We start from the raw sequence: 57,671 nt of genomic DNA on the forward strand, positions 1-57,671 counted from the left end.
GGTGTCGAATGTAACGGCCAACGTAACGGGCAATAGCGGCACGGCGCGCGATATCGAGGTGAGCTTCACTGCGCCGTCCAATGATTATGGCGTGCTGGAATACCGCGTGATGGCCGTGAGGTCGGATCAGAGCTTTGGTTTGGCGGATGCCAACAATACGTCATATTACACGTATACGGCGAAGCAGAGCGGCACCATACGCCTGCCTTTGCCAGAAAACGCCCGTGATGTGAGAGGAGAGGCGATTACAAGCGGCAGCGCATATCGGTTCTATGTCCTCACCGTAGCCGATAGCCGGGTTAGCTCGGCCAATGCGCTCTCTGATCCATCCCGTGAGGTGGTCTTGTCGGCTCAATACGTATCTCCGGCGACGAACGTAGTGGCGGAGATGAATGGAAGCGACATGCGGGTCTACTTCAGCAAGCCGACGAATGAGAGAGGCGTTGCATACTATGCCGTGATGGCGGTGCCTTCCAACAGAGCAGGCAGCTTTACGCTGGAGCAGGCTAATTGGGCAGGAACAAATAGCTCTAAAGCCATATCTCCTTCGGAAGAAGGCATGGTTACGCTGAACTCCTACGATAAAGACGCTTATGGCAATCAACTTGTCAATGGGGACACATACACTATTTACGTCCTCACCGTTTCAGACGGCCGTGCGGTAAACGTGCTGTCCGCTCCATCCCAGGGCGTCGTGGCACAGTTCTAAGCGTCCCAGGGTGAGGCGCAAAACAATCCTGCTTCGAACGGAAGCAGGCAGCAAGGGCTCCGGCAATAGGCCGGGGCCCTTTTTACCTTTTAGCCGGGAAACCTGCCTAACGATAGAACATGGTCTTCGTCATTTATGTCTATATGTTCGTCGCCGGCACCTTCACCTTGGCCCATACCTTTCCCTATGTGCTCGGCATGAATATTAGAAGGCAGGATTATAAGCTAGGAACGATCGCGATGTCCGCGATCATCAGTGCAGTGACGTCCCTGCTGCTGGCCCTGCTGACGTTTATGGAAAAGCTGTCGGGGGGATGGGGCGTTCGGCTTTACTTCTTCCAATTGCCCTATTGGAGTGACGGGCCTGTCATTCAGCAGATAGGGTTGGCATTCCTGCTGCTGATGCATCTGTATTGCTTCGGCTTCGCGATTCTAGCGTGCACCGGCGGTACCGCGCCACAGGGATGTATGTGCTGCTCATCGTGTCCTTCGCTGTTCTGAGCCTCTTGTCCCTGGCTCTGTCCTATTATGAGGGCTGGAAGGGGGTATGGGAATTCTTCTTCCGTTATTCCGCTTGGGAGCTAGTCTTGATGACTGTGCCTCTTACCTTGATTTACGCCTTGATATCGTTCGTTCTTGTTCGAAGATCGACTATCTGACCTGCGATTCCCCGTTTCTCCGTGCTCACGAACTGAATGTCACTCTCTTTACCAGGTGTTTGATCGCCATGGCGGTCGGTTAAGAATACGGTAAGCCGTTGCTTCACTGGATAAGGAGAGAACATGAAGGAGGAATCGACATGAACAATCAGACGAAGGTGTACATTGTCAATACGGCAAGGGAGGCCGAAGCGAAGATTCAGGATCTGGCCAATCTGGGCTATAACCGAGACCATCTGTATGTGCTGGCGCATGACAAGAAGCGGACGGAGCATATCGCCGAACAAGCGGCTGCCTCTGAAATCGGCGTATCGGAAGAAGGCGTCTTCACCGCGATGGCCAATCTGTTCCGCTCACATGGCGACGAGCTGCGCGCCAAAATGACGTCTATGGGCGTCTCGATGCAGCATGCCGAGATGCTGGAACGAGAGCTGGACAAAGGCAAAATCGTCATTTTCGCCTGGAGCGGGACCCCTTATGACGGCGACCGCTACGATCCGGACATCATCTATTACCCGCCATTTCTATAAGATTCCAGCCGAAAAACATTGCCTTCAGCGGCAATGACGGGCTGAAATGCAAAAAGCCGACGCAGGTCGGCTTTTGCACTTGAAAGCAATGTCGTATTGAAGAGAGAGGGCGGGAGCCGGATTATTCCGCGTCCAGCAATTGAAGGGAGTAACGCTGGCCCAACTCCTGCCGCACTTCGATGCGCGCATGGAAAAATTCGCTTAAATGGGCGGAAGTCAGCTGATCGGCCGTATTGCCAGACGAGAATACGGTTCCTTGCTTAATGAGCAGGGCTTTGTTGAAGCAGGGCATAATCTCTTCGACATGATGCGTGACATAGATAAGAGTCGGGGCATCCGGCTCGCGCGCAATCGATTGAATCATATGGAGCAGCTGATCGCGGGCGAAGATATCGAGTCCCGTGCACGGCTCGTCCAGGATGAGAAGCTTCGGCGACGCCATCAGCGCCCGGCCGATGAGCACCCGCTGCCGCTCGCCCTGAGATAAGGTGTCGTAGGTCCGGTTGAGCAGCCGCTCGCAGCCGAGCAGCCGGATCAAGGACAGTGCCTTCTCTTCGTCAGCCTCCTCGATGTCATCGTACAAGCCTATCGAGGCGAATTTCCCGCTGAGCACGATCTTCTGCACCGTCTCGTGCCCGTAGAGCTTCTGCTGCAGGGAGGTGCTTACCCAGCCGATGTGCTTGCGCAGCTCGCGCAGGTCGAAGGTGCCGAACCGCTTGCCCAGGACAGAGACGCTTCCCGAGGTCGGCCAGATATAGCCGTTGATCATATTCAATAAGGTGGTTTTCCCCGAGCCATTCAGCCCGAGCAGACACCAATGCTCTCCCGGCTTAACCTCCCAGGATACTTGATCCAGAATCGTCTTGTTATCTCTCTTCCAGGTTACCTCTCGAACATCAATGACCATAACATCTCTCCTCTCCTCTGTGTTGGGAACAATTATTCGCTCCCGCGGCGGCCCTGCGGCTCCAGATTGGCTAGCGACAAGCGCACGGCGGTATCGGCGTCCCGGGCCGCAATCGCCTGGTAGAGCTGATTATGCAATTCCGACCGGTCCTCATAATGCTTCGTGCCGACGATGAGATGGCTTAGCTCGCCACGAAGCGCGTTGGAAAAGGCACGGTACAGATCGAGCAGCAGTGGATTTTGGCTTGCCTCTGCAATCGAACAGTGGAACTCCACATCATAATCCACATATGAGGCATAATTGCCAGCCTCCAACGCCTTTTTCCGTTCTTCAAGCAGCCGCTTCATCCGCCTTAGATCCTGGTCCGAGCGCCGTTCCGCGGCCAACCGGGCCGCTTGGGCATCCATCATGCTTCTGATTTCGTGAATGTGCTTCGTCTCGGCCCGGAGCAGCCGTTGTTCCAGCGAGCCCGCATCGGAGGGAAGCGAGCGGACATACGTCCCGTCCCCTTGCCGGACTTCCAGCACGCCGGCATGTACCAAGATTTTGACGGCTTCACGGACCGTCGAACGGCCTACGCCGAACATCTCCATCAGTTCCGGCTCGGTCGGCATCCGATCGCCAGGGCGATAATGGCTGACCAGCGCGTCATGGAGCTGCTCCAGCACCTGATCCACCAGCTTGCGGCGGGGGACGGCAGTGAACTTGGGCGTATTCAAATTCATCAGATCATCTCCTGTTATAGAGAAGTATATTCCTTTTTTTTGAAATGTCAAAACAAAAATGTGCCGGGCGGATAAGCCATAAGTCCCGATTCACAGGACCGGCAGCGCGGGGGATGAATGGTTCATAATGAGGAGGAGTCCCGGGAGTTCCTTCGGAATGGCAGTAAAAAATTAGGAAATTCCTCGCTGGGAATGAGGGGGGTGATTCGCTATAATCATATCAAATTCAAGATAAGGGAATGGATGCACGATGCGCATTACGATCAAACCGGAGCAAATCGATAATGTGGCAAATATGTTCCACTTGGCATACGGGTTGTCCAAAACGCAAATGGAAGGCCTTCAGCAGGCCATCAAGTCGCTGGAATCGCAGTGGATGGGCATGGAGAAGAACCGCTTCTACAGCGAGTTCCAGTCGTCTCAGCAGGTGTTCTCTTCCTTCTTGGCGAAGCTTCAGGAGATAGAGCTGGAATTGAAGGGTATCGCCCGCCGGTTCAGGGAAGGGGACGGCACTCCAACCGGGGGAATTCAGGCCCTCTTGAATGCGGCTGTCATGGCGGCCAGCGGAGCGGTGTTCGTAAGCAGTGTGCTGGGGGCCGGAGCCCAGCCTGGCGCCGATTCCGCCGGAGAGCAATTCAAGGACTGGGACGAGGACGACGTGGAGGAATACCGGAAGTATGAGGACATTCTGAAGCAGGCGGAGGAACTGAGCGATAAGAATCTGATGCAGGAAGCTCATGATAAGATGAATATTATCAACCTCAAATATGCGGATGAGGTGGAGAGAACCGATTACCTCGGGGGAGGAGAGACGACGAAGATGACACGCGATTCCGTCGTCGTGAATTACCCGCTGCAGGAGGGCAAGGACAAGACGGTGATCTCGGTGGACCGCAAGGGCAACGTCGTCAGCTATGAAAAGGACGAATCGAAATATACCTATTGGGAGCAAAAACATACAACGGGCGCATTCGAGAATTTTATGGGATCCGCGGCGAAAACGGCGACCAGCTATGGCGTCGGCCTCTTATTGACCCGGGGAAGCAAGCCATGGGTTCAGCATGCCTCGGGCGCAGGCGGGGCTTTCTTCCTGGACAAATACATTCCCCCGGTTCCTGATGTCGGAGAGACGCGGACGATGATCTACCGCACCAATATCGAGACGGGCAAAATCGAAAACATGGTCATCGTCACGAACGGTCAGAAGGATATTCAGTACCGGTATTGGAAGGAGTACAACTAGTGTGGATCAAATGGATGTTCTATACCGCGATCGCTGCCTTTGTCGGATTTTTTCTGCTGGCCACGCCGAAATATGATGCCGTTCGCTGGATGATTCTGGTCTTTTTTGCCGGATACTTTGCCATTAAAAAATGGTGCTCCGCCAAATACCAGGGGCCATCGATCCTCGTTCTGATGGCGGCGGTCATCATCATCACGGAAGTGCTGGTGGCGTATTCGGACGGAGCGCCGTAAATCATTTCATGGGCTGACAGGCTTCCATTCCGCCCCGATGAGAGGTTCTTCGTACATCTGTTGACCCTCGTAAATATAACCGTGAACTCGCTGCCGGTACTCTGTATTGTCTTCCGGCGCATCAGCGTTGAAGGTGAAGAAGGCCAATCCGCCTTCGTTCCATTCATCGCGAAGGTGCAGGAAGTTCTGTTGGCATTCCGAACGGGTAAAGAAATCTCCATAATCGGCGAAATTGCCGGTATTGACGCCTTCCGCCGTAGAGAACGCGGGAGAAGAGAAGGCGATCTGCCTGACCGTCTGCTCCTTCAAATACAGAATGATCTCATGCTCCGAGGATTGATAGTTCATCCGATTCTCTTCCTTGGCTGTAGGCTGGCCCAATTGCCGGATGACTTCATCCTGCGTCATCCCGAGCGAGATTTTACCGAGCGATTGTCCCGGCACGACAAGGTAATCGGTATTGGCCGGCTCCGGTTTCCAGCGCGCATAGGCGCCGTCAACGGTGACAAAAGCGCCGAAACCAATATACTTCTTATTGGTTGTTACGGTAAGATGATTATCTGTGAGAGACATGCGCAGTTCAAAGTCTTCATCTTCTACATCCGTAAAAACCGCCTCATTGCCAACCATCTCGGCCACGCCGTTCTCGATGTTGCCGTGAGACCCATCCATCGTCTTCATATTGGTCACATGAAAAGCCATTAAGGAAAAGACTATTTGTCGCTCATCGATGCTTTTAATATCGATGGTAGCGGAATTATATTTATCCGACTCCACCCATCTCCAAGTCCCGAGCCATGCCGAGGCATCCAACGGTGCTTCAGCCTTAGAGGCTGGCGGAGGCTCGGATGCGGCTGCCGCTGCCGCAGGCTCGGATGTTCCTCGAGCAGCGTCAGGCTCTGATGGCGTGCTCGGACTCGCTATCTCGGGCTCGGCCGTCTTGCCGCCGGGAGCGGAAGCCCCATCTTCTGTTGCGGGGACAGGCTGCTGTTGCTGGTCGCATGCCGCGAGGATGGTTATGGCCGCGAGTGCAGCTGCCATCCATGTCATCCACATCATCTTTTTCATTATGCTCATTCTCCTTCGCTTCTCGGGCGGGTTCTTCGCTCTTCGTTGTTCGCTCTAAGCTCTAAGCAGTCTTGCAGCCGCTTCGGTATACGGCTCGGCCCACTCGGAGAAGGACAGCTCCGGATCCCAGGTGACCTGCTTCATCGCTTGGGCGCATCCCCACCGCAGCAGCCGCTGATGCAGCATATGGACGCGGAACCGTTCCAGGAATCCTTCCTGCAGCGGAGCGCTGTCCCCAACATAGGCGGACAGGAAGCTGGCGGCTTGCTCTTCTTCTCCCCGTTCCAGACACAGCGCCGTCAACTTCGGCAAGTCTGCGACGGCATCCCCGAAATAGGACGTCGTAAAATCGATGACGCCGCTGACTTCCCAGCCTCGATCGGTTTGCTGCACGAGCACGTTTTCCGGCTTGAAGTCGCCCATGACGAAGGCGGGGGAGTCCAGTCTCTCCATCGTTGTCTGCGCGCTGTCCAATAGCTGTTCCACCCATGCCTTGTCCCGGTCCGTAATCACGGAGTACTTCGCGGCGTCGTCGAGCCAATCGTGAATCGTCCCGTACAGCCACGCCGTGTAGGAACCGGCGAACGGGCGAATATGGCTGCTATCCGGGTCGAATTCCCCGGGCTGCTCCACCTTCCAGCCGTGCATTGCGAGCAGGGTGCGCCCGAGTGCTGCTGCGATGCCGCATGCATCTTCATGATGAAGCACCCGCAGCAGCTCCGGATCGTGAATATGCCGTCCGGGCAGACAGGGCATCAGCGCATAGCTCCACCCGAAAATATCATCCGACTCATCAATCAGATAGGGATAAGGGACCTTGACTCCGGTATTCGCGTGCAAATGCCGGATAAAATACGCTTCCTCCCTCCACTGTCCGGGATAGAGGGGATTGCCCTTCAGTACGAACTCCCCGGCTGTAGACGTGACGAACAGCGTCTGCTTCATGACCCCGTGCTCCGTAGGCGCGGAGCGAAGCAATCGGCCCAGCCCGAACCGGTCCAGCATCCGCTGCAGTTGGCTGTCCGTCAGGGCGCCTAACGATTTCGATGCGAAAAAAACGGTTGTCGTCAACCGCTGCACCTCCGTTACGAATAGTATGAATGCTGATTCATTTTAACTGCATAATACACAAAAAGCGGCTTGCCTGCAGGCAGCCGCATTGTCGCAAATATCGACGCGATCCTCTACAATACGCGATCTCCAGAATTATCCTATCACGCCGATTCGGGGAAGTCAAAGCAATTATCCGCAAGGGCAAGCATGCGGACAGGCCGCATGAGCACTGTGCGGGACATGGACTTCGGGCCGCTAACCGGACCGCGCCCGGCGCAGCGAGAACGAAGCACAGCCGGCTCCGCAGAGCCGGCTGTACTGTGACGTATTTCAAAGCAGTCTTATCCTTCGAGGAGCAGCGTCTCCGGATCTTCCAGCATCTCCTTGACCTTAACCAGGAATCCGACCGCTTCCGCGCCATCGACGATGCGGTGATCGTAGGAGAGGGCGATGTACATCATCGGACGGTTCTCCGAGCGCTCTTCATCGATAGCGACCGGACGCAGTTGAATCTTGTGCATGCCGAGGATGCCGACCTGCGGCGCGTTCAAGATTGGCGTCGACAGCAGGGAACCGAAGACGCCGCCATTCGTAATCGTGAAGGAGCCGCCTTGCAGATCGGACAGCGCCAACGAGTTGGAGCGGGCCTTCGACGCCAGTTCGCCGATGGAGCGCTCGATCTCCGCGAAGCTGAGGCGATCCGCGTCGCGAACGACCGGTACGACGAGGCCTTCCTTCGCCGCAACGGCGATGCCGATATCGTAGAACTTCTTCACGAGAATATCTTGTCCGTCGATCTCGGCGTTCAGCAGCGGATAAGCCTTCAATGCGCCGACGACCGCCTTGGTGAAGAACGACATGAAGCCGAGACCCACATCATGCTTTTCCTTGAAGGCGTCTTTGCGCCGCTTGCGGATATCGAGAATCGCAGTCATGTCGACTTCGTTGAACGTCGTCAGCATGGCTGCCGTCTGCTGCGCCTCCACCAGGCGGGTCGCGATCGTCTGGCGGCGGCGGGACATACGCTGGCGCTCGATCGGCTTCACCGGATCGGCAGGCTCACCGGAAGCTGGTGCCGCAGGCTTCGCCGGCGCTGCCGGAGCCGCAACTGGCGCTGCAGCCGGGCGGGCCGCGTTCGCTTGCACATCATCATGCTGAATGCGGCCGATCGGGTCGCGCGCAGATACGCCGTTCAGGTCGATGCCCTTCTCTCTCGCCAGCTTGCGTGCGGCCGGAGAGGCGTGGTAGGCGCCGCTATCCGCGGCAGGCGCAGGCACTGGGGCCGACACTGCCGGAGCTGCAGCCGGAGCGCTCTCCTTCTCGGCGGCAGTCGCTTCCGCTGCCGGAGCCGCTTGAGCTGCCGGAGCTGGTGCTGGAGTGCTTGCTCCCGCCCCGGAGCCGATGACGGCGATGACTTCGCCGACAGCGACATTCTCGCCTTCCCCTCTCAGGATCGATTCAATGACTCCGCTCTCTTCGGCGCTGATTTCCAGATTGACTTTATCGGTTTCCAACTCGGCGAGCAGATCCCCTTGACCTACCGTGTCGCCTACTTTGACAAGCCATTTATGCAAGGTTCCTTCCGATATCGATTCTCCAAGATCAGGCACTTTGATTTCAGCCACGACCGTAACCTCCCAGGTTAATTAGTTTTTGTCGAGCGATGCAACGATTCCGTAATGATTTGCCGTTGTTCGAAGCTATGGACATCCGCATACCCGCTCGCCGGGCTGGAATGCTCCGGACGTCCGATATAGTGGACAGGCACCTTCTTCGGAGCCACTTCGCGAATCCGCGGCTCCATATACGTCCAGGCGCCCATATTTTTCGGTTCTTCCTGTACCCAGACGATCTCCTTCAGGGCCGGATAGCGTCCGATAATAGCCGCAATCTCTTCCTGCGGGAACGGATACAGCTGTTCGACGCGGATCATATGCAGCCAGGAGTGATCCCGATCCGACGTCTCCAGTTCAGTCTGCAGATCGATCGCCATCTTGCCGGTGGCCAGAATGAGGCGCTCCACCTTCTTCGGCTGCTCCCCTTCCATGGCTTCATCCCATACCGGATGGAAGTGCCCTTCGCTGAGCTCGCTGCCCGGGGATGCGCTCCGCGGGTTCCGCAGCAGGCTCTTCGGCGCCATGACGATGAGCGGACGCGCTTCATCGGTACCGCCGATCGCGGCCTGGCGGCGCAGCAGATGGAAGTATTGCGCCGCGCTGGTCAGATTGACAACCGTCCAGTTATGCTCTGCGGACGATTGCAGGAACCGCTCCAGGCGGGCGCTGGAATGCTCCGGACCTTGGCCTTCGAAGCCGTGCGGCAGCAGGACGACGAGATTGGACTTCTGGTTCCATTTCGCCCGGCCGGCAGCGATGAACTGGTCGAAAATGACTTGCGCCGCATTGGCGAAGTCGCCGTATTGCGCTTCCCAGATAACGAGCGTCTCTGGCGCGAATACGTTATAGCCGTATTCATATCCGAGTACAGACGCTTCGGACAACGGACTGTTATAGATACCGAAGGAGGCCTTCGCCTGCGGTATGCGGTGCAGCGGCGAGAACGTCTCGCCCGTCTTATAGTCATGCAGCACGAGATGGCGCTGTGAGAAGGTGCCCCGCTCGGAATCTTGCCCGGTGATGCGGATCGGCTGCCCTTCCGCCAGGATCGTCGCGAACGCCAGCGTCTCGGCGAGCGCCCAGTCGACCTTTTCGCCCTCATCGAGCGCGTTGGCCCGGCGCTGCAAAATACGCTGCAGCTTCGGATAGACCTGGAAGCCCTCCGGCACCTCCAGCAGCTCGCGGTTGATCTCCCGCAGCTGCTCGATCGGCACGGCGGTGCCGTTGCCGGACAAGCGGCTTGGCGGCTCGCCCGTGTTGTGGCGGTACGCCCGGTCGGTCGTCTCCTTCATCTTGTCATACGCCTGCTGCAGGACGGCTTCGGCATCCTTCTTCATCTGCTCGATCTGCGCGTCGTCCACTAAGCCTTCCTGCTTCAACCGCTCGCCATAGATGACATACGCGGTCGAATGCTGGTTCACCTTGCTGTACACGAACGGCGACGTTCCTTCCGGATCGTCCATCTCGTTGTGGCCGTGACGGCGGTAGCCGATCAGATCGATCAGGAAGTCCTTCTTGAACACGCTCCGGTATTCGACCGCCATGCGAACGGCCGCGATGCATGCATCCGGATCGTCCGCATTCACGTGCACGATCGGAATCTCGAACCCTTTGGCCAGGTCGCTCGCATAATGCGTGGAGCGGGAATCCTCGCTCTTCGTCGTGAACCCGATGCGGTTATTGACGATAATGTGCAGCGTGCCTCCGTTCTGGAAGCCGCGGAGCTTGTTGAAGTTCAGCGTCTCCGAGACGATGCCTTCCCCCGGGAAGGCGGCGTCGCCGTGCATGAGCACCGTCGCGGCCTTCCCGGTATCCTGGCGCGGATAGCCTGGCTGGCTGCGGTCATCCTGGGCGGCGCGGGAGAAGCCCTCCACGACCGGATTGACGTATTCCAGATGGCTCGGGTTGTTCGCGAGCGTAACCTTGGTCCGCACGGTATTGCCTTCGGTTACGGAGCGATCTGCGCCCAGATGGTATTTCACGTCGCCGGTCCAGCCGTAGTTGATGCCCATTGAGCCTTCCGACGGGAACAGATCCTTGTTCGGAGAGTGATGGAACTCCGAGAAAATCTTGCCGTACGGCTTCCCAAGCACGTGCGCGAGCACGTTTAACCGGCCTCGATGGGCCATGCCCATGAGGATATGCTGAGTGCCGTTGGCGGCGGAGGTGCGGACGAGTTCGTCTAGCATCGGCACGAGAACATCGGTGCCTTCGATCGAGAAGCGCTTCTGTCCGACGAAAGTGCGGTGCAGGAACGTCTCGAACTGTTCCACCTCGATCAGTCGTTTCAAGAGAGAGACGCGTTCGGCTGAAGTAAGCGGCTCCGGTGAATTGAGGCATTCCGTATGTCTGCGCAGCCACTTCAATTCTTCCTCGTCATGCACATGTCTGAATTCATACGCGATGGAGCGGGTGTACACCGCGCGCAGATGCTCGATCGCATCCCAGCAGGTACGGACGCCGGCAGGCGCCTCCTTCAGCACGATCGAGGCAGGCAGAGCTTCCAGATCCGCGCGAGTCAGGCCGTAGGCCTCCGGCTCGAAGCGGCGGGTATCCACGGGCGGATTGATGCCCAATGGATCGATATCGGCCGCCAGATGGCCGAAGGTGCGGATAATGCCGGCCAGCTTGACGGCGGAGACGACTTTATTTAATCCGTCTCCGTCCAGCGAGACCGGAGCAGCGGCTCCTTCTGCTTGGGAACCGATTGAAGCAGGCGGCGGCCCGAAGCGGGCGAACAGGTCCCGGTAATTCGCTTCGACGGATTCGGGATCGTTAACGTATTGCTCGTACTGTTCCTGGATGTACCCGAGATTGGGTCCATAGTAATCCTTCCATACCCTTTCCTTCTCAGTAACTTCTGCAGCCGACATGAATGCTAGACCTCCTTACGGATTATGCCAAATCTATGAGTATATCTATAATGACATACCCAATGTTTGCGTTTACACTTAGTGTACCACTTGTTCGCCAGAAATTAAAATAAAATGGACGTTTTTACGAGAAGAAAATGTGGAATTTATCATGGTAAATGTTCGGAACCTATTTTCTCAATCCATTCTCATAGAAACGATTGTTCATCATACATGATTATACAATTTCATGCAGAAAATAGAAACTTGGAAGAGAGATGCGATTCCCTCTCCCGATCTCTTCGACTATAATAGGGATATCGGTAACATCGCAACTAATTTCCAGATAGCCTGGCATGCGGCGGGAGTGGATTCCCGGCATCCGAAGCATCACCAAATCTATGAGGAGACAGGAGACGAAGAGGATGAGCAAGCTGAACGTGACGGACGGGCAATGGCTGCAGCGCCTGAAGGAGAAATTCCAGTACAAGCGGCAATTGGCATGCTATCGGGAAGAAGCGCTGTTCGGCATCTTCGACGGGCCGTTAACGGAAGAAGAGCGCTTTTGTCTGCAATTTCTATATGCCTACATGCCGCTGCATGATATGGCGGACTATGACGGGGACTACTTCCTGAAGCATGTCCGCCGGACGCTGGAGACACGCGATCTGGCGCCGTGGGGGGAGCGGATTCCGCAGGACGTCTTCCTGAACTTCGTGCTGCCTTACCGGGTGAACAACGAGAATATGGATGACAGCCGGCACGTCATTTTCGGGGAATTGTTCGATCGGGTTAAAAATAAATCGATGACAGAGGCGATCCTTGAGACGAATTATTGGTGCCATGAGAAAGCGACATACATCGGCACGGACATGCGGACGGTGTCGCCGCTGACCTTGATGCGCACCGCGCTCGGACGCTGCGGCGAGCAGTCGACCCTGGCCGTCGCCGCCCTGCGCAGCGTCGGCATACCCGCGCGCCAGTGCTATACGCCGCGCTGGGCGCATTGCGACTCGAACCATGCCTGGGTCGAGGCCTGGGCTGACGGCGAATGGCATTTCCTCGGCGCCTGCGAGCCGGAAGCCCGCCTGGACGAGGGCTGGTTCCGCGCGCCGTCGCGGCGGGCGATGCTCGTCAACACCCGCGTCGCCGCGGATTACATCGGGCCGGAGGAGACCTGCTCGGACCATCCGTGGTATACCGAGATCAATCTGCTCGGCAACTATGCGCCGCGGAAGACGATTACGGTTCGCGTCGTGACCGAGGCAGGGGAGCCGGCTCAGGCCGAGGTGCAGTTCCAGCTCTTCGCCGAGTTCAGCGCGATCGCCACCCTGCCCACCGATTCGCTGGGACGGGCATCCTTCACGACCGGCTATGGCGATCTGGTTATCCATGCGCGCGGGGAGCAGGGCTGGGGCTGCCGCAAGATCGCCGTCGGCGATACGGAGGAATGCGACATCGTCCTTCGGCGCGGCGCCCCCCAGGCCGGCACGCTGGAGTGGGATATGGCGCCGCCGCCGGAGCTGGCCGAGAGCGGCGGCGATGAGGCGGGCGAGGAGGAGCGCCGGATCCATGACCGGCGGATTCAGCATGGCACGGCGACCCGCGCCGCCTATGAAGCGACATTCTGGACGGCAGCACAGGCGGAGGAACTGGCCCGGGAGATCGGGCTGCCGGAGAAGCGGGTGAAGGATATCCTGCTTGCGGCGCGGGGAGGCAGCGCCGAGATGGCTGCCTTCCTGAAGGCGCAGACGCCCGTGCACGGCGAGTGGGCGCTTAAGCTGCTGGAGTCGATGCGGAGCAAGGATCTCCATGACACAATGCAGCCGACGCTCGTCGAGCATCTGGAAGGAGCGATGCCGTTCAAGGATCAGGCAGGAGATGACCGCCTGTTCGCGGACTATGTGCTGTGCCCGCGGGTTCACTTCGAGATGATTGCGCCGTACCGGGCCTTTTTCCGGCAGCAGTTCACGCCGGACGAGCAGGCGCAGTATCGGACCGAGCCGCAGGCGCTTGCCGATCGCCTCGGCCGGGAGATCGGCCTCGTCCATGGCATGGACCGCTACGCGGGGATGGCGACTCCGGCGGGCGCGTACCGGCTGAAGCGGACGGATCGCCTCAGCCGGGACATCTGCTTCGTCGCCGCCGCGCGCAGCCTGGGCATACCGGCACGGCTCGATCCGCTTCACGCCGACCCGGAATATTGGGCCGGCGGGCAATGGATCCGCGTCGAGTTCCCGGCGGAAGCGGGGCAGGCCGAGGCGGCCGCGGCGGAGGAAGCCATCGGCAAGGGCGGCATCCGCTTCGGCAGAGGCGAAGGCGGGCCGGAAGCTGCCTACTATCATAACTTCACGATCGCGCGGCTGGAGGACGGCTTGTACCGAACCTTGACGTTCCCGTTCGGGGAGAAGGAGATGTATGGCAAGACGATCGACGTCCCGGCCGGCGACTACCGGCTGACGACCGGCGTCCGCCTGACCGACGGCACGGTGCTGGCACGGTTGACGTTCTTCACCGTTCCGGCCGGCAGCGTCGTGCCGGTGACGATTGCCTTCCGGCAGGAACAGATCGAGGTTCCGGTGCTGAGCCGGCTTGCACCGGAGCAGCTGGGGGCGCTCGATATTCCTGCCGAAGGGGCCGTGTTGGCCTGGCTCGACCCGGAGCGGGAGCCGTCGAAGCATCTGGCCCGCGAACTGCGGCAATTGCAGGCGGAGCTCGACGCTTGGGGCGGCCGGATCGAGCTGCGGGTCGAGGAGCAGCGCAATCGCGGGCCATTCTCTCTGGAAGGAATGCCGCAGAGGACCCGCTATGCCGTCGATGAAGCGGGGGCGGACCTGCAGGCGATTCAGCCGTCCCTTCCCGGCTGGAACGGCAATGAATTCCCGCTCGTGTTCGTCATTGACCGGGAGCTTCGCCTTCGCTATCTGTCCCAAGGCTACAAGCTTGGCATCGTAGACGAGATCGTGAAGGTTTTGAAGCACATTTGATCGAACCGAATCTATCATTCCGCGAGTTGACGAAGGCCGCTATCCAGCCGCGGAGTGAAGCCGAGGAACGAAGCCGTGGTCCTGCCGGGATTCACGGCTTTATTCTTTTGTTAAATAAATTAGTGAAAAATTTCACTATGGATGGGTTTTTCGCTCTCCTTTTTGTTAGAATATAAGGAACATTGGATCCGATGAGGTGATGAGATGAAAACGGTCATGATTCAACAGCTCGTGGAGAAGTTCAAGCTTGAAGTGCTGACGGGGGAGAACCGCCTGAACCGCACCGTTTCCAAGACACGCGTGCACCGTCCGGGACTTGAATTCGCCGGGTACTATGAATTTTTCCCGCAGGAACGCATTCAAGTGCTTGGATTGAAGGAGATTGGGTACCTTCATACATTGACCGAGGAAGAGCGCGATGCCCGGATCAGAAACGTCGTGAAATACCATCCTCCTTGCTTCGTCGTTACTCGGGATCAGGAAGGGCTTACGTACTTGATCGATCATTGCCGGCGGGAAGACATTCCGCTGCTCCGAACCTCCATGACGACATCGAAGTTCATCGGACTGGTTGATTCTTATGTGACGAAAATGCTGGCGCCCGAGATTCAGGTGCATGGCGTATGCATGAACGTGGCGGGCATCGGCATCCTGCTGCGCGGCAAGTCGGGCATCGGCAAGAGCGAGACGGCGCTGACGCTCATCCGCCGGGGGCATCGCCTCGTCTCGGATGACGCGGTCGTCCTGCGCAAGATGAATCCGGAGACGCTGATCGGCTCCCATGATGGCAAGACGCGCGAATTTCTGGCTTTGCGCAGCATCGGACTCATTAACGTGGCCCGCATCTACGGCCGCAGCGCCTTCCAGGAAGAGACCCGCATCGTGCTCGACATCGAGCTGACGAAATGGAAGGACAACGAGCTCAACAACGAGCTGGAGCTGGAGCCCCGGTTCACAGAATATATGGACGTCAAGGTTCCGACCGTCCAGATTCAGCTTCAGCCCGGGCGGGATGTCGCCAGCCTCGTCGAGGCGGCCGCCAACAACTATTATTTGCAGCAGCAGGGATACAGCGCCGCGGAGGAATTCATCTCGCGGCTGAACATGTAAGCGGGATACGAAGAGGGGCTGTCCCAAAAGTAGTTTTTAGCTGCATTGAGACAGCCCCCATAGCCCTTCCCTGCTTCTCACAGCTCGACTTGCCGACGAAACTGCGAAAATACACTTTTCTATGCTGACGTCTACTCCGTTACCGACATTCCTGCAAATCTACATGAAATTCAGTCCTGCCATTGGATTGAAAGTGAAAATCGGCAAAAAGGATGCACTTTTGCAGGCTGTTGAGAAAGTCCAAGGGATTTTTTTGCACTTCATTTTTTATATGGTGGATCTCGTCTCTCCGTAGAAAAAATCGATTTAAAACGCTATGCGTGCCAAGTTTTGAGTAGGAAAATGGACAATCTCCACCCCTTCCTAAAAAACAGGGGTTTTCCAACGACCTGAAAACTGCACCATTTCCCTAGACACGTCTATCCGGTAGGCGAAATCCGCAAAACTACACGATTTCTCCAGACACTTCTATTTCGGTAAGCGAAGTCTGCAAAACTGCACGATTTCAACACCTATTCGGCAAGCGAAATCCAAATCCTGCGCAAATACAGCAATTCGATATGGACGACTTTACCAGAAAGGGAATCCTGCAAAACTCCAGGATTTTCACCCGTGTCGCTTCGACTTGAAGCAAAAGGGCCATAAATGATGTAGATTTGCAGCAATTCCTCGGGATGTGGACTCATTGAGAGCTAAGTCCATATAATTGTGTAAAAAGCAGATGGCAAAAAAAGAAGAGCCATAGCAAGGATCCTCGTATAGAATGAGGTTGTCGAGACAACATTCCAAAGGAGGATCTAGCTATGACTCAATACCAGATTACCCTAGATTCACAACTTTTGCATCAACTGTTTTTATCCGAATCAAGAGATGAGGGGATAGCGACCTTATTAGAATCTATCTTGAATCAAGTTTTGCAGGCGCAGGCAACGGAACAGTTGAAGGCAGGACACTACGAGCGCTCAGAAGAGCGTGCAGGTTACCGTAATGGAACGTACCCTCATCGGCTGACAACACGGGTGGGTCAATTAACCCTGCAAGTACCGCGTTTCCGCAACGGTCAGTTCTCTACGGAACTCTTTGCTCGTTACCAACGAAGCGAGCAGGCCCTTGTCTTAGCCATGATGGAGATGGTACTTAATGGTGTGTCAACGCGAAAAGTAAGCAATATCACCGAAGAACTGTGCGGAACGGAGTTCTCCAAATCGACCGTTAGTGAACTCTGCAAGCAACTGGATCCCCTTGTAGAGGAGTGGAATAACCGAAAACTGGACAAGGCCTACCCCTTTCTTATTGTCGACGCCCTGTACGTCAAAGTCCGGGAAGACGGCCGTGTGCGCTCACGTGGCGTGATGATTGCCACAGGGATTAATGCGGAGGGCTATCGGGAACTGCTTGGACTTACCGTAGATGATACCGAGTCAGCAGCAACGTGGGGGGCTTTCTTTACGCACCTCAAAAGTCGCGGGTTGCACGGTGTTGATGTCATTACAAGCGACCATCACGGTGGTTTGGTTAGTGCGATTCGGCAACATTTCCAAGGCGTAACCTGGCAACGGTGTCAAACCCACTTTATGCGTAATATTCTGGACGCTGCTCCTAAATCATGCCGTGATGAATTGAAGGCCCATGTAAGGGCCATCTACGAAGCTGCGGACGAGACCAGTGCCCGTACACTGCTGAAACGGACACAAGAAGCATTTGAAGATAAAGCTCCAAAAGCCATGAGGGTCTTGGAAGAGGGCTTTGACGATGCGACAGCGATCTTGGCACTTCCGGCTGCCTGTCGGATACGTACGCGCACCACAAATGCCGTAGAACGTCTAAATGGCGAGTTGCGGCGGCGAGAACGCGTCATTCGCATTTTTCCCAACCGAGCCTCTGTCCTTCGTCTTTTTGGAGCCTTGTTGATTGAGCAGGACGAAAAGTGGTCTGCTGGGAAAAAGTATATCGAGATGAAAGAGTACCATGAGTGGAGGAAGAAGCTAAACAAGCCTGCAGCTTAGGCATCTTTTTGCTCTGGCAATCTCATTGAGGAATTTACACATAAATTTGGACTTGACCTCATTGAGCCGAAATTCCTGTAAAATAGCAGCAATACCTCCACACGTTCAAGCCCTGAGAGGCAACGATGCCTCCTGAAGGCAACGAGGCGATGATACCTCCTGGAGGCGATGATACCCCCAGGATCCGACGCGATCTCTTGGATCCCGTAAAATCAGGCCGTTGAGAAGTCTGTGGGAATTTTCCCCACTTCGTTTTTTATATGGTGGATCTCTTCTCTCAGTAGAAAAATCGTCTTAAAACGCTTTGAGTGCCAAGTTTTGATTAGGTAAATGGACAGGTAGCGGCTGAAATAGCACAAATTCCTGCACAAAGGCAGGATTCGCTGCCTCAACCATCTTCCGCCGCTAGTCCCGCTACCGCCTTGCCCGCCTCTGCATGCTCTGTTATCCATTCTTGCCCTGCATCATGCTTCAATACCTATGGGACAGTTCCTTCCTTCTATACAGTTCCCGGCAGCAATGCGCTTCACCCATAACGCTTAGCCGTTCATTGGCGGCGAATCTCGTCAGGGCTGCATGGGCCCGGAGGCGCCGTTACCGGGAGCGGGGACTCTTCCTCGGATGAAGGAAGAGCCGCAGGCATTCCCTCGCTCCGATCAGGGCGACCGCCGTGAACAGGAGCGCCCACAAGGCGGCCGGAACCGGGGTCAGCCGCGCCAGATTGGCGGCATCTCCGGCCTGGCCCGGATTCTGGACGGCCAGGATGAGCAAGAATACGGGGCCCAGGACCGACTCCACCAGGGCGATGAAGGCGACCAGCAAGTAATAGCCTTGCCGCAGCCACGGCCATGGGCAGAAGCAGATCGCGGCGGTCAAGAGCAGGAAGCCGATGCACCACATGACGCCGTAGCCGTTGCGCACGAAGAAGAGCAGGCTGATGGCCGTCACGACGAGAATGGCCGTCAAGCCGGTCTGCTGCTTGCCGCGGGCATACCCGTAGAACAGCAGGACCGCGAACACCGTCGAGACGGTATAGCCGGCGAGCGCGATAAGAATGAAGCGCCACGAATGGGCTGCCGCGGAAGAGTACGTGACTCCGCTATGATCGGCGAATAAGTGAATATACAATACTTTGCCGGACACGAGCAGGGTGACTATGGCGTGACCGAACTCATGCACGAGCGTATCTACATTGCGAAAGAAAGAAGAAAACGGAATGACCCGCGTCAAGACGGCGGCCACTACCAGAAATACGACGGTTTTTCCCCAATGCTTCATCGTCGCTCCCCCATTTGGCTTCAGGTCAATCCGGGGTGCGGGAAGCGGCAGTGGTGTCTGGCTGCTTCTCCTCCATCTCACCGGATTATCTCATCCATTATATCGTGATCCGGGCGGAGATTCCCATCCTATTCTTCATTCGCTTTCCGCAGCTCTTGGCTGAGAACGGCCTATCCGCCGTTCGGAATGGCCATGCGATCAGACCCTCCGTTAGATGACCCGGCGCATCGACAGACGCACGGAACCCCAGTGTCCACCGTCCACGTCACTGATCTGGACGCCCGGGTCACTCCACGTATGAATGAATTTGCCATCGCCGATATAGATGCCGACATGTCCCGGAATCCGGTCGTTCTCGAACCGTCCGGGAACGGTGAAGAAGATCAGATCTCCCGGTTTGAGATTATCCCGGGTGACAGGGGAGCCCTGCTTGGCTTGCTCCTGGGCCGCGCGCGGGAGCTGGACTCCATAATGGGCGAACACATGCTGGGTGAAGGAGGAGCAGTCGAACTTCTTGGATTCTTCATAAGGATCGGCACCGAATTGGTACGGGACCCCCAGGAATGATTTCGCGTATTGAATCAAGGCCTGGGCATCCACCTCCGTGCCGGCTATATGGAGCCCGTGCGCCGAGATGCCGCCGGCGGGCGGCGTCTGCCCTGCATTCCGGATCGCCCCGATATCAACGGTCTGCCGTTCCGGATTCCATTGCACCGGAGCCTGGAGCAGCAGGGACAGGGATTCGACGGTGGCGAACGGATCTCCCTTGAGGCGGACGGGCGCTTGCGGCAGCGTGACTGGCTGGCCGGAAGCAAGCGCATCGGGGCGTCCCGGATACAACTCATAGATCACATCGGTATAGCCCATGCGCACGACTTGGTCGCGATCCTCCATCCGCAATCCGAGCGCATGCGCGGCTTCGCGCAGCGGAATCAGCCGGCTGCCCCTCGAATCGATATGCGATCCGTCCAGAAGCGCCGTGCTCGTCGGACTGGGCGGTTCAATCGGATTCGGCCTTGCGCAGGATACCGTGATCCATAGCAATGATGCGGCGCAGCACAGCAGCCAAAAACGAACGCCGGAGTAACCCATGGCGAATTCACCTCATTCGTTTTGATAAAATATAAGAAGTATCCGATTCGGTCTATACTTGGCTTATATTTCTCGCAGCAGCGCTTTCCTCTCTTGGAGAGAGGCGAAGACGCTTCTACTTGCAGTGTGCGCCGGGAGCGGGCTGGTTATGTATGACAGCGCGCCGAAGTCAGCGCTCCATCGCTTCTATCCAGCGGAACATTCGCTGGACGGCTTCGCGGTGCTTCTCGGGCGGGAATAAATGACCTTCCCCGGCATAAGTGTGCAGGTCCGTCTCCTTGCCGAGCGATGCCAGCCTGTCCCGCATCCGGACGGCATGAGCATAAGGAACCTGCACATCCTCCGTCCCGTGGATAAGCAGGACGGGACAGCCGATCTGCTCCGCCAGATGGATCGGGGAGCGAAGGCGGAACGCCGCTTCCTGCCGGGCGGGCGTCCCTCCAAGGACGCGCTTGAGCATGCGCCGCAGGTCGACGCGTTCCTCGTACGTCTGCGCCAGATCCGATACGCCGCTCCATAGGATGAGGCGATGGATGCCGGGGGCGCTTGCCGCCGTCCTGGCCGCGTTGATGGCTCCGCGGGAGAAGCCCATGACGGAGATGCGCCGCGCATCGACGAACGGCAGTTGAGCGAGCATCCGCCAGGCTGCGCGGACGTCCTCCGTATCTGCGCCTCCGAATTCGTCCCGGCCTTCGCCCCCTTCATTGCCGCGGTAGCACGGGGCGAAGACGATATATCCATGGCTGGAGAACTGCTCCAGCCAATGCGTCCGCACGCGGCCGAACTTGCCCATTCCGCCGCGGCAATAGAGAAGGACCGGCCAGCGTCCCGCCGACATGTCCCGGCGTTCCGGCGGCCACCCGCAGGCCGTTTCCGTCGGGCGCGGCAGCTCCGGGCACACATAGTGGCCGCGAAGCCAGAGCCCCAGCCGTTCCGGATCCAAGCGGTATCCGGGCGGCAGGCTCAAATATCCGGTGACCTTGTGGCCGCCGGACAGGTAGGTAAGATGCAGCAGCATGGGCGAATCCTCCCGTCGTTGGATATGTGTCTTGGCCGCGTTTTATTTAATGCCATTCATAGGTATTATAATCATAGGATTGACCCGGGAACCAGCAATCGTTCATTGCTGTCATTTACTATTAATCCCATTAATTATGTATAGTTCCCATGTGCAGAACAAGAACAGGAGGCGGTACTTATGAATCCGATACCCGATCATCTCGCCAGGGGGCTCGATGTGCTGTTCGTCGGCTTCAATCCAAGCCCGCGCTCGGGAGAGACGGGCCATCATTACGCCAATCCGCGCAACCGCTTCTGGACGATCCTGTACCGGGCCGGCTTGACCCCGCGGTTGTACCGGGCCGAGGAGGACGGGGAATTGCTTAAGCTGGGCTACGGCTTCACCAACATTGTCGCTCGGCCGACTCCGACGGCGGCGGACATCACGGCGGCCGAATATGCGGAGGGGCGCCAGCTGCTGCGCCGCAAAATCGAGACGTACCGTCCGCAGACCGTATGCTTCGTAGGCAAAGGCGTCTATGAAGCGTACAGCGGGCGGAGAGGAGTGGGATGGGGATTCCAGGAGGAGCAGGTCGTAGAGGGCGTGCGCGATTTCGTGGCGCCGTCATCAAGCGGTCTAGTGCGGATGAAGCTGGAGGAGATTGTTGACATCTATGCGCAGTTGGCCCGGCAGCAAGACGGGGAGTGAACCGCCGCAGGGGCTCTGGACGGAATGCCCAGAGGGCTGAATTTTCGAGCATGACGGAGGATAACTGTAAGCGGAAGCGCTCAGGCTTCAAGCAGCGCGACTCCGGTCGTGAGAGGCGTGCTGAGGCGTTTTCAGGACGTTTTCAACTACAGGCCCTTATCCGTTATACTTACAGAAGCCGTTTACGCATCGATTAGGAATGCGTAAATCCAATCAAGCAGGGAGTGACAATTTTTGAGTAACGAGCATATGTTGGAACGCAAAAATGAATTGCTGCGCCGCAATATTCAACAGTATCTTCTTCTAGAGAACCAGCACGGACTAAGCCAGCAGGAGCAGCACTTTTTGCAGCATCTCATTAAGGAAATGCATCAGAACAATTATGAGATGAACCGTCAATCGTAACCCCCTCCCGCTTATTTGCAGCCCTAGGGCGTGCCATATAGCGAAGAGTCCGGATGCCCGGGCTCTTTTTTTCATGGGAGGATAACATGTACAATGGAGAACATCGGGCTTGAACCGAGAGCAGCAACAGGCAACAACGAAAGGATAGTATGTCCATGCAAGAAAAGGAAGTGTTCTTGGCACGCAAGCAGCGAGAGGGCATCGTTCTCAATGTGGTACAGACAGAGGCGGTCCTTCATACCGACGGGCCAATGCTGCTGCTGGCCTCTCCCGGATCGGGGAAGACGACGACGATTGTCATGAAGATCGGGTACCTGATCGTGGAAAAGAAGGCGGATCCGTCCCGCATTAAAGCGATCACCTTCAGCAGGGCGTCTGCGGGAGACATGAGGGATCGGTTCGCGCGGCTCTGTCCCGAGCTGCCGGTCCGCGGGGTCGATTTCTCGACGATTCACAGTCTGGCATTCGCGGTCACGCGCGAGCATCTCCGGAATGCTCGCACCGATTTCCAGATCATTGAAGGGGATGTCGACCTGGAGAACCGGGAAGAAGCCCCCATGGGAATGCCGGCTCTTCACAAAAAGCTCATTCTCCGCGAACTGTACAAGACGATCGCAGGAGAACATATCGCCGATGATCAGATGGATGAATTAACGACCTACATCAGCTTCGTCAAAAATAAATTGCTCCCTCCGGATCAATGGGAGCTCGTCCCTTGCAGCGTACCGAAGGCGGCGCATATCGCGCGGCAGTACGAACAATTCAAGCGATCGGGAACGGACAAGCTCCTGCTTGATTACGACGATATGCTGACGGTCGCCCATGAGGCGTTCAGCCGGGACCGGAAGCTGCTGCAGCGGTACCAGTCCCGCTATGATTATATTTTGACCGATGAGAGCCAGGATACGTCGCTCGTGCAGCACGAGATTATCGGCAAGCTGGCGCAGCCGCACCGGAATCTGTGCGTCGTGGCTGACGATGATCAGAGCATTTATACGTGGCGGGCCGCAGAGCCGGATTATTTGCTTCAATTCAAGCAAGTGTACCCGGACGCGAAGCTTCTGAAAATGGAGCAGAATTACCGCTCATCGCGCAATATCGTCGAAGTGGCCAGCCGCTTCATCAAGCAGAACAAGCAGCGGTATGACAAGCAGATGTTTACGGCCAACCCGCCGCAACGGCCGATTGCCATCACAGAGGTCGCCGAATACGAGGATCAGGCGAAAAGGGTGGCGGAGAGCGTGTCCGCCATTGCCAATTTGCGCGACACGGCTGTGCTCTACCGCAACAATTCATCTTCGATTGCGCTTATGAATGAGTTCGATCGCGCCGGCATTCCGTTCTTTATCCGGGACGGGGACAGCCGGTTCTTCTCACATTGGGTGGTCGAGGATGTGCTGAACTTTATGCGGATGGCATTTACCGATCGGCGGCCTGATCTTTTGGAAAAAATTCATCTCAAGTTCAACGGCTACATCTCGAAGCAGCAAATGGCGGCCTTGAAGGACATTCACAACGGCGAATCGGTCTTCGACAATCTGCTTCGCCATGTGCCGCTGCAGGACTACCAGATCAGCCTGCTGCAGGAAAGCAAGGATACCTTCGCCCGGATGAAGGAGATGACCCCGCAAGCGGCTATCCGCGTCATCCGCACGAAGCTGGGCTATGACAAGGCCGTCGAGAAAACATGCGAGCGGCTCGGCTTCCGCAAAGAGTATATTGTCGGCATATTGAACACATTGGACAATATCGCCGACGGCCTCGCTACGCTGCCGGACTTCGCGGCGCGCTTGAAGCAGCTGGAGGCGATAATGGCTTCCTCCAAGCGGAACCGGGGCGCTAACGCGGTCACGTTCTCCACCTTTCACAGCGCGAAGGGGCTGGAGTTCGAGCATGTATTCATGATCGACCTGGTGGAAGGCATCATTCCGTCACAGGAGGACATTCGCAGCTACGACAAAGGCGAGACCGCGGAGATGGAGGAAGCGGTCCGGCTGTTCTATGTGGGCATGACGCGGGCAAAATCCAATCTTGAACTGTTGTCCTACCGGGAGCGGGGCGGCGAGAAGGCGAAGCGCTCCCGGTTCGTGTCATATGTGGAAAAGCTTCAGCCGGCGGCTGCGGCGAGCCCGGCACCGGCGCCGATCGTGTCCGTACCGCAGGCAGGAACGGTCCCTATGGTCCCGAATGCAATTCGGACATGGAGCGGGATCGGGGCCGGAACGAAGGTGAAGCATTCGTCCTTCGGCCCGGGCGAGATTGTCAGCCTGGACGAAGAGGCTGTCGAGATTCAATTCGCCGGCGAGCGGAAGCGGCTGTCCGCTTCCACTTGCCTGAGCCGCGGGCTATTGGCGTTGGTGGAAGAAGCCATCCCTTCACGTGGATAATGGGCGGGCCGGGCCAGCGAATTCTATGCATGCTGGAGGCGGCCTGCCTGCGCTTCGCGTATGCTGGAGCGCCGGACCATTCGTCGGCCCAGGCCGAGGTCGCCCCTTCCTCTACGGAAGACATGGGCTAGCTGGACATCGCGTGCGTGCGCCGCTTCCGCCTCAACCCGGCCTGCTCGGCATTCCAGCGGAAGGTCAATATCGCGATGGTCATGCAGAGCACGGTGAATCCGGCCAGGATGGCGAGCGGCTCCCATACCAGGTCGGCCGATCCGCCTGCATGAATGGCAGCGTCCATCGCGGTGGGCCATCACATAGAAGGCCGTGACCATTGTCGCGCCGAACAGCACATTCATCGTCAGCACGCCTGCGAGCAGCCGCTCGGAAGACGCCGGGTTATCGAAATAGATTCCAAGACCCGCCAACAACGCAAGCGGAAAGGCTATGGTCCAGAACAGCATATGAATATCGCGAAAAATCCCGATGAGCGTTGTACGGAAAATCGTAATCATCGCTAAAATTTCCTCCTTAATAGGGATTCGGTCAGACGGCTCAGCTTTCTGTCAGCCGCAGGTACAGCTCCTCCAGACTGTCCGCCTGATGCGCCGCGAGCAGCTCCTCTGGCGTCCCGGCAGCCTGAATGACGCCCCGGTTCATCATGATGATGCGCGACGCGAGCTTATAATCCTCTTCCATATCGTGCGAGGTGAAGATGATAGAGGTCCCGGCCTCTGCGAGGGAATGAATCAATTCCCGGATGTCGTGCCGTGCCCGGGGGTCGAGCGCCGCCGTCGGCTCATCGAGGAACAGGAGCGCCGGATGATGCACAAGCGCTATGGCGATGGCGAGCCGCTTCTGTTGGCCGCCGGACAGCCGTGCCGCATCGGTCCGTGCGGCTTCGTTAAGTCCGCAGCGCCGCAGATGCTCCATCAGGATGCGGTCGGGCAACCGGCAGCCATAAAAAGCGGCGAACATACGCAAATTTTCCAAAGCGTTAAAACCGGGAAAGAACGGAGTCGACTGCAGCTGCAGGCCGATATGGCGATAGGGATCTGCGGTCCAGTAGCTGATCTGTCCCTGATCCGGCCGCCGCAGGCCAAGCAGCAAATCAAGCGTCGTCGACTTCCCGGCTCCATTCGCTCCGATGATGGCAAGCACCTCCCCCTGCCGAATCGTCACGTCCACGCCGTTCACCACGGTACGGCGCCCGAATGCTTTGACGAGCCCCGCCGCTTCGATTAAGATGTCCGCTTGCTGCATGGTCATGAACTGATCATCTCCTTTTTTATTTATCCAATGTTTTATATACAATGTTGGATATATGGGTGAAAGGATAGCCGCTCGCTCCGGTATACGGGGAAACGGCTATGGCAAGATTGCTCCTGGCTACTGCTGCATCAGCCCGATGACTTTGCGGAGATAGGCGATATCCAGCTCCAGCAGCGCGATCGCATTGTCGAACGAAGCTTCCGCGATAGGGGGAAGTCCGTATTGACGCTTAATCTCCTTCCCGAGCTTCCACTGCTCCAGAGTTGCTTCCAGCTCCTTCACGTTTTGCTCCAGCAGCGGCTTCGCTTCTTCACGGGGGAGCTCGTCGATCCAGGTCAGACCGAGCACGAAATCAGACTTAACCGAATGGGGCGCAAGGGTCAGCGATTCCCGCACCTTCTCTTTGAAATACCGCTCACCCTGTTCCGTAATGGCATAAATTTTGCGCAGGCGGGCTCCCGTCCGTTCCTCCGCTTCCGTCCGAATCAGCTCCTCTTTCTCCATCTTGTTCAAGGCGTAATAAATGGAGCCGGACAGCACATTCGTCCACACATCGATGCGACTGGTCTGAATCGTCTGTTGAATTTCATAGCCGTGCATCGGCTGCTGGCGCAGTAAGGAGAGAATAATCAAGTCGGTCACAATGCGTGAGCTCCCTTCTAATTATGCGAGAAATAATGACTGGTACAATATTGGATAACCAACATTGGATATTTGGTTGATATCTGAATTATAGGGCGCGGAATGACTGGTGTCAATCCGCTTCTCTTCCCTTGATGACATTGTTGCAATCGCCCCATCGGACTCCAGCTCTCCTATGCACAATATACATCGCTCTATGCGCTGACATTGCTCTATACATTGAATATATATGCCCGCTCTCTTTTGTCCAATCTCCCAACCGCTCAGGGAAGTTAGCCTCACTGCATTTTTCCTGGAAGATAAAGTCCGGTAAAGCTCATCTCTCGCAGGGCGCAGATTTGGTCGCATAAGCACGGCATGTCTGTGATCAGCCCGCCGCTCCACTCTTCAGTCCTATCATCATATTTTTGTCTACACAGCCTGCTCCATTTATTTCTGATATACTGTCCCATCCATTGCCGTGAGCATAGAACGATATTTTATAACGTTAATCTTGTGTATCATTAATGAAAATCGATGCGCTTTCGACCTCATCATTTTTGGCTGAGTTGCAAGATGTGATCATTCCTAAGCTGAGTTAAGGGGGAGGCAATCAAGGCCGTTCAGCTTATGGAGAGCCTGAGCCGATGGGAGAGTACGGATTGCGGATATGTGCTGCGGCAGATAGATAGGACCTGAGCGTTGGGGAGAGTACTCATAAGGGCTCGGCAGGCTGATATCTCTGAGCCGGCGGGTAGAGCAGGGCTAGGTACTATCATAGCTGGTATGACCTGAACGAAGGGTGAGGACAAGCTTTGGCTAGATCTGTCTGAAAGCAGGCTGATGACAAGGTCTAGGTAGTTATCCTGAACGAAGGGGAGAGTGATAATCAAGAGCTGGACAAGACAATGTAATCCTGAACTGTGGGGAGAAGGCATGGGATACCTGTACATCACGGCTTTTGTTACTTCCTGCTGGATTATGCAGGTCCATAACAGCAGCTTGATTCCGGCTTCCGAATTCAGACGGAGATGAGGCCGAATCGGCCACCGCTTACAGGGTGATGTATAATGAGGAGTAGAGATGATGTTCATGGAAAGAGGGATAATGATGTCACAGGTTAAGACCTACGGATTGTTCATTAATGGCGAGTGGAGGGTGACGGAGCAGACTGCACCGCTGTTCGCCCCATATGATGGAGCGTTGCTGGCCCGCATCAGTCAGGCCGGCGAGGCGGAGCTGGAGGAGGCGGTCGCCGGGGCGCAGCGGGCGGCGGCGAAGATGAAGGCGATGCCCGCCCATGCCCGGGCCGATATCTTGCTGAAGGCGGTCGAGCAGATGACCGCGCGCAAGGAGGAGCTGGCCCGGCAGTTGGCCCAGGAAGCGGGCAAGCCGATTCGGGCTGCGCGCGCCGAGATGGAGCGGACGATTACGACGTACCGGTTCGCGGCAGAAGAGGCAAAGCGTCTCTACGGCGAGACGATCCCGATGGATGCGGCGCCGGGCGGGGAAGGCCGGTTCGGCTTCACGCTGCGCGAACCGCTCGGTGTCGTCGCCGCGATTACGCCGTTCAATTTCCCGGCGAATCTGGTGGCGCATAAGCTCGGCCCGGCCCTGGCCGCCGGCAATGCCGTCGTGCTGAAGCCGGCCTCCCAGACGCCGCTTAGCGCGCTCGCGATGGGAGATATTTTCCGCCAGGCCGGCCTGCCCGACGGGGCACTGCAGATTGTGACGGGCAGCGGCCGCGCCATCGGCGACCAATTCGTCACGGACGAGCGCGTGCGCAAGATTACGTTCACGGGCAGCGAGGAGGTCGGGGCACGCCTGAAGGCGAAGGCCGGGCTGCGCAAGACGACGCTGGAGCTCGGCTCGAATTCGGCGCTCATCGTCGAGCCCGGGGTGCCGCTGGAGCCGATTATTCCGCGCTGCGTGGAGGGGGCCTTCGGCTACGCCGGACAAGTCTGCATCTCCATCCAGCGCATCTATGTGCACGAGTCGATCTGCCAAGAGTTCACCGAGCGGTTCGTGGCGCGGACCCAGCAGCTGCAGGCCGGTAATCCGCTGGATGAGGCGACTGACATCAGCGCCATGATATCCGAGCGCGAAGCGGAGCGCATCGAGGGATGGGTGAACGCGGCCGTGGCGCAAGGGGCAGAGATTGCCTGCGGCGGCCGCCGCGAGGGAGGTTATTTCATGCCGACGGTGCTGCTCGGCGTGAAGCCGGATATGGACGTCTCATGCCGCGAGACCTTCGCGCCCGTCGTGTCCATTGTCCCTTACGCCTCGCTCGATGAGGCGATTGCGCTGGCGAATCGCTCCGACTTCGGCCTGAACGCCGGCATGTATACGGCGAATCTGGCGGATGCGATGCGAGCCGCCCAGCAGCTTGAGGCGGGTGGCGTCATTATCAACGACATCCCGACCTTCCGCACCGATCATATGCCGTATGGCGGCGTCAAGAATAGCGGCTACGGCCGGGAAGGCGTCAAATACGCGATTCAAGACATGACGGAATTAAAGTTCGTGTGCGTGAACACCTGGCCATCGGCATGACGAGAACTTCGAAGGGACGAGACGCCCGAATGCTAGAACCTGAATGGAATGGAACACAGTTCAACGGCTTGCGGTTTGTCACGGATTTGTGAATATCTTGGACCGGGACGGAAATGTATAATGAAGGTATCGACAGGAGTCAGGGGGAGCTTATTCGAATGATGAGACCAATAGTTGACGTTGCAGCCCGTATTGGCGTGCCGGCGGAGCAGCTTGAGCTCTACGGCAAGTATAAGGCGAAGCTGAGCCAGGAAGTATGGGAGGCGAATGCGCATCGGCCCGACGGCAAGCTGATTCTCGTGTCGGCGATGAATCCGACGCCGGCGGGTGAGGGGAAGACGCTGACGACGATCGGGCTGACGCAGGGGCTGAACCGCATCGGACGGAAGGCGGTGGCGGCGCTGCGCGAGCCGTCGCTCGGGCCGTGCATGGGGATGAAGGGCGGCGCGACCGGCAGCGGAAGCGCTCAGATCGTGCCGGCGGAGGATATCAATCTTCATTTTACCGGAGATATTCACGCGATTACGTCGGCGCATAATCTGTTGGCGGCCATGATCGACAATCATCTGTATCAGGGCAACGCGCTCGGCATCCAGCCGGAACGCATCGTCTGGAAGCGGGCTGTCGATATGAACGACCGCGCGCTGCGGCATATCGTCGCCGGGCTGGGCGACGGCAACGGTGCCGTACGGGAAGACGGCTTCATGATTACGACGGCTTCGGAGATTATGGCCGTGCTCTGTCTGTCCGAGGATATGGACGACATGCGGACGCGACTTGGCCGGATGGTGGTCGCCTATACCTATGAGGGCGAGCCGGTAACCGCGTCGCAGCTGCAAGCCGTCGAGGCGATGTGCGTGCTGCTGAAGGACGCCATCTATCCGAACCTGGTCCAGACAGTGGAAGGGGATCCGGTATTGGTGCATGGCGGTCCGTTCGCCAACATCGCGCACGGCTGCAGCAGCGTGCGGGCGACGCGCTATGCGCTGAAGCTCGCCGACTATGTCGTGACCGAGGCCGGCTTCGGCGCCGATCTGGGCGCGGAGAAGTTCATGGATATCAAATGCCGCCAGAGCGGGCTGGCGCCGTCGGTTGTCGTCCTGGTCGCGACCGTGCGCGCCCTGAAGTATAACGGCGGCTTGGCGAAGGATCAGTTGGAGCAGGAGTCGCCGGAAGCGCTGGCGGCCGGATTTGCCAACCTGCGCCGCCACGTGGAGAATATGCGGAGCTTCGGCGTGCCGGTGGTCGTCGCGGTGAATCGGTTCGCGAACGATACGGAGAAGGAACTGGAGGCCGTTCAGCAGATGTGCCGCGAGATCGGGGCAGAGGCGATTCTCTCCGAAGCGTGGGCGAAGGGCGGAGAAGGCGGCGCGGCACTGGCGGAAGCCGTCGTGCGGCTGGCGGACGCGCAGGAAAACGGCCGGTTCCGGCTGCTGTACGAGGATGAGCTGCCGATCGAAGAGAAGATCGAAGCGATTGTTACCCGCATTTACCGCGGGGCCGAGGTGGCTTACAGCCCGGCCGCCAAGCGCGCGCTGCGCGAGCTGAAGCGGTTCGATACGGCGAAGCTCCCGGTCTGCATGGCGAAGACGCCGTATTCGTTCAGCGATCGGCCGGGTCTGCTCGGCGCGCCGGAAGGGTTCACGCTGGAGGTGCGCGACATTCGCTGGTCCGCGGGCGCGGGCTTCCTCGTCGTGCATACCGGCCAGGTGCTGACGATGCCGGGCTTGCCGAAGCATCCGGCGGCGGAGCGGATCCGCCTCGATGAGGAGCAGGGCGTCGTCGGTCTAAGCGGATAACCCTATTGGCAGAGTCATGAGAACGGATATAAGGATAGTAAGGTAAGGACAGCAAGACGAAGGGAGGATGGCGCCATGGCGCTGGCAGAGATTACGGTCATTCCTATCGGGACGGAGTCGACGAGCTTGAGCTCGTACGTCGCCGATATGCAGCGTGCGATCGAGCAGGTCGACGGCATCGTCTACGAGCTGACGGCGATGGGGACGATTATTGAAGGACCGCTGGATCGATTGTTCGAGGCGATCCGCGCATTGCACGAGAGCCCGTTCCAGAGCGGGGCTTCCCGGGTATCGACCGTCGTCAAAATCGACGATCGCCGCGACAAGGCTGGCTCAATCGGGCAGAAGCTGGCTTCCGTGCGGGAAAAGCTGGAGCATTAAAAAAATTATCCATAACGTCTCGCTGCTGCGGAGCGGCAAGACAGCAATCGCCTCCCCGGTCTGAACGACCGAAGGGAGGCGATTTTGCGTTAAGGCACAGCTACTCCAGCTCAAGCAAAAAGACCGGATCCCCCCCGAGCTCCTTGACAGCTTCTCTCGCTTCCTTCGGGATATCGGTAATAATGCCGTCGACCCCGAGCGAATAGAAATGGGCCGCCCGTTCCGGGTCGTTAATCGTCCATACATAGAGCGGCTTGCCGATCAGCTTGGCGGAGGCGACCAGGCGGGCGGTGACGAACGCTTCCTCCACGACGAAGAAGTCGGCGTCGAACCGGTTCAGCGGCGCGAAGGTGGCGTAAATAATGTAGCCGACCTTCAGCTCGGGAGCCTTCTCCTTCACCTCTTGAAGCAGATCATACTCGAGACTGGACACGACAACCTCATTCTCGGCCTGATGCCGGCGGATCGTATCGATGAAGCTGGAGACATAGTCCGGCGTCTCATAGCCATGCGTCTTCAGCTCGAGGTTGAGGCGGATGCGGCCCTTCATCGCATCCAGCACTTCATCCAGCGAAGGAACGCGTCCGGCGTAGCCGTTCTGGAAGAGCGGAATGTCCTGCAGCTCGGCCAGAGTCAGATCATAGACGTTGACATTGTGCCGCGCGAGGCGCTTCAGATTATGGTCGTGAATGACGGCCAGCTTCCGATCCTTCGTCTGCAAAATATCGAGCTCAATGTAATCGGCCCCGGCCTCGACGGCCCCTTCGAACGCGTCCAGTGTATTCTCGACTCCTGTATTCACATTCCCGCGGTGGGCGATAATGACGAACTCATCCTTCGCCTCGCCCCAGTCGGTCAGCAGCGCCGTTACGCCCCAGCCGACTGCAATGAGCATCATCAGGCCGAACAGGGCCAGCTTCGGGCGATGCTGGGAAGCGAACAGACGTCTCTCCGCCCGAGTATGGCCCTCGGTGATATCCAGCTCCCCCGAATGCAGGGAGATGTGTTTCTTCCCGGCATAGCGGACATAGAGCCGGGTGACGACGGTGATGAACAGGGGCGTCATGACGAGCGTCATCACGTAGACCCCGAAGCTGATGACGAACCCGACCGTGACGATAGCCGTCTCGGGCAGGCTTTCCGGCAGTACCGCAATCACCGCGGCGATCAGGGCGATGAAGACGGCGACGATCAGCACGAACGCGAGCACCCATTCGCCGACGGCCCGGAGAATCGACCATTTGCTCTTCCAGAACAGGCGGGCGCTCTTCGCGAAGGCGCGCCAGAACCGGTTCGAATCCTCCAACACAAGGATGGGCAGCGCATAGATGCAGAGCAGGTTCAAAATGGCGACGATCGTGAAAAACAGGACAAATGCCGCCGTTCCGGTGCTGGTCTTCATCAGCTCTCCCGTAATGAAGTTCGGAATCGTGACGTTCGGCAGCAGCGAGGAGCCGAAGCCCGTATTTAGCAGCGGGAACAGCAGCAGCAGGTACAGCGCCAGACCGAATATCCCAATGCGCCACAGCCCGGGAAGGCGGGACAATGCTTTGAGCACGACGGCGCGCAGCCGGACCGTTTGGCCTTGCATCCCATAATAAGCGATATAAATAAGAACGGCCAATTCGGTATAAATCAGCATCATTGCCACCGGAGCGAGCAGGACGAGACTAAGCAATCCGTACCGGCTCAGGGCGAAGCGCAGCAGATCGTGATTGGCGGCGGCCCCGAAGCCGCCGATCTCCAATATTTTGTTGAAAACGATCGACACGAACGGGATGAATAACCCGATTGTCATTAGCTTGTAGAACAGCTCGAAAAGAAGAAAGGGCCGATAGGCGTATTTCCAGACCTGCAGCACCCCGCGAATCATTTGGAACGGACGCCGCGTCCGTAGGTTCAAGGTGTTCATGATGTACACGTTTCCTTTAGATCAGAATGTATCAATATTCGACGCTGCCTGAGGCGCGTCATCCTTCATGCTGTATAACCTATTATAGGAAAATAGCGCCCGTGAGCCAAATGGACCGGAGAAACGGAGAAGCGGAGCCATGAAACGGGGCGGGAGCTCTGTTCGCAGGAGCATAACCCGACTGCAGCAAAAAAGCTACCCTGCGGCAGTTGGATGCTGCAAGATAGCTTTTGATTGCTGGTTCGATGTATTACACCCAGCCGCGAGCTCGCATAGCTTCAGTAACGCGTTGAAGCGAGATCATGTATGCGGCCGTACGCAGGTCCGTATTGTATTCATTGGCCATGTCGCGCACCGCTTCGTACGACTTGACCATATTCGTCTGCAGCTTGTCGAGGACTTCCTCTTCGCTCCAGTAGTAGTTCATCAAGTTCTGTACCCATTCGAAGTAGGATACGGTTACGCCGCCGGCATTTGCCAAAATATCAGGAATGACGATGCAGCCTTTTTGATTCAGGATGGCGTCCGCCTCCGGTGTCGTCGGGCCATTCGCTGCTTCCGCCACGATGCGGGCTTTGATACGAGGGGCATTTTCCTTCGTGATGACATTTTCCAATGCTGCCGGAATGAGGATGTCGACGTCCAGTTCAAGCAGTTTCTCATTCGAAACGTGGAAATCTTGACCATAGTCCAGAATCGTCGCTTCGTCCTTCAACTGCTCGACGCGGTCGAGATCGAGTCCGTTCGGATCGTAGATTCCTCCGCGGGAGTCGCTTACGGCTACGATAGTCGCGCCGAGGTCGGTCAGCAGGCGAGCCGCAATGCGACCGGCGTTGCCGAAGCCTTGAATGGCTACCGTCGCCTTCTCCATCGGCCGGCCGATGTCCTGAAGCGCCGATTGAATCGTATATACACAGCCCTGGGCCGTCGCTGCATTCCGTCCTTGGGAGCCTCCGATAATAATCGGTTTGCCTGTAATGACGCCCGGCGTATAATGTCCGCGCAGCTTGCTGTAGGTATCCATCATCCAGCCCATAATCTGCGGCGTGGTGTATACGTCTGGAGCCGGAATGTCCCGTTCAGGTCCTACAATATCCGAGATGGCTTCCATGAAAGCGCGGCTGACCCGTTCAATTTCCCCTTTGCTCATTTGGCGAGGATCGCAAATGACGCCGCCCTTGCCCCCGCCGTAAGGCAGGCCAACGACGCCGCATTTGAACGTCATCCACATCGATAATGCTTTGACTTCGTCCAGCGTCACGTCCGGATGGAATCGGATGCCGCCTTTTGTTGGTCCGATAGCATCATTGTGCTGGGAACGATATCCGTCAAAAATCCGTACCGTACCGTCGTCCATCCGTACAGGGAAGCTTACCGATAATACCCGTTTCGGTTTTTTCAATAGTTCAGTAACATGCTCGGGTAACTGTAATTTTGCCGCAGCCGCATCGATTTGCTTTTGTACGATTTCGTACGGGTTTAGCACTTCTGCTTGTTCACGTTGTAACATTTCCAAGGCTCATCACCCATCCTTTCAAGCGTTATAGGAACACTTTTCAAACATTATACTGAGAATGTGCGGATTTTGAAATAGCAAACGTTGTGAAATTCATAAAATAGTTAAAGATTATATGACGCTTAGTGTAAATTTTCATTACATTAATTTATTCTTTTATGGCTATAAAACCTTTTTATAGAAAATATTTGTCAATTATACGCACTTTTTTCGTCTTCGAGATGTGGACACTTGAGCGATGGCAGAAGTAAGGAAGGGAAAGCTGACGTGGCCCAATCCTAATGACAGCACGCGTTCTCGTATTTTGAGCTTTGTCTTTGTCAGGAGGACGTTCGTGTTTTATGGAAAATGAACGAGGGACCTCTCTTCACCCGGCGAACCGGCATAACGGAATGCGGAGTGCTGTTCTTCTATCCTAAAATGTGCCCTATTATAATGGAAATGATTTTTTTTATTGTGGTGATTATTTTTTGTTATTCCGTGTCCGAATTATTCATTCTTTCCTTCTATAGGTGTTTAATTCGCATTATCACCCCTTTGTGTAAGCCTGTCACATGAATGCACCTCAAGAACTCCATTGCTTTACTCTGACGCAGTAATTAGGCTTGAAAATATAGTATGCAGAATGCGCCGGATTCGATGCCATCCAAGCTGTTGAGAGGAAGCAGGAAGGATACGGCCTATATACATATCGAGGAAATGTCCCGAACGAATGAGCACAGCAGAATGGCGCTCGTCCTCGCCCTCTTCCGTATGGAAGGCCGCTCCCGCTTGCCGTTCGGAGGCACCGATTTTTCCCGAATTCGTACATTTCGTGGATCCTTTTGTATGGACAGACGGGGAGGTAGGATATATGATGATTGCCAAGGACGGAACGGGCGGGTTCCATCATGGGCATCATCGGTGGAACATGGTCATTCCAATCGATGGAGGGATTCGATGAGTAGCTCAGTACCGAAGCGAACGATTCAAGATGGAGATGTGGTTCTGTTTCAAGGCGACAGCATCACGGATGCGGGCCGTCAGCGGGAATTGTCCTCCCATCTGGGCACAGGCTATGCCTTCATGGCGGCAGGTCTGTTCCAGAGCATGTACCCGCAGCTCGATGTCTCTTTCCTGAACCGGGGAATCAGCGGGGATCGGGTTCGCGATCTGCAGGCGCGCTGGGAGGAAGACTGCCTGAAGCTGAAGCCGACATGGGTCAGCATTTACATCGGCATTAACGATTGCTGGAGGCGCTATACCCGTCAGGAGGAGACGACGGCCGAGCAATTCGAGTCCGGATACCGCGATATTATTGAACGAACCTTGAAGGAGTTGGAAGCGCAGCTCGTGCTCGTCGAGCCGTTCGTGCTGCCGGTGCCGGCCGATCGAACGCAATGGCGGGAGGATCTGGATCCGAAAATTCATATCGTGCGAGGGCTTGCTCGGGAATACGGCGCTTACTATGTGCCGCTGGACGGTCTGTTCGCGCAGGCGGCCGCCCGCCGCGAATCGCCATTCTGGGCTCCGGACGGCGTTCATCCGACGCCCGCTGGCCACGCGCTGATCGCGAAGGCTTGGCTGGAAGCGGTAGGCGCTCCGGCAAAATAAGACATAAATAAGAGTCTGTAAGCGCCATCCTGTGTCGTCCTTTGCGTGACACAGGATTTTTTTATGCAAGGCCCACCGATGGCTCCCCATAGCTCCGCCTTGACGATGCCGGTCCCACGGGCGTACCTGCTCAGTGATCCGCTGCAGCGGAGCTCCCAAGGAGCGAAGAACAGATCGATTGGGCTGTGGCAAATCACGGGTACGCTTGAATTCAGCCCTCTGATGTTGTTATGCTAAAGCCGAAAGATTCACGAATATAGCGAGGAGGTTCGAACGTGACCCGCATTTTAATTGTGGATGACGATAAAGAAATTGCCGATTTAATCGAAATATATTTACGGAACGAAGGCTACCAACTGTTCAAGGCCCATGACGGGGTTGAGGCTTTGTCGGTGCTGGAGCGGGATCCGGTGGATCTGGTTATTTTGGATATCATGATGCCGAAGCTGGACGGGATGTCCGTCTGCCTGAAGATTCGGGAAAAGCAGGCGATACCGGTCCTTATGCTGAGCGCCAAGGCGGAGGACATGGACAAAATTATGGGGCTGATGACCGGCGCGGACGATTATATGGTGAAGCCGTTCAATCCGTTGGAGCTGGTGGCCCGCGTCAAATCGCTTCTTCGCCGCACTTATCAGTTGAACGCTCATATCCAGGCAGGCTCCGAGCCTGCCGGGGTCATTCGCATCCAGGATCTTGAGATTAACAAGGCGACGCATTCCGTACGGGTGAACGGGCAGCCTATCCATTTAACCTCGATGGAATTCGAAATCCTCTATGTAATGGCAAGCAATCCAGGAAGAGTATACAGCGCGGAAGAACTGTACGAACGGGTATGGCAGGAGAGCTTCAACGGCTCCCACAATACAGTAGCGGTGCATATCAGCAAGCTCCGGGACAAGCTGGAGGCCCATGGAGAGAAATATATACAGACCGTATGGGGAGTAGGGTATAAGATTGAACAAGCATTGGGCTAAAAGTATCCGTTGGAAGCTGCTCTTCAGGTTTGCGCTGACCCTGCTTCTTACCTTTATGAGCCTTGTATTGCTCATGTTCGCCGCCGGCGTGCTACGGGAGCTGAAGGAGCCTGTCACATACCGCATCATCAATTTCTTGGCGTTTGGGCTGGGCGTCGTGCCGACGATGGTGATTGCGGGCATCATCCTCTTTATCCTCTTTTATGTGCTGCTGAATCGCCAGCTGATCGGCAGTCTCGAGCGGATTACAGAGACGGTGCAGCATATTGCGGATGGGGATTTCGATCAGAGGTGCAATATTACGACAGATGACGAGATTGGGCGTCTGGCCAAAAACATTGATATCATGGTCTACCAATTGAAGACCTCTATTGAGGAAGAACGGCTGGCGGAACGGACGAAGAACGAACTGATTACGAGCGTATCCCATGATTTGCGGACGCCGCTTACTTCAATTCTCGGTTATTTGGGGCTGGTCGAGCAGGACCGTTACCGCGATGAAGTGGAGCTTCGGCATTATATTCATATTGCCTATGAGAAGGCCGAGAGGCTGAATGTCATGATTAACGATTTGTTCGAATATACGCGGATGAACGGCGGCATGACTTTACGGACCAAGCCGATGAACGTGTCTGAGATGGCTGGCCAGTTGTGCGTTCACTACCGCTACCCGATGGAGCAGGCCGGACTGACCCTTCAAATGAGCAGCAATACGGACAAATGCTGGGTTAACGCCGATCCCGACAAACTGGTGCGCGTGTTCGACAACCTGCTGTCCAATGCGATGCACTATGCATACAGCGGCAGCGTAGTGGAGCTTCATCTTCGCCAAGATGAAGACAAGGTGGAGATTATCGTCAAAAATGCGGGTGACCCTATCCCGAGCCAAGATTTGCCGCATATCTTCGACCGCTTCTATCGCGTCGAAAAATCACGATCCGTGAAAACCGGCGGTTCCGGACTCGGCCTTGCAATTGCCAAGACGATTATCGAGCTTCACGGCGGAACTATCCGCGCCGAGAGCTCGCCTCAGGCAACGCTGTTCACTATCGAGCTTCCGCGAATCGCTCCGCCTGATCCCGCTTATAAGAGCCAAGCAGACGGCTTGTCCGGGCAAGGAGGAGCAACTAATGTACCTGACTAAGATACTCTAAATGAGGTGGTTAAAGCAGTGCCGGCGGGTGCTGCTTTTTTGTTTTTGATTGACTTGGAGGCGTTTGTTCTTGTGTTGATGGAGAGGGCTTGATTGTGCCTTAGCTTAATTGCTTCTACGACTCGCCTCCATGCTGGTGATCGGTGTTCCGTTTCTTTTGATCGGTATCCCCGTCGCTCAGGAAAAGTCACTCAAGAAAAAGGTCGCTTGAGAAAGGAAAGTTCACCCAGGAAAAGCAAAATGATGGTATCAATCGAGTATGTGCGAGTGTGTATACCTCTCAACGATAGGAAAAAGAATGCCATATAATTTTGATGATGCAAGAAGCTAGGAACTGGCAAGACGCCAGACGTGAACAGAACCGCAGCCTCCTTAGGAAGAATGGAGAAGCCAGTAACATGTCAAAACCGCAAAACGAAATAAATCACGATACTACATCCCATGAATTATTTCCCATATTAAATACCGATTTCAAATCAGTTTCGGATCTGGAGAGCCAACAACCTTTATGAAGGATTGGAAGCATGATTGCCGTTTCCTTGTGAATCAATTCATGCAGCGGCCAGATAACGAGATTGGCCCCGTAATGTGGTTGTCCGATTCAAATAACGTTCCCTCGCCCCGTTCCTGGCAAAGCATATCTCACCTAAATTGCCCCATCCGGTTGCGTGGCGGGCGGCTGCATTTTCCCGGTAACAAAATTCATCCAAATATCGCTGCAGGTACTTCCCGCTGATTCCGCGGAACGTATCGCACAGCCAACGTTTTGCTCGACGGAATACCGTATAAAGGGGGCTATTGTGCTTGACGCGAAACCGCTGACGGATAATAGAAACTGCGCCGGCCAGGGGACATACATGTTGTTCAGTAAAGTCAGCGCACCCCCTAGGAAGCAACAGCTTGCCGGACATGTGCTGCCGGTTGACCAGTTTCATTTTATACTCCTGCTCCTTATCATCGGGGCCCAGCGAGGCTGCCACGATAAGGGGATATTCCTGTGCCGTCAGTTCGAAACAGGAATATTGGCGGCTGCTGCCGTAATAGGCGATAAAGCCATGAACGTTATACTCGAGCTGTTCTTGCTCATCAGCACAGCTAATCGCAGTGCGAATTTTATGGAGCATCGCCCATGCCGTTTTGTAGGTGACTTCAATAATAGAGCTTAGTCTCACCGCATTGATTCCTGCATCCCGACGTGAGACGAGCCATATCGCAACTATCCACTTCCGCAGAGAGGTTCTGCTGCCTTCCAGAATCGTGCCCGCAGTCAGGGAGGTCTGGCGCTGGCAAGCGCTGCATTCGTACAATGGGAGGCGACGTGTCCGGATGACATAGGCACGGATATGATGGCAGGTCGGGCAGCGGTAGCCATGAGGCCATTTCAGCTCGAACAGGGCAGGAATACATGAATCATCTGTAGGGAACCGATCCATCAACTCCTCCAACGAACCCACGTTTGTCCAGCCTTTCATCCATGTCCCTCCTAAACTTACATTCTAAAAAACAAACATATGTTCTTATTTATACTCTACCAAACATATGTTTCCATGTCAAGGGAATTCTTGGCATGATGGATTAAAACTACAATGAGCATCGGTATTGTCAAACCATTCGTTTAACCATCCTTGCCTGAGTAGTTGGGAGAGTAAGGGAAAATGTATCCTGAATGATTGGGACACTGAGCATAAGGAGCTGCAAGTGCCTCCTGAGCGGCTGGGATATTTGTTATAAGGAGCTGCAAGTGCCTCCTGAGCGGCTGGGATATTTGTTATAAGGAGCTGCAAGTGCCTCCTGAGCGGCTGGGATATTCGCCATAAGGAACTTGCAACGGCCCCCTAAGCGGCTGGGATATTTGTTATAAGGAGCTGCAAATGTCTCCTGAGCAGCTGGGATATTTGCCATAAAGAGTTGCATACACACTCCTCAACGAATGGGCGGGGCAAGGGCAACCTGAGTGGTTGGGAGTTGCGGAAAAAGTAATCCTGACCGAGTATGCATGAAAAATGGCCTGCCTTTTGAGGGGGTGCCGAGGGGGGCTTCATGTTTTCTTCATAGTTTCTTATGTTTTGTTCATTATTGCTTACAACTATGTTAAGCGGGGTTCTATAAAATGAGGATTATTCTAAGGACGATAATGAGTGAAGGTGAGATAAATCATGAGAGCAGTTGAGAAGAAGCGGTGGGTGTTGTTGGGAGTGGTTATGGCCGTAGGAGTATGGTTTTGGGCGCAGCCGGCGGCTTTGGGGGTTAAGCAATTTTTGAAGAGTGCCCTGACTGAATTGCGGCCGGACACGGATAATCCGTTGTTCGCGCATTATGAGTTGGGAGCAGAGGCGGCGATCGTCATTGATCAGGATACGGGGAAGGTGCTCTTTTTCAAGAATGATCAGGAACGGAAGGCGCCTGCCAGCACGACGAAAATGATGACGGCGCTGCTTGGTCTGGAGCGGAAGCAGGGGAATGAGACGGTGGAAGTGGGCGAGGAGGTTCTTCTTAAGGAGCCGGGGGAGAGCACGGCCGGGCTGTGGCCGGGTCAGCAGATTTCCTGGTATCAGTTGATTGAAGCGCTGATGCTTCCATCCGGCAATGATGCGGCGCGAACGATCGCGGTTCAGATTGGACGCGAGGCAAGCGGCGATCCGGATATGAGCATTGATGAAGCGATGGAGGTGTTCATCCGCTTGATGAATGAACGGGCCGAGGAGTTGGGGCTGCGCAATACTCATTTCAACAATCCGCACGGTCTGAACGATCCCGATCATTACAGCTCGGCGTATGATTTGGCGCTTATTGCCCAGGAGGCGATGAAGAACAAGCATTTCCGTGCAATTGTCCGCACGACGTATGCGGAGGTGACCCCTGCCTCGGTGGGAGCGCAGGGCGATGTGTCGGGATTGGTCAATCGCAATCAGCTGCTGCAAAAAGGGAGTGAATATTATTATGAAGGAGCCACTGGGATAAAGACCGGCTTCACGGATGAGGCGGGGTATTGTCTCGTGTCATCGGCGGTGCGGGATGGTCGTCATCTGATTGCCGTCGTGCTCCATTCCACAAGCAATAAGGTATGGAAGGACTCGCACAAGCTGCTTGATTTCGGATTCGGTCAACTGGATTGAGGATAATAATAGACGCCCCCTGCATGACGGACACCGTCGCGCAGGGGGCGTGTTATAGGGGTTACAAAGAAAGCGGCAGAACCATAGGTTCAATTGCATCTTTGCGGTTGCAGTTGGTTATGGCTTCGTGATTACTCCACGCGGGAGTTGTTTTTAACGAAGTCGATGATCTCGTCTACATAACCGAAGGCAATTGCTGTTACTGTATCGGCTGCGCCGTAGTAAATTGCAATGCGGCCAGTAGCGGCATCCACGAGCGAAGCGCATGGGAATGCAACGTTCGGAACGTCGCCGACGCATTCGTACAAGGTGGATGGTTGCAGCAGGTATGGCTCGCTGCGGTACAGGACTTTCCATGGTTGCTCCAAGTCAAGCAGCGCGGCGCCAAATGCGTACACAAAGCCGTTGCAGGAGTTGAGCACGCCGTGGTAGATCATCAGCCAGCCTTCGCTTGTCTCGATTGGGATTGGGCCTGCGCCAATCTTCTTGCTCTGCCATCCGCCCATTGGCGCCATGACATGGCGGTGATGTCCCCAGTGCTCCAGATCCGGGCTCTCGCTGTAGAAGATATCGCCGAATGGAGTATGGCCCGTGTCGGATGGACGGCTCACCATGGCATATTTGCCGTTAATTTTGCGCGGGAACATAACCCCGTTGCGGTTGTATGGCAAGAATGCATTTTCAAGCTGATGGAATGTCTTGAAATCGTACGTGTAAGCGACACCGATTGTCGGCCCGTGGTAAATGTTGCACCAGGTAACATAGAAGCGGTCTTCGATCCAGCATACGCGCGGATCGTAGCCTTCGATGAAGTTGCCGATCTCCGGATCGTCGCATTGGAACTTGATTGGTTCCGGGTTGATGTCCCAGTTCAGGCCGTCTTTGCTGAAGCCGGCATGAAGCCGCATGTAACGGCATTTGTCATCGCAGCGGAAGACGCCTGCAAAGCCGCCTTCGAAAGGAACGACGGCGCTGTTGAAAATACTGTTGGAATTAGGCAGCAAATCACGCGGGATGACCGGGTTGTTGCTATAGCGCCACAACACCTCTTTATGGCCTGCTGGCCGCTCTTCCCACGGCATGTTCGGGATATCCGGACCGAGAATCTTCAATTGGCTCATGATGTGACTCCTCACTTTGCAAATAATGTCATGATGATATGGTACAGCGTGGATAGACATGCACCTTCAGGCCGGCGAAGCTCTCCAGCCCTTGCCTTACAGTCTGGGCAGGAAGGACCCATCATAGACCTGGGCGGTCACCACCTGCTGCCGGCGAATGCCGCCGTGCCGAAAAGTGGCACAGGACAAAACGCCTTTTTCCTACCTCCAGAGTAATCGAGACTTGGCATAATGTCAAGTTGATAATGTGCATTTTGCATCTAAAATCCTACAAAACCATCCGATTTAACTTACATTTTAAAATGAATGTAAGTTTACATTTGAAAGCATGCAGTGTAAGAGGAGGCCGGCGCCGGTCACTGGGGAGGGCGGGCTTACGACTCCCGCCACATAATCTCGACATCGAGCCGGATCATCTCGTGCGGCCGCTTCGGATGCTTCATTCTCCATACGATTTGGTCGCCTGCCCGCATGCCCATTTCCTCCTTAGGGACATGCACGGTCGTCAGGGACGGCTGTATCAGTATCGATTCCGCGATATTGTCGAAGCCGGTCAATGCGATATCGCCCGGGATGCTGAGCCCCGCTTGGCGAATAATAGTCATCATCTCAAGCGCGATAGCGTCGTTCTCGCAGACGAAGGCAGTCGGTTGCCGCTTCATGGCGTGAAATTCTTCCCGCAGTTCCGTCACCGTGTAATAATGGCGCTGCATGCGGTTGATGATGCAGTATTGCTCATCCGCTTCCATGCCGTGCTCCCTTAAGGCGAGCTGGAAGCCTTCCCAGCGCTCACGGTAGCTCAGGCACGAGCCGATATCTCCCACGAAGCCGATATTCCGGTGGCCTTGCTCGATAAGCTTGCTCGTCAGCTTATAGACGCTGTGCTTGTTGTCGGCCAGCAAAATGTCGCATTTCAAATCGCCGGGCTTATAATCGGCATGCGTATCGATGAACAGGGATGCCGTTCCGGTAGAGGCGATCATCTCGTAATATTCGCGGAGGAACGGCCCGATCGTGATGACTCCCGCCGGCTTCTGCTGGTGAAAGAGTCCCGGAAGGAGAAGCTGGCGCTCTTCCTCCATATCGACGATGGTCATCGTCAACGTGCAGCCTGCTTCCTTCAGCGTTGCATTCAGCCCCTTCAGGAAGGACATCCAATAAGGATTGCCCATATAATCCGAATGGGTCAGCAGCGCAACAAGCCGGTTCTCCGCGGCGTAAGTCTCGGAGGAGGCCAGTTCATGATGAATCTTCATATAACCGAGCTCGACCGCCTTTTGCAGGACGCGCCGCTTCGTGTCTTCACGCAGACCGGGGTCGTTGTTGAGGGCTTTGGATACCGTGTTCCGGGACAGGCCCAGGGCGTCGGCGATATGCTGCTGAGTAACTTTCGTTTTATGTGACATGGGTTCATCGCTCCGATTCGTGGTGGTTGATCCTAGTTTCGTGCTATAAAGTGTTTAGTATTAGTATAGTTTAACTTTACATTTTTGACAAATGTAAAGTTGCAGATGGTGGGCAAGCGTCGAAGATGGATCATCCCGACCGGGCAGGACGGCCGCTTGAAACGGTTAGCGGAAGAAGAGTAGAATAAGCTTTGGACAAGGGTCTATCAGAACATGCATACTGATAGGCCCTTTTTGTATATATCGCGGCATGGAGTCACGAACTTTAACATCAGGAAAGGAGAGAGAGAAGTGCAGGAGTATAAGGGGACAACGGTGGCAAGGAAAATGTTGAATACGCTTTCAATGTTGTTGAGGCCGATGTGCGGAAGATGGAAGTCCATCCTGGCAGCCGGGACATGCTGTTCGTTAGCGCTGCCGCTCGCCGGCTGTCAACCGTCAAACGTGGATTGGATGAAGGCCGAGCGGGATCGAACGAGTCCCTCGGTCACCATCGTGCTGAACAGTCTTGGGATTAAGTTCCCCGAGCCTTGGACAGAGAATGATAACCCGTATTTGTCGTATATCGAAGACAAGACGGGGCTCCATGTGGAGGTCATTATCCCTCCGTCGCACCGGTACGAGGATCGGGTCGGAGTCATGATGATGTCGAGCCATACGCCTGATCTGATCAGCATTTCCGATCCGAATTGGGTCTCGCATTACGCGCGCAAGCAGATGCTGGCTCCGCTCGATCATTTGATTGAGCGCTATGCTCCGCAGTTGAAGGAGCGGATTCCCGCCGAAGTGTGGGAGCAGGTATCCTTCAACGGCCAAGTGTATGCCATTCCAAGCCTGAACGAAGCGAAAGGATTGGAAATGATGTACATCCGCAAAGATTGGCTGGACCGTCTTGGTCTTGCGCCGCCCGCGACGTTAGAGGAGACCGTCGGTGTGATGCGGGCTTTTGCCGCCTTCGATCCGGACGGCAACAGTATACGGAATAGATACGGTACCAGCTTTATTGAGGATTTCGGGCGATCTTCCCCGTGGTTCGGCGCTTTCGGCGTGCAGCTGAATCAGTGGACGGAGCGTGACGGCAAGCTGGTCTATTCCAACATTTTGCCGGAAATGAAAGACGCCCTCGCCTTCATGCGCGGACTGGTGGCGGAAGGGCTCGCCGACCCGCTGTTCCCGATTCAGACGCAGCGGGGGCTGGAGCGGCAAGTCATTGACGGACGAATCGGGATGTTCACCGGCACATGGTATGACACCCGCGGCGTGCTGGAGAAAAGCGCGGCCCGCGACCCGCAAGCGGAATGGATCACGCTTCCGTATCCGCAAGGACCCGGCGGGGCCGGCACGTATGCGCTGCCGACGGTACGTTCCTATCAAGTCATTCCGGCCACGAGCCCGCACGCGGTGGAAGTGCTGCAGCTGTTGAATTTCATTTCCGGCGAGGGGAGGGACACGTTGAAGTTCGGCTTCGAAGGGGAAGTGTGGGAATGGAAGGATGGCAGGCGGGTGACGGACATGGGCGTGCATAACCGGGATCAGTACCGTGGCCTGTATGCCAATCTGGCCGATCTTCCCGAGAGCGGCTACATCCGCAGCCGGCTGGATTCGCTTGGCTTGCGCTATCACTTGTACGATAACCTTCGGCATATTTCTCCTTATGTGATGCCGAGCGCTTTTCGGTCGCTTCCGACCCCAGCGATGACCCGATACTCGCCGCTTCTGGCGAAGAAGAACGACCGGCTGATTGAGATTGTGCTCGGGGAGCGGCCGCTGGACGATTTCGATGCGTTTGCGGCCGAGTGGCTGGCCGAAGGCGGAGAAGAGATGACGCGCGAAGCGAATGCATGGTTCCAGTACAGCCGGAACCAGACAAGGCGCGAAGCGGCGCGCGATGGATCCGGTCATACACGGGAAGGAAGTGACAGCCATGCTCCGGGAGCTTTCTAATCGGTTCCGCCAACGCATTCAGTGGCGCTTGACCGTTTATTTCGTGCTCATTCTCGTTCCGCTGACGCTTACCGGCTGGTTCTCGAATGAGCGCTCGCAGCAATTGCTGCTGTCCGAGACGACGGCGCGAACGGAAAGCGCGATGCACGCGCTGATGGACAATATCGAGCTCGTGCTGCAAAACGTGGAGGAGCTGTCGGCCATGCTGTCGACCGATCCGGAGATTATCGCGACGCTGAAGCAAGGAAATCGCGCACTGGGGCCGCGTGAGGTGATGTCGTTCGCCCGCATGAAGCGCCAGTTCTCCGACTTCCTGTCCATCCATCCGATGTTCTCCCAGATTGCCGTCTATCATGATCATTCCAATGCCGTCATCTCTACGGCGCATGGCGTACTGCCCGTCGACCGCGCGAATGAGCGCATCTGGCTGCGGCAGACGCTGAACGGGATGGGGACGGGCATTGTGTTCATGCAGCCGGACGAACGCATCGGCGGAGGGAAGCCGTTCGGTCAAGTATTCGGCGTCGACAGTCTGGCCGTGGTGCGATCGATGGATATCTACAATCCGGACCGGGAACGGCATGCGCTCATTATTAGTCTGAATATAGCGCGCTTGCAGCAATATATCCGCTCCCTTCTGCCCTCGGCCCAGTCCGAGCTTCATCTGTATACGGCCGATGGGAAGTGGGTCGCGGGAACAGGCCGGCAGCCCGAATCGGTTGACAGCTACGCTAAGCATGCTGAGGCGCGCGATCAAGTGCTCATCCGGGCGGTATCGCCTTATTACGGCTGGACTCTGACGCTGGCCCAGCCCAAAAGGGAAATCTTCGCGCAATCCAGTCAGTTGGAGCATTATGCCGTGTTCATGATCGCGCTCAGCATCGTTCTTGCTTTACTTATGGCCTTCAGCATCTATACCGGCATCGCCGCGCCGCTGCGGAAGCTTGCCCGCGGCATGCGGGCGATAACCGGCGGCAATCTGGATGTGCGGCTCGAATCGGATCGGAGGGACGAATTCGGCATCGTGACGGATTTGTTCAATCAAATGGCCTCGAAGCAGCATCATCTCATTCGGGACCACTATGAGCAGAGCCTCAGGCTGGCCAATACGGAATTGAAGCTGCTCCAGTCGCAGATTCATCCTCATTTCTTGTACAACACCTTGGATTCTATCTATTGGATGGCGCAGCAGTCCGAGGCGGAGGACATCGCGGAGATGGTCCTGAATTTGTCACGCTTTTTCCGGCTCAGCCTCAGCAAGGGCAAGGATGTGCTCACCGTCAAGGAAAGCCTGGAGCACCTGCATGTGTACATCCGCATTCAGCAGCTGCGGTTCATGGATCAATTCCGGGTGGAGTATGACATCGATCCGCAGACGGAGCCGCTGCCCATCGTCAAGCTGCTCGTGCAGCCGATCGTCGAGAACGCGATTATCCATGGCGTGGAGAAATCGGGGCGGGAGGCGATGCTGCGCATTGCGACGCGGCTGGAGGACATCGGAGCGCGGCCAGCGCTCGTCATCGCGGTAACCGACTCGGGCGCGGGGATGGCGGATGCGGCACGGGAGCGGCTGCAGCGGGAGCTGTCGGAGGTGCTGCAGCAGCCCGATCAGCATCAGGCGCAGCCGGATGGGCATGCGGGCGCGGGCTACGGGCTAAGGAACGTGGCGGCGCGCATACGCCTGAATTACGGCCCGCAAGCCGATATCCGCATTGACAGCGCTCCTGGAGAGGGCACGGCCGTCACGCTCGTACTGCCGCTGGGAGCGCCGCCGGACGAGACGGCGCTGCGCACGGGATAAGGCTTGCTGCCAGGACGGTGGGGATTGGAATTTACGATTTGGACTTTTAAAAAGAGGACAGGAGGGAGCAGCATGAATTTGCTAATCATCGAGGATGAACCGCGGCTTCGCCACAGCTTGACGGAGTTGATGCCATGGGAGCAGGCCGGCATAACCGGGGTGACGGCGGCCGCGACGGCGGAAGAAGGGAAGCGGTGGCTGCAGGTGAAGCGTCCGGACATTTTAATGGTCGATATTCAGCTGCCGGACGGGAACGGCCTTGATCTGGCGCGGCAGGCAATGGCCTGGAATGCCGAGGTGAAGGCCATTATTTTGAGCGGCCATGATCACTTTCCGTACGCGCAGGAAGCGCTTGCCCTGGGCGTCAAGCAATATTTGCTCAAGCCGGCGGGCCAGGATGCGATTGTGCGGGCGGTCGCGGAGGCGGTCGCGGAACGCCGCCGGGAGATTCAGCGCAAGCATGACTATGCCTCGCTGCGCCAGCAATGGCAGGCCCATCTGCCGGCGCTGCAGCAGCGCACGCTGCGCCTGGGCCTGGAGGGCGGCCTGCCTGCCGAGGCCTTCCGCCTGCGGATGGCGGAGCTGGGCATCACGCTCAATGCGGACGAGCGCTATGCGGTGATGGTGATGGAGCCCGATCCCGTGCCCCCTGAGCGGGTGCGGGCATTCGGAGAGGATACCGCGTTGATTCACTTTGCTGTCGGCCAGGTGGCTGAAGAGACGCTCCGCTCGATGGGAGCCCGCTCGGCCTTGATCTGCCGTGATGTCGATAAGCCGATCGTCATTCTGTTCCGGCATGCTCCCGGCGATGGCGGCACGGCGGACGGGGACGCGGTCATCGCTATCCATGCCATGGCGGGCGCGATGTTGGAGCATATCAAGACATCGCTCAAGCTGACGGCCAGCGCTGGCATCAGCTCTGCGCATGGAGGGTTGGAGGATGCGCCCCGCTTATACAAGGAGGCGATGTTCGCGCTGGGCCAACGGCTCGTGCACGGGGGCGACCTCGTCATCCCGTATCGCGAAGGCGGGTTCACTCCGCCGCCGGATGCGGCAGCAGTCCAGGGCGAGCGCTGGATGCGCGAATTGGATATCGCATGGAGCATCGGCGACGAGCAGCAGGCGTCAGCGGCGGCGGGGGCCTGGATCGGCGAGGTGTGCGCCATCGAGCAGGCCGAGGCGCTCAAGGAGCAAATGTTGCTGCTGCAGTCGTGGATCGTTACGTGGATGCACAAGCAGGGGTGGTCGCTCCATGAGGTGATGCAGGAGGACGCAGCATGGTTCCACCATGCGTCGGAGCTTCGTACGAAGCAGGAATGGAGCGGTTGGATGCGGAGCGCGATTCGGCGCATCGGCGCGCAATCCTGCCTGGTCAGGCGGAGCGGCGGCAATCGGCTCGTGGCGGAAGTGAAGGAGTTGATCGAGCGGGAGCTTCACGGCGAGCTGTCGCTGCAAGGGGTTGCGGATCGGCTGTTCATTAACGCCTCTTACTTGAGCAGGCTGTTCAAGCAGGAGATGGAGCAGCCGTTCTCCGCCTATGTGCTGGAGCGCCGCATGGAGCGGGCCAAGGAGGCGCTCTTTCAAGGGAAGCGGGTGTATGATGCCGCTCAAGCTGCCGGCTTCCGCGATGTCAGTTATTTTACGAAGGTGTTCCGCAAATATTGGGGAGTCACGCCGAGTGAATGGAAGCGGGGATAGAGGAGAATGCCATCGGGGGAACGGGCAAGGCGGCGCTCCCGGCGCATAGCCATCAATTTACCAGAAGAAGTCATGGCTTTCCCGTTTTCCTGATGGCGGCCGTCCCTTACGCTAGTAATACAGAAATATATCACAGCCGATACGGGGGACAGGGCCCAAGAAAGGAGGGAGGCCAATGGAGATAAGAAATGCGGATACCGCCGCCGCTCCGCGTCCGCAGAGGAAGCGTTACTGGCGCAAGCTGGGGAGCGACGTGCGCAAGGACTGGGACTTGTATATCGCGCTTTTACCGGGCATCGCTTTTTTGCTCTTGTTCAAGTACACCCCGATGTATGGCGTCGTCATCGCCTTTCAAGATTTCAACATTTTCAGCGGCATCGCGGACAGCCCATGGGTCGGCTTGCAGCACTTCGAGCGGCTGTTCCAGTCGCCGAAGTTCGCGCAGGTGTTCTGGAATACGCTTATCATCTCGGTAATGAAGATCGTGCTTCTGTTTCCGCTCCCGATCGTGCTGGCCATCCTGCTGAACGAGCTGACGAAAATGTGGTTCAAACGCCCGGTGCAGACGATTATTTACATGCCTCACTTCCTGTCCTGGGTTATCGTCAGCGGGATGTTCATGGATCTGCTGTCCATCAACGGAGGGCTTGTCAACCGGATGATTGAATGGTTCGGCGGGGAGCCGATCAAATTTTTCCTCGACAACAGCGTCTTTCGCTGGCTGGTCGTCGGCACGGCCGGCTGGAAGGAGGCGGGCTGGGGCACGATCGTCTATTTGGCGGCGCTGAGCTCCATCGATCCGCAGTTGTACGAGGCAGCCAAAATCGACGGGGCGAACAAGTTCCGCCAAATCTGGCATATAACGCTGCCGGGTCTGGTCCCGGTCATTTTGCTGATGTTCATCCTGCGGCTCGGCCATATGCTGGAGGCCGGCACCGAGCAGATTCTCGTGATGTACAATCCGGTCGTCTATAACGTCTCGGATGTCATTGGAACCTATGTGTACCGCACCGGGCTTGGCGAACAAAATTACAGCTTCTCGGCCGCGGTAGGACTGTTCGATTCCATTGTCGGCTTCATTCTGATTGTCGGCGGGAATTATCTTAGCCGGCGCCTGCTGAACCGGGGCATCTGGTAGAGCGTGCCGCGCTGGCGGACGGTTCAACCGAAGCCCAAGCGGGAGCCGCAGCGGGACAACTGACGAAGAAAGGAGGCCTGACATGAAAACCGGGCGAAAGACGAAAGGGGTGCGGACGGCGATCCGCATGTCGGCGGGAGAGCGCATCTTCCAGGCGCTGAACTATTTCTTTTTTGCCATCGTGTCCTGGACGACGCTGTTCCCGTTCCTCAACCTGCTCGCCAAATCGCTGAGCGGTGAAGAGGCCGTGGTGTCGGGAAGGGTGTCGTTGTTCCCGGTCGATATTCAATTCGGCACGTATGCGTACGTATTAAGCGACTCCAAATTCATGAACGCCTTCATGGTATCCGTCATCATCACGGTGGCGGGAACCGCTCTGGGGCTCGTCATGACGGCGATCGCCGCCTATCCTCTGTCCAAGCCGCGGCTGCGCGGACGGAAGTTTTTCATTCTCATGTACGTGTTCACGATGCTGTTCAGCGGCGGTCTTATTCCGACATATCTGCTTATGCACCGGCTTAACTTAATCGATACGCTATGGGTGCTCTTTCTGCCGAGCATGATCAGCGTGTTCAATATGTTAATCATTAAAAATTACTTCGAATCGCTTCCCGACGAACTGGAAGAGTCGGCCAAGATGGACGGAGCATCGAATCTGACGATCTTGTTCCGCATTACCGTTCCTTTGTCCTTGCCGGTGTTCGCCACGATAGCGCTCTTTTATGCGGTCGGCTTCTGGAACGATTATTTTGCTTCTATGATTTACATCAATTCTCCGGATTTGAAACCGCTTCAGCTTTATTTGAAGGAACTGCTAATTCACTCCAACATCACCTATCAGGATGGAGGGCATGTGCCGAATATCGATGCCGTCATGAACTCGACGCCGCAGGCGATTCAGGCCGCTTCGATTCTGGTCGCGACCTTGCCGATCCTGCTCGTCTATCCATTTCTGCAGAAATACTTCGTGAAAGGGGTGTTAATTGGCTCCGTTAAAGGTTAACCGCATGAATGAACATCTAGGCACGTATGCGTGCGCACAAGATCAAAAAGAACGGGGGATTGCTCATGCGGCGTCAACGGATTTGGGTTTCAGTGGTGGCGATTATAACGGCATTGTCGCTTATCGGCTGCAGCGGCGCCAACTCGGGTCAAGGCGCAGAAGGCGGGGAAGGAGACAGCAAGCAGCTCCGCCAGCTGATGCCGTTCGATCGGTTCGAGCCGAACGGGGACCCGGTCGCCCAGTATTTGAAGGAGAAGACCGGCTATACGGTCAAATACGAAATGCTGCCGGCGGAGAACGCCGACGAGAAGCTGAACCTGCTTATGGCGAACAAGGAGTCGTACGACATTTTGAAGCTGGCACCCGCGCAATACTACCAGCTCGTGTCTTCCGGAGCGCTGGAGCCGCTCGATGATCTGATCGAGAAGTACGGCACGAATATGAAGCAGGTGATCGGGCCGGATTCGTGGGTCAGCGCGCAATATGAAGGCAAAACGTATGCCATCCCGGAGACCGGCGGCGGCAATGGCGCGGCATCGTATGCGCTCGTCGTGCGCAAGGATTGGCTCGATGAGCTGAATCTGAAGGTGCCGACCAATCTTGACGAGCTCGTCACGGTGCTGAAGGCATTCAAGGAGAAGAAGAATGTGATCCCGCTGACGGGCGGCAAAGCTCCCGTAAATCCGGACATCGCCAGCGTATTCGGCTTGACGACAGCCTGGTTGGAACGGGACGGCAAAATCATTCATTCCGTCGAAGCGCCGGAGATGAAGGAGTACCTGGCCTTCATGAGCAAGCTGTACCAAGAGGGGCTGATCGACTCGGAATGGGGCATCAACACGGCGGACAAATCCATCGAGAAGATGGCGAGCGGGAAGGCGGCCATGTACAGCCCGGGATGGTGGGTCGCTCCGAATCTCGTGAACGCCCTGGCCAAAAACTTCCCGGAGGCGAAGCTGGAGATTATGCCCGTCTTGAAAGACAAAGCGGGCGTAGCCCGGGTAGGATCGGCCGGCAATACAACCAACTATTATATCGCGGTGCCGAAGTTTTCGAAGCATAAGGAAGAAGCCATCAAATGGCTGGATCTGAAATTCGATAAGGATATTTTCAAAGGCATCGCCATTGGGGAAGAAGGGGTTCATCATACGTTCGAGAACGGAGTGTACACGCCGATTATGCCGAAGTTCGCGGATGAGCGCAGCAATGCGAGCGCCTTCCTGACGGGCGTGGACGAGAACAATTATCCGACGTATTGGCAAGCCCGCCTCAAGAAAAATCCGGTCGTGGAAGACTATTTCGCCACCTTCAAGAAAAATGCGGAAGGCCTGATTGTTATCGACCCGATGAGCTCGGCGCCGCCGATTCCGGATATTTCCAAAAACCTGCAGCGGTTGAATAAATTCCAGGAGGATGCATTCATCAACTTCATCAGCGGGGCGGAGCCGCTGGACAATTATGATCAATTCCTCGCGGAATGGCACGCCCAGGGCGGCGAAGCGATGGTGAAGGCCGCCAACGAATGGTATGCTTCCAAGCGCTGAATGATTTAGTTCCCATAATGACATGACCGAGACTGCGCCGCTTGACGGCAGCAGTCTCTTTCTATCCCGCCCGTAATCCCTTCTGCCATCCCGCCGCCGCGAAGACCTGGCCCGCAGCGGCGCTCCAATCGGTCATGGTTCTCTTCCCCGGCTTGGACATGACTTTTATGCCCGTCATATTCAGCTTCCTTGCTTCCGCGCGAGATGGTCCAGCTTATCCGGGTTCAGTATGATATAGACCTGGAGAATTCGCTCCTGATCCGGCGTAAGCATGAAGCAGCATACCGCTCTGATGGCGCCTTGATCGAGGTACACCGCGTTCGGCTCTCCATTGACATCGGTGATGATTGGCGGCGAATGGCGCATCGCCGCGAACGTCTTCCGAGAGGACAACAGCTTCATTACGCGGCTTTGACCGGTAAGGGGACGCATGGCTGCGCGAACATGGGGCCCGCCGTCCGTAATCAGCACGGCGTCTTCCGCGAGCAGCTCCAGCAGCGCCTCGACATCATAGTGTTGGAAGGCCGCTACGAATCGGGTGACAAGCGCGCTTCTCATCCTCGCCGCCTCTCCGGCGGGAGCGGAGGGGGATGGCGTACGGGCGTGTTCCTTGGCACGGCTCAATATTTTGCGGCAATTGGGAACCGATTTGCCGACGATGTCCGCTATCTCTTCATAGTCATATTCGAACGCTTCCCGCAGCAGGAACACGGCCCTCTCGACGGGGGTGAGGCGCTCAAGCATGACCAAATAGGCATACGACAACGAATCCGCGCGCTCTGCCAATTCGTCGGGCTGTTCGCCGGAAGCGGCGAGCGGCTCTGGCAACCATTCGCCGGGGTATGCCTCCCTTGTGCGCCGTGCCGATTGCAAGATATTCAAGCAGCGGTTTGTCACCCATTTGGCGATATACGCCTTCCTATTTCTTACTTCGCTCAAGTCCCTGCCTGCCATGTCGGCAAATACATCTTGTACGACATCCTCCGCGTCCGAGACGGCGCCAAGCATACGGTATGCGATAGAAAAGGCGAGTCCCCGACAGGAAGCATATAATTCCTCGACAGGGTTGTCCGGGCGGGAACGGGTTGAATGGTCTCCTTTTGTCTCCATGTTTCCCTCCAGTCTCCTCCATTCTATTATTGTCCGGGCGGGTAGAGCAAGCGAATACGGTGCGACGGCCATAGTCAGGTGGGCTGTTCCTTGCCGCAAAATAATCGCCTCTTGCGCCATGCACTCCCTATCCGTACTTATGCTCATGATCGCCCATCCTTCATTTTTATCCGTTATTCCTTTAGACAAGAGAGCCCTTGATTTTGTGACACCGCAAAAGCGATTTTGGGACGGACGGGCAGTCATTTTCGCTTAGAAAACGGCGGCATGGGAACGAAGGAGATAGTAGCGGGAAGGAAAGAGTACCTGATTGAAGGGGAGAGCAGCGTAAAGGGCAAATAGTGTACACAAACAAGCGATCTCCCCGAACGCGGAAGCGCGAACGGGGAGACCAAGGCAGGAGCAGCAGCCGTTGCGGACCCTGAACCTGCAAAGGAGATGAGATAGCACCGCTTACACCGGATAGATGGATGGCCACTGCAGCTCAACCCCGAGCTGCTGCAGCTGGCGCTGGTAGGCCGCCAGATGTTCCGGGCCGCTTCGCACCGCGCGCGGAGCGATCCCGTGGTCGAGGGCGTACGCCGCCAGCGCGCCGGCCGCTTCCCCGATGTTCCACTCCACCGGGTGCAGGCGGTAGCAGCCGTTGGTGATGTGGGTGGTGCCGATGTTCTTGCATGCCGGCAGCAGATTGTCCATGCGGACAGGCAGGAGGCTGCCCAGCGGAATCTGGAACGGCAAGGACGAAATGTCGATATAATTGTTCCCGCCTGTCGAAGGATGAAGATCGATGCGGTAGCAGCCGATTCCGACCGAGTCCGCGAACGGTTCGGCCGGTTGGCCCGCGCGGTATTCGGTGGATACATGCTGCTCCAGGACGGTGAACTCGGCCCGGATGCGTCTCGATTCCCGGATGTACGGATACATCGCCATGCCGTCCGCCGTGCCCGCGATATCGTGGCGAAGCCGCAAGCCCGGATAACCGGAGCCGCCGTCGCTTCGCGGCGCTTCCGTCTGCAGCCAGTACAGCAGCGACAGGCTGAGCTGCTTCGCCTCATGCAGATGGCGTTCGCGTTCCGCCTCGCTGACATCGATGATGGAGCCGAGCCAATAGTCGTTCTCCGGCCAGTTCACGATCGTGACAGGGTTCGGAACGGCCCCGGATGCCGGATCATACAAGGCCGGATCGGTGATCTGGCGGTAATGGAACAGCGGGAAGGCTCCGGGCTCGCGAAAGAGCGAATAGGACACAGGCTTCAAGGTGGCCGGTTGGACGCCGGTCCAGCTCAGCAGGCGATCGGGCCAGAAGGATGGCTGATATTGGCGCCAGAATTCGTAGCGTTCCGGCTTCTCGATCGTATGGTCTTCGCCTTCGGCGTACTCGGCGGCGAAGCAGTACGTAATGCCTTGCATATTTTGCGGCTCGGCCGGCCCGGGAACGGCATGCGGTTCGCCGGTCTCGTGCTGCGATTCCGCGCCAGTGACGTATTCGGTCCCGGACAGGGCGAGCAGATCGCCGCATTCCGTTGCATCGAGAAAATAGGCCCCCGTGCAAACATGTTCGTCACCCTGCGCATCCCGTACCGTAACGGCGCGAATGCGGTCGCCCTCGACCTCGGCGCCGATCGGGCGGCAGCCGGTGCGGATGACCAGACGCCCGCTGTGCACATATGGGAACAGCATCGCTTCCAGCACATGCAGCGCGACGCGCGGATCGTGACAGAGGCGGCTCACGATGCCGTTCCCGGGGTTCAGCCGTTCGTCGGAGCGCGCCTTCGCATTCAGCGGCAAATGATCCCGGTAGTACCGTCTCACCGCATGGCGGAACTGGCGGTATGTATCCGTGCATCCGAATTGCTCAATCCATGGATGCTCGTCCGGCGGGACGAGCTGGCTGGTCAACTGGCCGCCGATTCGGGCGGTCTCTTCCGTAAGCAGCACCGTCTTGCCCAAGCGGCAGGTGGCCAGCGCCGCGGCGCATCCTCCCATGCTGCCGCCGATAATGACGAGATCGGCTTCCCATTCAAGCTGTCGCTGTGTCATTTGATGTCCTCCCTCGTGTCCTGATTTCCATACATTGCCTATCTTCAGTATAGATAGTTCCACGACGGAGGAATATAGACTTTCGTTGCTATTTATGGTAAATGGAATACGTTTCTGTTGTCTCCTCGCATCATCGCGCGGTTATCCGCATGGTCAGCGGTTGAATTTCAGCGGTTGAATTATTGAATGAATGCAGGTCGGATGAAACTGTTTCTTTACAGGAAAATATGGTAATCTTAGGGTTGACTATGGTGTAAAAGGAGGATTTTATGCTCAAACCCGGAACGATGGCACTGCTGTTGATATTATGCTCTGCTGTGCTCTATGAACAGCCGGTGTCCGCCAAAGCGGAAGATGTTAGGAAGAGTGCGGTGCAGCCGGTGCATAGCATTGATCTGGCAAGATGGGGAATTCGCAATGACGGGACGCAGCCGGCACAGACGACAAAGGGGATTAACGATGCGCTGGCATGGGCTGGCAAAGCGGGCATAACGGCCGTGTCGCTGCCTCCAGGAAAGTACACTATCGATAAAAACAGCCGGATTAACATGGTCAGCAACATGACTTTTCAACTTGCGCCTGATGTTATTTTGCAGAAGGAGCCCAATGATAAAGAAAGATATGATCTGATGTATATTGGGTACGGTGTTCACGACGTGACGCTGCTCGGCGGCACGTATCAGGGCGACAAAGACATGCATGATTACTCCAAAAAGGATCATCCGGATAGTAAAGGGACACATGAAGGGGGTTATGGCATCCTGCTTGAAGGGGCCGAGCGCGTAACGATCGATGGGGTAAAAGCGGTTAACTTCACGGGAGACGGGCTTATGCTGAGTGCTCATGGAACCAATACCGGGGTGCTGGACGCCCAATCCTTTGTTAGGGGCGGGATCGACAGCAAAGGCAAGCCGATCAGAGATTTGAAAAAAATCAGAACCAAGTCGATGCAACCCCTCTCCCATGAGATATTTCAGAAGGAAGGTTATTTTGAACTGGCCAATTTCCAAAAATTACCCCTAAACTTTGACATCTATTTCTATGACTCCAACGGGGGCTTTTTGGAAAAGCGCTCGGCAAAGATGAGAGAGAACATGGTCATTCCCCAAGGAGCCGCCTTTTATCATGTGGTGTTTCATCAACCATCCGCGGCAGGCGCTTATGTACAGGTGTGGAACCGGGTTCCCACGTCGGATTCCGTTGTCAGAAACTCCGAATTTGCCTTCAATCGAAGACAGGGCATTACGGTGGGCGGAACCCGCAACGTAACCATTATGGATAATAATCTGCATGACATGAAAGGAACGGCTCCCCAATCAGGGATTGATGTAGAGGGAGGCTTTTTCGAGAATGGAAACTGGAACTCGGACGTCACGATCAAGCGAAACCGTTTTTACAACAACGCCTCT

General features: G+C 56.4%; 46 protein-coding genes (2 of these 46 running past the window's edge). 26 read left to right on the forward strand and 20 right to left on the reverse strand.

Annotation, left to right across the window (positions count from 1 at the left end):
* The 3 genes from NNL35_RS04320 to NNL35_RS04330 form a co-directional block, all read left to right on the forward strand.
* Positions 1-709, forward strand: partial view of a copper amine oxidase N-terminal domain-containing protein gene (locus NNL35_RS04320; protein ID WP_040734634.1) — the final stretch only. It extends 2,708 nt beyond the left edge of the window; the window shows 709 of its 3,417 coding nt (coding positions 2,709-3,417); its start codon lies off the left edge, out of view; it ends in the stop codon at positions 707-709.
* Between the two features lie 119 nt (positions 710-828).
* A complete protein-coding gene (locus NNL35_RS04325) occupies positions 829-1,209 on the forward strand; it encodes a hypothetical protein (protein ID WP_006680184.1) in 381 nt (126 codons plus the stop codon).
* Between the two features lie 298 nt (positions 1,210-1,507).
* Complete coding sequence (locus NNL35_RS04330; protein WP_006680182.1) at positions 1,508-1,897, forward strand: YflT domain-containing protein; 390 nt, start codon at positions 1,508-1,510, stop codon at positions 1,895-1,897.
* 121 nt (positions 1,898-2,018) lie between these two features.
* On the opposite strand, the gene NNL35_RS04335 is transcribed toward NNL35_RS04330, so the two are convergent.
* Together NNL35_RS04335 and NNL35_RS04340 are read right to left on the reverse strand one after the other, a co-directional pair.
* Positions 2,019-2,804, reverse strand: coding sequence for an ABC transporter ATP-binding protein (locus tag NNL35_RS04335; RefSeq protein ID WP_006680181.1), 786 nt, complete (start codon positions 2,802-2,804; stop codon positions 2,019-2,021).
* Positions 2,805-2,836: 32 nt separating this feature from the next.
* The gene (locus NNL35_RS04340; RefSeq protein WP_006680180.1) at positions 2,837-3,529 is read right to left on the reverse strand and encodes a FadR/GntR family transcriptional regulator; all 693 of its coding nucleotides are present in this window, start codon (positions 3,527-3,529) and stop codon (positions 2,837-2,839) included.
* A gap of 250 nt (positions 3,530-3,779) precedes the next feature.
* Here NNL35_RS04340 and NNL35_RS04345 point away from each other — a divergent pair, with 250 nt between their 5' ends.
* Entirely contained in the window at positions 3,780-4,772 is a 993-nt protein-coding gene (locus tag NNL35_RS04345; protein WP_006680179.1) for a WXG100 family type VII secretion target, read from the forward strand.
* Complete coding sequence (locus tag NNL35_RS04350; protein WP_006680178.1) at positions 4,772-5,005, forward strand: hypothetical protein; 234 nt, start codon at positions 4,772-4,774, stop codon at positions 5,003-5,005. The genes NNL35_RS04345 and NNL35_RS04350 overlap by 1 nt, the downstream gene beginning before the upstream one ends.
* Positions 5,006-5,011: 6 nt before the next feature.
* Here the strand turns inward: NNL35_RS04350 and NNL35_RS04355 are convergent, their stop codons facing one another.
* From NNL35_RS04355 to NNL35_RS04370, 4 genes are all read right to left on the reverse strand, one after another.
* Positions 5,012-6,073: a hypothetical protein gene (locus tag NNL35_RS04355; protein WP_006680177.1), complete on the reverse strand. Its 1,062-nt coding sequence runs from the start codon at positions 6,071-6,073 to the stop codon at positions 5,012-5,014.
* 54 nt (positions 6,074-6,127) lie between these two features.
* The gene (locus NNL35_RS04360) at positions 6,128-7,144 is read right to left on the reverse strand and encodes a phosphotransferase family protein (RefSeq protein ID WP_006680176.1); all 1,017 of its coding nucleotides are present in this window, start codon (positions 7,142-7,144) and stop codon (positions 6,128-6,130) included.
* Positions 7,145-7,467: 323 nt separating this feature from the next.
* On the reverse strand, positions 7,468-8,751 hold the full coding sequence (gene odhB / locus NNL35_RS04365; RefSeq protein WP_006680175.1) for a 2-oxoglutarate dehydrogenase complex dihydrolipoyllysine-residue succinyltransferase: 1,284 nt from the start codon (positions 8,749-8,751) through the stop codon (positions 7,468-7,470).
* 17 nt (positions 8,752-8,768) lie between these two features.
* Positions 8,769-11,615 carry a 2-oxoglutarate dehydrogenase E1 component gene (locus NNL35_RS04370; RefSeq protein ID WP_006680174.1) on the reverse strand — a complete coding sequence of 949 codons (2,847 nt, stop codon included), beginning with the start codon at positions 11,613-11,615 and terminating at the stop codon, positions 8,769-8,771.
* 404 nt (positions 11,616-12,019) lie between these two features.
* Between NNL35_RS04370 and NNL35_RS04375 the strand changes: the two genes are divergently transcribed.
* Together NNL35_RS04375 and hprK are read left to right on the forward strand one after the other, a co-directional pair.
* The gene (locus NNL35_RS04375) at positions 12,020-14,581 is read left to right on the forward strand and encodes a transglutaminase-like domain-containing protein (RefSeq protein WP_006680173.1); all 2,562 of its coding nucleotides are present in this window, start codon (positions 12,020-12,022) and stop codon (positions 14,579-14,581) included.
* A 204-nt stretch (positions 14,582-14,785) separates the two neighbouring features.
* On the forward strand, positions 14,786-15,691 hold the full coding sequence (hprK, locus tag NNL35_RS04380) for an HPr(Ser) kinase/phosphatase (protein ID WP_006680172.1): 906 nt from the start codon (positions 14,786-14,788) through the stop codon (positions 15,689-15,691).
* Positions 15,692-16,203: 512 nt separating this feature from the next.
* Here hprK and NNL35_RS04385 read toward each other — a convergent pair.
* Positions 16,204-16,377 carry a hypothetical protein gene (locus NNL35_RS04385; protein WP_254552985.1) on the reverse strand — a complete coding sequence of 58 codons (174 nt, stop codon included), beginning with the start codon at positions 16,375-16,377 and terminating at the stop codon, positions 16,204-16,206.
* A gap of 117 nt (positions 16,378-16,494) precedes the next feature.
* Between NNL35_RS04385 and NNL35_RS04390 the strand changes: the two genes are divergently transcribed.
* Entirely contained in the window at positions 16,495-17,697 is a 1,203-nt protein-coding gene (locus NNL35_RS04390) for an IS256 family transposase (RefSeq protein WP_111155816.1), read from the forward strand.
* Positions 17,698-18,291: 594 nt separating this feature from the next.
* On the opposite strand, the gene NNL35_RS04395 is transcribed toward NNL35_RS04390, so the two are convergent.
* The 3 genes from NNL35_RS04395 to NNL35_RS04405 form a co-directional block, all read right to left on the reverse strand.
* On the reverse strand, positions 18,292-18,975 hold the full coding sequence (locus tag NNL35_RS04395; RefSeq protein ID WP_006679965.1) for a M50 family metallopeptidase: 684 nt from the start codon (positions 18,973-18,975) through the stop codon (positions 18,292-18,294).
* A gap of 210 nt (positions 18,976-19,185) precedes the next feature.
* Positions 19,186-20,067 (reverse strand): C40 family peptidase, encoded by an 882-nt coding sequence (locus NNL35_RS04400; protein ID WP_006679964.1) that lies wholly within the window; start codon positions 20,065-20,067, stop codon positions 19,186-19,188.
* Positions 20,068-20,236: 169 nt separating this feature from the next.
* Positions 20,237-21,085 carry an alpha/beta hydrolase family protein gene (locus tag NNL35_RS04405; RefSeq protein WP_006679963.1) on the reverse strand — a complete coding sequence of 283 codons (849 nt, stop codon included), beginning with the start codon at positions 21,083-21,085 and terminating at the stop codon, positions 20,237-20,239.
* A 180-nt stretch (positions 21,086-21,265) separates the two neighbouring features.
* Between NNL35_RS04405 and NNL35_RS04410 the strand changes: the two genes are divergently transcribed.
* From NNL35_RS04410 to NNL35_RS04420, 3 genes are all read left to right on the forward strand, one after another.
* Positions 21,266-21,775 (forward strand): mismatch-specific DNA-glycosylase, encoded by a 510-nt coding sequence (locus tag NNL35_RS04410; protein ID WP_006679962.1) that lies wholly within the window; start codon positions 21,266-21,268, stop codon positions 21,773-21,775.
* A gap of 249 nt (positions 21,776-22,024) precedes the next feature.
* Positions 22,025-22,180, forward strand: a complete 156-nt coding sequence (locus NNL35_RS04415) for a hypothetical protein (RefSeq protein ID WP_254552986.1) — start codon at positions 22,025-22,027, stop codon at positions 22,178-22,180.
* A gap of 155 nt (positions 22,181-22,335) precedes the next feature.
* On the forward strand, positions 22,336-24,567 hold the full coding sequence (locus tag NNL35_RS04420) for an ATP-dependent helicase (RefSeq protein ID WP_006679960.1): 2,232 nt from the start codon (positions 22,336-22,338) through the stop codon (positions 24,565-24,567).
* Positions 24,568-24,590: 23 nt separating this feature from the next.
* On the opposite strand, the gene NNL35_RS04425 is transcribed toward NNL35_RS04420, so the two are convergent.
* The 3 genes from NNL35_RS04425 to NNL35_RS04435 form a co-directional block, all read right to left on the reverse strand.
* On the reverse strand, positions 24,591-25,079 hold the full coding sequence (locus NNL35_RS04425) for a hypothetical protein (RefSeq protein ID WP_006679959.1): 489 nt from the start codon (positions 25,077-25,079) through the stop codon (positions 24,591-24,593).
* A 40-nt stretch (positions 25,080-25,119) separates the two neighbouring features.
* Positions 25,120-25,833 (reverse strand): ABC transporter ATP-binding protein, encoded by a 714-nt coding sequence (locus tag NNL35_RS04430; protein WP_006679958.1) that lies wholly within the window; start codon positions 25,831-25,833, stop codon positions 25,120-25,122.
* A 120-nt stretch (positions 25,834-25,953) separates the two neighbouring features.
* Positions 25,954-26,478 (reverse strand): PadR family transcriptional regulator, encoded by a 525-nt coding sequence (locus tag NNL35_RS04435; protein WP_006679957.1) that lies wholly within the window; start codon positions 26,476-26,478, stop codon positions 25,954-25,956.
* 1,089 nt (positions 26,479-27,567) lie between these two features.
* On the opposite strand from NNL35_RS04435, the gene NNL35_RS04440 reads away from it, so the two are divergent.
* From NNL35_RS04440 to NNL35_RS04450, 3 genes are all read left to right on the forward strand, one after another.
* Positions 27,568-29,010, forward strand: a complete 1,443-nt coding sequence (locus NNL35_RS04440) for an aldehyde dehydrogenase family protein (RefSeq protein ID WP_040734502.1) — start codon at positions 27,568-27,570, stop codon at positions 29,008-29,010.
* A 161-nt stretch (positions 29,011-29,171) separates the two neighbouring features.
* A complete protein-coding gene (locus tag NNL35_RS04445; RefSeq protein WP_193372702.1) occupies positions 29,172-30,809 on the forward strand; it encodes a formate--tetrahydrofolate ligase in 1,638 nt (545 codons plus the stop codon).
* 75 nt (positions 30,810-30,884) lie between these two features.
* Entirely contained in the window at positions 30,885-31,190 is a 306-nt protein-coding gene (locus tag NNL35_RS04450; protein ID WP_006679954.1) for an MTH1187 family thiamine-binding protein, read from the forward strand.
* A 100-nt stretch (positions 31,191-31,290) separates the two neighbouring features.
* On the opposite strand, the gene NNL35_RS04455 is transcribed toward NNL35_RS04450, so the two are convergent.
* Positions 31,291-33,102 carry a glycerophosphodiester phosphodiesterase gene (locus NNL35_RS04455; RefSeq protein ID WP_006679953.1) on the reverse strand — a complete coding sequence of 604 codons (1,812 nt, stop codon included), beginning with the start codon at positions 33,100-33,102 and terminating at the stop codon, positions 31,291-31,293.
* 250 nt (positions 33,103-33,352) lie between these two features.
* The gene (locus NNL35_RS04460; protein WP_040734498.1) at positions 33,353-34,612 is read right to left on the reverse strand and encodes a Glu/Leu/Phe/Val family dehydrogenase; all 1,260 of its coding nucleotides are present in this window, start codon (positions 34,610-34,612) and stop codon (positions 33,353-33,355) included.
* 718 nt (positions 34,613-35,330) lie between these two features.
* Between NNL35_RS04460 and NNL35_RS04465 the strand changes: the two genes are divergently transcribed.
* The 4 genes from NNL35_RS04465 (at position 35,331) to NNL35_RS04480 (ending at position 38,332) form a co-directional block, all read left to right on the forward strand.
* Complete coding sequence (locus NNL35_RS04465) at positions 35,331-35,561, forward strand: hypothetical protein (protein WP_006679950.1); 231 nt, start codon at positions 35,331-35,333, stop codon at positions 35,559-35,561.
* Positions 35,558-36,211: an SGNH/GDSL hydrolase family protein gene (locus NNL35_RS04470; RefSeq protein WP_006679949.1), complete on the forward strand. Its 654-nt coding sequence runs from the start codon at positions 35,558-35,560 to the stop codon at positions 36,209-36,211. The genes NNL35_RS04465 and NNL35_RS04470 overlap by 4 nt, the downstream gene beginning before the upstream one ends.
* Positions 36,212-36,486: 275 nt before the next feature.
* Complete coding sequence (locus NNL35_RS04475; protein ID WP_006679948.1) at positions 36,487-37,188, forward strand: response regulator transcription factor; 702 nt, start codon at positions 36,487-36,489, stop codon at positions 37,186-37,188.
* Positions 37,169-38,332, forward strand: a complete 1,164-nt coding sequence (locus NNL35_RS04480; protein ID WP_006679947.1) for a sensor histidine kinase — start codon at positions 37,169-37,171, stop codon at positions 38,330-38,332. Before NNL35_RS04475 ends, NNL35_RS04480 begins: the two co-directional genes overlap by 20 nt.
* A 560-nt stretch (positions 38,333-38,892) precedes the next feature.
* Here the strand turns inward: NNL35_RS04480 and NNL35_RS04485 are convergent.
* Positions 38,893-39,813: a transposase gene (locus NNL35_RS04485; protein ID WP_006679946.1), complete on the reverse strand. Its 921-nt coding sequence runs from the start codon at positions 39,811-39,813 to the stop codon at positions 38,893-38,895.
* A 684-nt stretch (positions 39,814-40,497) separates the two neighbouring features.
* Here NNL35_RS04485 and NNL35_RS04490 point away from each other — a divergent pair.
* Complete coding sequence (locus NNL35_RS04490) at positions 40,498-41,457, forward strand: D-alanyl-D-alanine carboxypeptidase family protein (protein ID WP_006678433.1); 960 nt, start codon at positions 40,498-40,500, stop codon at positions 41,455-41,457.
* A gap of 131 nt (positions 41,458-41,588) precedes the next feature.
* Here NNL35_RS04490 and NNL35_RS04495 read toward each other — a convergent pair whose 3' ends face one another.
* Together NNL35_RS04495 and NNL35_RS04500 are read right to left on the reverse strand one after the other, a co-directional pair.
* Complete coding sequence (locus NNL35_RS04495) at positions 41,589-42,578, reverse strand: glycoside hydrolase family 130 protein (protein WP_006678432.1); 990 nt, start codon at positions 42,576-42,578, stop codon at positions 41,589-41,591.
* A 374-nt stretch (positions 42,579-42,952) separates the two neighbouring features.
* Entirely contained in the window at positions 42,953-43,984 is a 1,032-nt protein-coding gene (locus NNL35_RS04500) for a LacI family DNA-binding transcriptional regulator (RefSeq protein ID WP_006678431.1), read from the reverse strand.
* A gap of 360 nt (positions 43,985-44,344) precedes the next feature.
* Between NNL35_RS04500 and NNL35_RS04505 the strand changes: the two genes are divergently transcribed.
* The 6 genes from NNL35_RS04505 (at position 44,345) to NNL35_RS04530 (ending at position 53,112) form a co-directional block, all read left to right on the forward strand.
* Positions 44,345-45,928 carry an extracellular solute-binding protein gene (locus NNL35_RS04505; protein ID WP_238535405.1) on the forward strand — a complete coding sequence of 528 codons (1,584 nt, stop codon included), beginning with the start codon at positions 44,345-44,347 and terminating at the stop codon, positions 45,926-45,928.
* A complete protein-coding gene (locus NNL35_RS04510) occupies positions 45,822-47,729 on the forward strand; it encodes a cache domain-containing sensor histidine kinase (RefSeq protein ID WP_254552987.1) in 1,908 nt (635 codons plus the stop codon). The genes NNL35_RS04505 and NNL35_RS04510 overlap by 107 nt, the downstream gene beginning before the upstream one ends.
* A 72-nt stretch (positions 47,730-47,801) precedes the next feature.
* Positions 47,802-49,427 carry a helix-turn-helix domain-containing protein gene (locus NNL35_RS04515; RefSeq protein WP_006678428.1) on the forward strand — a complete coding sequence of 542 codons (1,626 nt, stop codon included), beginning with the start codon at positions 47,802-47,804 and terminating at the stop codon, positions 49,425-49,427.
* Positions 49,428-49,602: 175 nt separating this feature from the next.
* Positions 49,603-50,565: an ABC transporter permease gene (locus NNL35_RS04520; RefSeq protein ID WP_006678426.1), complete on the forward strand. Its 963-nt coding sequence runs from the start codon at positions 49,603-49,605 to the stop codon at positions 50,563-50,565.
* An 82-nt stretch (positions 50,566-50,647) separates the two neighbouring features.
* A complete protein-coding gene (locus NNL35_RS04525; protein WP_006678425.1) occupies positions 50,648-51,568 on the forward strand; it encodes a carbohydrate ABC transporter permease in 921 nt (306 codons plus the stop codon).
* 65 nt (positions 51,569-51,633) lie between these two features.
* Positions 51,634-53,112 (forward strand): extracellular solute-binding protein, encoded by a 1,479-nt coding sequence (locus NNL35_RS04530; RefSeq protein ID WP_040732837.1) that lies wholly within the window; start codon positions 51,634-51,636, stop codon positions 53,110-53,112.
* A gap of 180 nt (positions 53,113-53,292) precedes the next feature.
* On the opposite strand, the gene NNL35_RS04535 is transcribed toward NNL35_RS04530, so the two are convergent.
* Positions 53,293-54,222, reverse strand: coding sequence for a sigma-70 family RNA polymerase sigma factor (locus NNL35_RS04535; RefSeq protein WP_006678423.1), 930 nt, complete (start codon positions 54,220-54,222; stop codon positions 53,293-53,295).
* 453 nt (positions 54,223-54,675) lie between these two features.
* On the reverse strand, positions 54,676-56,262 hold the full coding sequence (locus tag NNL35_RS04540; protein ID WP_006678422.1) for an FAD-dependent oxidoreductase: 1,587 nt from the start codon (positions 56,260-56,262) through the stop codon (positions 54,676-54,678).
* A 269-nt stretch (positions 56,263-56,531) separates the two neighbouring features.
* Here NNL35_RS04540 and NNL35_RS04545 point away from each other — a divergent pair, with 269 nt between their 5' ends.
* Positions 56,532-57,671: the 5' portion of a right-handed parallel beta-helix repeat-containing protein gene (locus NNL35_RS04545; protein WP_006678421.1), read on the forward strand. The gene runs 993 nt beyond the window's last position; the window shows 1,140 of its 2,133 coding nt (coding positions 1-1,140); it begins with the start codon at positions 56,532-56,534; its stop codon lies off the right edge, out of view.

Origin of the sequence: Paenibacillus dendritiformis (genome assembly GCF_945605565.1) — a bacterium.
In the GTDB taxonomy this organism is placed as follows: domain Bacteria; phylum Bacillota; class Bacilli; order Paenibacillales; family Paenibacillaceae; genus Paenibacillus_B; species Paenibacillus_B dendritiformis_A.

Bases quoted from the DNA above. Each gene is read 5' to 3' on its own strand.
- NNL35_RS04325 (WP_006680184.1), top strand. From the start codon at position 829: ATGGTCTTCGTCATTTATGTCTATATGTTCGTCGCCGGCACCTTCACC.
- NNL35_RS04330 (WP_006680182.1), top strand. From the start codon at position 1,508: ATGAACAATCAGACGAAGGTGTACATTGTCAATACGGCAAGGGAGGCC.
- NNL35_RS04335 (WP_006680181.1), bottom strand. From the start codon at position 2,804: ATGGTCATTGATGTTCGAGAGGTAACCTGGAAGAGAGATAACAAGACG.
- NNL35_RS04340 (WP_006680180.1), bottom strand. From the start codon at position 3,529: ATGAATTTGAATACGCCCAAGTTCACTGCCGTCCCCCGCCGCAAGCTG.
- NNL35_RS04345 (WP_006680179.1), top strand. From the start codon at position 3,780: ATGCGCATTACGATCAAACCGGAGCAAATCGATAATGTGGCAAATATG.
- NNL35_RS04355 (WP_006680177.1), bottom strand. From the start codon at position 6,073: ATGAAAAAGATGATGTGGATGACATGGATGGCAGCTGCACTCGCGGCC.
- NNL35_RS04370 (WP_006680174.1), bottom strand. From the start codon at position 11,615: ATGTCGGCTGCAGAAGTTACTGAGAAGGAAAGGGTATGGAAGGATTAC.
- NNL35_RS04375 (WP_006680173.1), top strand. From the start codon at position 12,020: ATGAGCAAGCTGAACGTGACGGACGGGCAATGGCTGCAGCGCCTGAAG.
- hprK (WP_006680172.1), top strand. From the start codon at position 14,786: ATGAAAACGGTCATGATTCAACAGCTCGTGGAGAAGTTCAAGCTTGAA.
- NNL35_RS04385 (WP_254552985.1), bottom strand. From the start codon at position 16,377: ATGAGTCCACATCCCGAGGAATTGCTGCAAATCTACATCATTTATGGC.
- NNL35_RS04390 (WP_111155816.1), top strand. From the start codon at position 16,495: ATGACTCAATACCAGATTACCCTAGATTCACAACTTTTGCATCAACTG.
- NNL35_RS04395 (WP_006679965.1), bottom strand. From the start codon at position 18,975: ATGAAGCATTGGGGAAAAACCGTCGTATTTCTGGTAGTGGCCGCCGTC.
- NNL35_RS04400 (WP_006679964.1), bottom strand. From the start codon at position 20,067: ATGGGTTACTCCGGCGTTCGTTTTTGGCTGCTGTGCTGCGCCGCATCA.
- NNL35_RS04405 (WP_006679963.1), bottom strand. From the start codon at position 21,085: ATGCTGCTGCATCTTACCTACCTGTCCGGCGGCCACAAGGTCACCGGA.
- NNL35_RS04410 (WP_006679962.1), top strand. From the start codon at position 21,266: ATGAATCCGATACCCGATCATCTCGCCAGGGGGCTCGATGTGCTGTTC.
- NNL35_RS04415 (WP_254552986.1), top strand. From the start codon at position 22,025: ATGTTGGAACGCAAAAATGAATTGCTGCGCCGCAATATTCAACAGTAT.
- NNL35_RS04420 (WP_006679960.1), top strand. From the start codon at position 22,336: ATGCAAGAAAAGGAAGTGTTCTTGGCACGCAAGCAGCGAGAGGGCATC.
- NNL35_RS04425 (WP_006679959.1), bottom strand. From the start codon at position 25,079: ATGATTACGATTTTCCGTACAACGCTCATCGGGATTTTTCGCGATATT.
- NNL35_RS04430 (WP_006679958.1), bottom strand. From the start codon at position 25,833: ATGACCATGCAGCAAGCGGACATCTTAATCGAAGCGGCGGGGCTCGTC.
- NNL35_RS04440 (WP_040734502.1), top strand. From the start codon at position 27,568: ATGTCACAGGTTAAGACCTACGGATTGTTCATTAATGGCGAGTGGAGG.
- NNL35_RS04445 (WP_193372702.1), top strand. From the start codon at position 29,172: ATGAGACCAATAGTTGACGTTGCAGCCCGTATTGGCGTGCCGGCGGAG.
- NNL35_RS04450 (WP_006679954.1), top strand. From the start codon at position 30,885: ATGGCGCTGGCAGAGATTACGGTCATTCCTATCGGGACGGAGTCGACG.
- NNL35_RS04455 (WP_006679953.1), bottom strand. From the start codon at position 33,102: ATGAACACCTTGAACCTACGGACGCGGCGTCCGTTCCAAATGATTCGC.
- NNL35_RS04460 (WP_040734498.1), bottom strand. From the start codon at position 34,612: ATGTTACAACGTGAACAAGCAGAAGTGCTAAACCCGTACGAAATCGTA.
- NNL35_RS04465 (WP_006679950.1), top strand. From the start codon at position 35,331: ATGAGCACAGCAGAATGGCGCTCGTCCTCGCCCTCTTCCGTATGGAAG.
- NNL35_RS04470 (WP_006679949.1), top strand. From the start codon at position 35,558: ATGAGTAGCTCAGTACCGAAGCGAACGATTCAAGATGGAGATGTGGTT.
- NNL35_RS04485 (WP_006679946.1), bottom strand. From the start codon at position 39,813: ATGAAAGGCTGGACAAACGTGGGTTCGTTGGAGGAGTTGATGGATCGG.
- NNL35_RS04490 (WP_006678433.1), top strand. From the start codon at position 40,498: ATGAGAGCAGTTGAGAAGAAGCGGTGGGTGTTGTTGGGAGTGGTTATG.
- NNL35_RS04495 (WP_006678432.1), bottom strand. From the start codon at position 42,578: ATGAGCCAATTGAAGATTCTCGGTCCGGATATCCCGAACATGCCGTGG.
- NNL35_RS04500 (WP_006678431.1), bottom strand. From the start codon at position 43,984: ATGTCACATAAAACGAAAGTTACTCAGCAGCATATCGCCGACGCCCTG.
- NNL35_RS04505 (WP_238535405.1), top strand. From the start codon at position 44,345: ATGTGCGGAAGATGGAAGTCCATCCTGGCAGCCGGGACATGCTGTTCG.
- NNL35_RS04510 (WP_254552987.1), top strand. From the start codon at position 45,822: ATGCATGGTTCCAGTACAGCCGGAACCAGACAAGGCGCGAAGCGGCGC.
- NNL35_RS04515 (WP_006678428.1), top strand. From the start codon at position 47,802: ATGAATTTGCTAATCATCGAGGATGAACCGCGGCTTCGCCACAGCTTG.
- NNL35_RS04520 (WP_006678426.1), top strand. From the start codon at position 49,603: ATGGAGATAAGAAATGCGGATACCGCCGCCGCTCCGCGTCCGCAGAGG.
- NNL35_RS04525 (WP_006678425.1), top strand. From the start codon at position 50,648: ATGAAAACCGGGCGAAAGACGAAAGGGGTGCGGACGGCGATCCGCATG.
- NNL35_RS04530 (WP_040732837.1), top strand. From the start codon at position 51,634: ATGCGGCGTCAACGGATTTGGGTTTCAGTGGTGGCGATTATAACGGCA.
- NNL35_RS04535 (WP_006678423.1), bottom strand. From the start codon at position 54,222: ATGGAGACAAAAGGAGACCATTCAACCCGTTCCCGCCCGGACAACCCT.
- NNL35_RS04540 (WP_006678422.1), bottom strand. From the start codon at position 56,262: ATGACACAGCGACAGCTTGAATGGGAAGCCGATCTCGTCATTATCGGC.